54 protein-coding genes and 1 other annotated feature (1 of these 55 running past the window's edge) are annotated in these 57,671 nt (G+C 34.4%); of the genes, 43 read left to right on the forward strand and 11 right to left on the reverse strand.

The window, feature by feature from the left end:
• The first annotated feature begins 172 nt into the window (after positions 1 to 172).
• From J2Z80_RS01930 to J2Z80_RS01945, 4 genes are all read left to right on the forward strand, one after another.
• The gene (locus J2Z80_RS01930) at positions 173 to 1,009 is read left to right on the forward strand and encodes a transketolase (RefSeq protein ID WP_209452874.1); all 837 of its coding nucleotides are present in this window, start codon (positions 173 to 175) and stop codon (positions 1,007 to 1,009) included.
• On the forward strand, positions 1,002 to 1,937 hold the full coding sequence (locus J2Z80_RS01935; RefSeq protein WP_209452875.1) for a transketolase family protein: 936 nt from the start codon (positions 1,002 to 1,004) through the stop codon (positions 1,935 to 1,937). Before J2Z80_RS01930 ends, J2Z80_RS01935 begins: the two co-directional genes overlap by 8 nt.
• 120 nt (positions 1,938 to 2,057) lie before the next feature.
• Positions 2,058 to 4,055 carry an oxidoreductase gene (locus J2Z80_RS01940; protein ID WP_209452876.1) on the forward strand — a complete coding sequence of 666 codons (1,998 nt, stop codon included), beginning with the start codon at positions 2,058 to 2,060 and terminating at the stop codon, positions 4,053 to 4,055.
• A 19-nt stretch (positions 4,056 to 4,074) separates the two neighbouring features.
• Positions 4,075 to 4,665, forward strand: a complete 591-nt coding sequence (locus tag J2Z80_RS01945; RefSeq protein ID WP_209452877.1) for a TetR/AcrR family transcriptional regulator — start codon at positions 4,075 to 4,077, stop codon at positions 4,663 to 4,665.
• Between the two features lie 48 nt (positions 4,666 to 4,713).
• Here J2Z80_RS01945 and J2Z80_RS15090 read toward each other — a convergent pair whose 3' ends face one another.
• Positions 4,714 to 4,839 carry a hypothetical protein gene (locus J2Z80_RS15090; RefSeq protein WP_280953153.1) on the reverse strand — a complete coding sequence of 42 codons (126 nt, stop codon included), beginning with the start codon at positions 4,837 to 4,839 and terminating at the stop codon, positions 4,714 to 4,716.
• A gap of 120 nt (positions 4,840 to 4,959) precedes the next feature.
• Between J2Z80_RS15090 and J2Z80_RS01950 the strand changes: the two genes are divergently transcribed.
• Positions 4,960 to 6,105, forward strand: a complete 1,146-nt coding sequence (locus J2Z80_RS01950) for an MFS transporter (protein WP_209452878.1) — start codon at positions 4,960 to 4,962, stop codon at positions 6,103 to 6,105.
• Between the two features lie 28 nt (positions 6,106 to 6,133).
• Here J2Z80_RS01950 and J2Z80_RS01955 read toward each other — a convergent pair whose 3' ends face one another.
• Genes J2Z80_RS01955 through nikR form a run of 5 tightly spaced genes read right to left on the reverse strand, consistent with a single transcriptional unit; the run spans position 6,134 to position 9,121 of the window.
• The gene (locus J2Z80_RS01955; protein ID WP_209452879.1) at positions 6,134 to 6,862 is read right to left on the reverse strand and encodes an energy-coupling factor ABC transporter ATP-binding protein; all 729 of its coding nucleotides are present in this window, start codon (positions 6,860 to 6,862) and stop codon (positions 6,134 to 6,136) included.
• A complete protein-coding gene (cbiQ, locus tag J2Z80_RS01960; RefSeq protein ID WP_209452880.1) occupies positions 6,853 to 7,683 on the reverse strand; it encodes a cobalt ECF transporter T component CbiQ in 831 nt (276 codons plus the stop codon). The genes J2Z80_RS01955 and cbiQ overlap by 10 nt, the downstream gene beginning before the upstream one ends.
• Positions 7,676 to 7,993 carry a PDGLE domain-containing protein gene (locus J2Z80_RS01965; protein ID WP_209452881.1) on the reverse strand — a complete coding sequence of 106 codons (318 nt, stop codon included), beginning with the start codon at positions 7,991 to 7,993 and terminating at the stop codon, positions 7,676 to 7,678. The genes cbiQ and J2Z80_RS01965 overlap by 8 nt, the downstream gene beginning before the upstream one ends.
• Positions 7,990 to 8,682: a cobalt transporter CbiM gene (cbiM, locus tag J2Z80_RS01970; protein ID WP_209452882.1), complete on the reverse strand. Its 693-nt coding sequence runs from the start codon at positions 8,680 to 8,682 to the stop codon at positions 7,990 to 7,992. The genes J2Z80_RS01965 and cbiM overlap by 4 nt, the downstream gene beginning before the upstream one ends.
• 13 nt (positions 8,683 to 8,695) lie before the next feature.
• Positions 8,696 to 9,121: a nickel-responsive transcriptional regulator NikR gene (gene nikR, locus J2Z80_RS01975; RefSeq protein ID WP_209452883.1), complete on the reverse strand. Its 426-nt coding sequence runs from the start codon at positions 9,119 to 9,121 to the stop codon at positions 8,696 to 8,698.
• 173 nt (positions 9,122 to 9,294) lie between these two features.
• Here nikR and J2Z80_RS01980 point away from each other — a divergent pair, with 173 nt between their 5' ends.
• The 8 genes from J2Z80_RS01980 to J2Z80_RS15100 all read left to right on the forward strand — a co-directional run bounded on the left by J2Z80_RS01980 (position 9,295) and on the right by J2Z80_RS15100 (position 16,429).
• Positions 9,295 to 11,775, forward strand: a complete 2,481-nt coding sequence (locus J2Z80_RS01980) for an ASKHA domain-containing protein (protein WP_209452884.1) — start codon at positions 9,295 to 9,297, stop codon at positions 11,773 to 11,775.
• Between the two features lie 97 nt (positions 11,776 to 11,872).
• Positions 11,873 to 12,754 carry an ABC transporter ATP-binding protein gene (locus J2Z80_RS15095; RefSeq protein ID WP_209452885.1) on the forward strand — a complete coding sequence of 294 codons (882 nt, stop codon included), beginning with the start codon at positions 11,873 to 11,875 and terminating at the stop codon, positions 12,752 to 12,754.
• A 5-nt stretch (positions 12,755 to 12,759) separates the two neighbouring features.
• Positions 12,760 to 13,557, forward strand: coding sequence for an ABC transporter permease subunit (locus J2Z80_RS01990; protein WP_209452886.1), 798 nt, complete (start codon positions 12,760 to 12,762; stop codon positions 13,555 to 13,557).
• A 12-nt stretch (positions 13,558 to 13,569) separates the two neighbouring features.
• On the forward strand, positions 13,570 to 14,370 hold the full coding sequence (locus tag J2Z80_RS01995) for an ABC transporter permease subunit (protein WP_209452887.1): 801 nt from the start codon (positions 13,570 to 13,572) through the stop codon (positions 14,368 to 14,370).
• Positions 14,371 to 14,390: 20 nt separating this feature from the next.
• Entirely contained in the window at positions 14,391 to 15,020 is a 630-nt protein-coding gene (locus J2Z80_RS02000; protein ID WP_209452888.1) for a TetR/AcrR family transcriptional regulator, read from the forward strand.
• A 121-nt stretch (positions 15,021 to 15,141) separates the two neighbouring features.
• Positions 15,142 to 15,921 carry a serine hydrolase gene (locus tag J2Z80_RS02005; RefSeq protein WP_209452889.1) on the forward strand — a complete coding sequence of 260 codons (780 nt, stop codon included), beginning with the start codon at positions 15,142 to 15,144 and terminating at the stop codon, positions 15,919 to 15,921.
• A 131-nt stretch (positions 15,922 to 16,052) separates the two neighbouring features.
• Positions 16,053 to 16,193 carry a hypothetical protein gene (locus J2Z80_RS02010; protein ID WP_209452890.1) on the forward strand — a complete coding sequence of 47 codons (141 nt, stop codon included), beginning with the start codon at positions 16,053 to 16,055 and terminating at the stop codon, positions 16,191 to 16,193.
• 107 nt (positions 16,194 to 16,300) lie between these two features.
• A complete protein-coding gene (locus J2Z80_RS15100; RefSeq protein WP_280953154.1) occupies positions 16,301 to 16,429 on the forward strand; it encodes a hypothetical protein in 129 nt (42 codons plus the stop codon).
• Positions 16,430 to 16,450: 21 nt separating this feature from the next.
• On the opposite strand, the gene J2Z80_RS02015 is transcribed toward J2Z80_RS15100, so the two are convergent.
• Entirely contained in the window at positions 16,451 to 18,538 is a 2,088-nt protein-coding gene (locus J2Z80_RS02015) for a heavy metal translocating P-type ATPase (RefSeq protein ID WP_209452959.1), read from the reverse strand.
• 55 nt (positions 18,539 to 18,593) lie between these two features.
• Complete coding sequence (locus J2Z80_RS02020) at positions 18,594 to 18,959, reverse strand: ArsR/SmtB family transcription factor (protein WP_209452891.1); 366 nt, start codon at positions 18,957 to 18,959, stop codon at positions 18,594 to 18,596.
• A gap of 187 nt (positions 18,960 to 19,146) precedes the next feature.
• On the opposite strand from J2Z80_RS02020, the gene J2Z80_RS02025 reads away from it, so the two are divergent.
• The 5 genes from J2Z80_RS02025 (at position 19,147) to J2Z80_RS02045 (ending at position 23,228) form a co-directional block, all read left to right on the forward strand.
• Positions 19,147 to 20,286, forward strand: coding sequence for a DNA polymerase IV (locus J2Z80_RS02025; protein ID WP_209452892.1), 1,140 nt, complete (start codon positions 19,147 to 19,149; stop codon positions 20,284 to 20,286).
• A gap of 11 nt (positions 20,287 to 20,297) precedes the next feature.
• On the forward strand, positions 20,298 to 21,665 hold the full coding sequence (locus tag J2Z80_RS02030; RefSeq protein ID WP_209452893.1) for an MATE family efflux transporter: 1,368 nt from the start codon (positions 20,298 to 20,300) through the stop codon (positions 21,663 to 21,665).
• Positions 21,666 to 21,762: 97 nt separating this feature from the next.
• Entirely contained in the window at positions 21,763 to 22,269 is a 507-nt protein-coding gene (locus J2Z80_RS02035) for a DUF6106 family protein (RefSeq protein WP_209452894.1), read from the forward strand.
• A gap of 15 nt (positions 22,270 to 22,284) precedes the next feature.
• Positions 22,285 to 22,755, forward strand: a complete 471-nt coding sequence (gene trmL, locus J2Z80_RS02040; RefSeq protein ID WP_209452895.1) for a tRNA (uridine(34)/cytosine(34)/5-carboxymethylaminomethyluridine(34)-2'-O)-methyltransferase TrmL — start codon at positions 22,285 to 22,287, stop codon at positions 22,753 to 22,755.
• Between the two features lie 230 nt (positions 22,756 to 22,985).
• The gene (locus tag J2Z80_RS02045; RefSeq protein ID WP_209452896.1) at positions 22,986 to 23,228 is read left to right on the forward strand and encodes a type II toxin-antitoxin system Phd/YefM family antitoxin; all 243 of its coding nucleotides are present in this window, start codon (positions 22,986 to 22,988) and stop codon (positions 23,226 to 23,228) included.
• A 32-nt stretch (positions 23,229 to 23,260) separates the two neighbouring features.
• On the opposite strand, the gene J2Z80_RS02050 is transcribed toward J2Z80_RS02045, so the two are convergent.
• On the reverse strand, positions 23,261 to 23,518 hold the full coding sequence (locus J2Z80_RS02050) for a type II toxin-antitoxin system Phd/YefM family antitoxin (protein WP_209452897.1): 258 nt from the start codon (positions 23,516 to 23,518) through the stop codon (positions 23,261 to 23,263).
• A gap of 229 nt (positions 23,519 to 23,747) precedes the next feature.
• Between J2Z80_RS02050 and J2Z80_RS02055 the strand changes: the two genes are divergently transcribed.
• Positions 23,748 to 25,511: a restriction endonuclease gene (locus J2Z80_RS02055; protein WP_209452898.1), complete on the forward strand. Its 1,764-nt coding sequence runs from the start codon at positions 23,748 to 23,750 to the stop codon at positions 25,509 to 25,511.
• A gap of 16 nt (positions 25,512 to 25,527) precedes the next feature.
• Here the strand turns inward: J2Z80_RS02055 and aroF are convergent, their stop codons facing one another.
• The gene (aroF, locus tag J2Z80_RS02060) at positions 25,528 to 26,535 is read right to left on the reverse strand and encodes a 3-deoxy-7-phosphoheptulonate synthase (RefSeq protein ID WP_192403262.1); all 1,008 of its coding nucleotides are present in this window, start codon (positions 26,533 to 26,535) and stop codon (positions 25,528 to 25,530) included.
• A 48-nt stretch (positions 26,536 to 26,583) separates the two neighbouring features.
• Positions 26,584 to 26,814 (reverse strand) — a binding site (T-box leader).
• A 138-nt stretch (positions 26,815 to 26,952) separates the two neighbouring features.
• On the opposite strand from aroF, the gene J2Z80_RS02065 reads away from it, so the two are divergent.
• From J2Z80_RS02065 to J2Z80_RS15370, 15 genes are all read left to right on the forward strand, one after another.
• Positions 26,953 to 27,681 carry a fumarylacetoacetate hydrolase family protein gene (locus J2Z80_RS02065; protein WP_209452899.1) on the forward strand — a complete coding sequence of 243 codons (729 nt, stop codon included), beginning with the start codon at positions 26,953 to 26,955 and terminating at the stop codon, positions 27,679 to 27,681.
• A gap of 11 nt (positions 27,682 to 27,692) precedes the next feature.
• Positions 27,693 to 30,155, forward strand: coding sequence for an MBL fold metallo-hydrolase (locus J2Z80_RS02070; protein WP_209452900.1), 2,463 nt, complete (start codon positions 27,693 to 27,695; stop codon positions 30,153 to 30,155).
• Between the two features lie 25 nt (positions 30,156 to 30,180).
• Positions 30,181 to 31,434, forward strand: coding sequence for a nickel-dependent malate racemase, LarAH6 family (larAH6, locus tag J2Z80_RS02075; RefSeq protein ID WP_209452901.1), 1,254 nt, complete (start codon positions 30,181 to 30,183; stop codon positions 31,432 to 31,434).
• Between the two features lie 3 nt (positions 31,435 to 31,437).
• Positions 31,438 to 32,004, forward strand: a complete 567-nt coding sequence (dhaS, locus tag J2Z80_RS02080; RefSeq protein WP_094044628.1) for a dihydroxyacetone kinase transcriptional activator DhaS — start codon at positions 31,438 to 31,440, stop codon at positions 32,002 to 32,004.
• Positions 32,005 to 32,128: 124 nt separating this feature from the next.
• Positions 32,129 to 33,706, forward strand: a complete 1,578-nt coding sequence (locus tag J2Z80_RS02085) for an oleate hydratase (protein ID WP_209452902.1) — start codon at positions 32,129 to 32,131, stop codon at positions 33,704 to 33,706.
• A 255-nt stretch (positions 33,707 to 33,961) separates the two neighbouring features.
• A complete protein-coding gene (gene mntA, locus J2Z80_RS02090; protein ID WP_209452903.1) occupies positions 33,962 to 34,372 on the forward strand; it encodes a type VII toxin-antitoxin system MntA family adenylyltransferase antitoxin in 411 nt (136 codons plus the stop codon).
• A 17-nt stretch (positions 34,373 to 34,389) separates the two neighbouring features.
• On the forward strand, positions 34,390 to 34,620 hold the full coding sequence (gene hepT, locus J2Z80_RS02095) for a type VII toxin-antitoxin system HepT family RNase toxin (protein WP_280953157.1): 231 nt from the start codon (positions 34,390 to 34,392) through the stop codon (positions 34,618 to 34,620).
• 208 nt (positions 34,621 to 34,828) lie between these two features.
• The gene (locus J2Z80_RS02100) at positions 34,829 to 37,522 is read left to right on the forward strand and encodes a sigma-54-dependent transcriptional regulator (protein ID WP_432422701.1); all 2,694 of its coding nucleotides are present in this window, start codon (positions 34,829 to 34,831) and stop codon (positions 37,520 to 37,522) included.
• A gap of 120 nt (positions 37,523 to 37,642) precedes the next feature.
• Positions 37,643 to 37,972: a PTS lactose/cellobiose transporter subunit IIA gene (locus J2Z80_RS02105; RefSeq protein ID WP_015312490.1), complete on the forward strand. Its 330-nt coding sequence runs from the start codon at positions 37,643 to 37,645 to the stop codon at positions 37,970 to 37,972.
• 54 nt (positions 37,973 to 38,026) lie between these two features.
• The gene (locus J2Z80_RS02110; protein WP_209452906.1) at positions 38,027 to 38,326 is read left to right on the forward strand and encodes a PTS sugar transporter subunit IIB; all 300 of its coding nucleotides are present in this window, start codon (positions 38,027 to 38,029) and stop codon (positions 38,324 to 38,326) included.
• 33 nt (positions 38,327 to 38,359) lie between these two features.
• Positions 38,360 to 39,646, forward strand: coding sequence for a PTS sugar transporter subunit IIC (locus J2Z80_RS02115; RefSeq protein ID WP_209452907.1), 1,287 nt, complete (start codon positions 38,360 to 38,362; stop codon positions 39,644 to 39,646).
• Between the two features lie 114 nt (positions 39,647 to 39,760).
• The gene (locus J2Z80_RS02120; protein WP_209452908.1) at positions 39,761 to 41,176 is read left to right on the forward strand and encodes an alpha/beta hydrolase domain-containing protein; all 1,416 of its coding nucleotides are present in this window, start codon (positions 39,761 to 39,763) and stop codon (positions 41,174 to 41,176) included.
• A 97-nt stretch (positions 41,177 to 41,273) separates the two neighbouring features.
• Positions 41,274 to 42,554 carry a glycoside hydrolase family 140 protein gene (locus tag J2Z80_RS02125; RefSeq protein WP_209452909.1) on the forward strand — a complete coding sequence of 427 codons (1,281 nt, stop codon included), beginning with the start codon at positions 41,274 to 41,276 and terminating at the stop codon, positions 42,552 to 42,554.
• Positions 42,555 to 42,695: 141 nt separating this feature from the next.
• The gene (locus tag J2Z80_RS02130; RefSeq protein ID WP_209452910.1) at positions 42,696 to 44,105 is read left to right on the forward strand and encodes a glycoside hydrolase family 1 protein; all 1,410 of its coding nucleotides are present in this window, start codon (positions 42,696 to 42,698) and stop codon (positions 44,103 to 44,105) included.
• A 136-nt stretch (positions 44,106 to 44,241) separates the two neighbouring features.
• A complete protein-coding gene (locus J2Z80_RS15370; RefSeq protein WP_209452960.1) occupies positions 44,242 to 44,397 on the forward strand; it encodes a UPF0236 family transposase-like protein in 156 nt (51 codons plus the stop codon).
• Positions 44,398 to 44,890: 493 nt separating this feature from the next.
• Here J2Z80_RS15370 and J2Z80_RS02140 read toward each other — a convergent pair whose 3' ends face one another.
• Entirely contained in the window at positions 44,891 to 46,810 is a 1,920-nt protein-coding gene (locus J2Z80_RS02140; RefSeq protein ID WP_209452911.1) for a BglG family transcription antiterminator, read from the reverse strand.
• Positions 46,811 to 46,963: 153 nt separating this feature from the next.
• Between J2Z80_RS02140 and J2Z80_RS02145 the strand changes: the two genes are divergently transcribed.
• The 9 genes from J2Z80_RS02145 to J2Z80_RS02185 all read left to right on the forward strand — a co-directional run.
• Positions 46,964 to 47,311 (forward strand): PTS sugar transporter subunit IIA, encoded by a 348-nt coding sequence (locus tag J2Z80_RS02145; protein WP_245301092.1) that lies wholly within the window; start codon positions 46,964 to 46,966, stop codon positions 47,309 to 47,311.
• 33 nt (positions 47,312 to 47,344) lie between these two features.
• Positions 47,345 to 47,653, forward strand: a complete 309-nt coding sequence (locus J2Z80_RS02150) for a PTS sugar transporter subunit IIB (protein ID WP_209452912.1) — start codon at positions 47,345 to 47,347, stop codon at positions 47,651 to 47,653.
• Between the two features lie 364 nt (positions 47,654 to 48,017).
• Positions 48,018 to 49,280 (forward strand): PTS sugar transporter subunit IIC, encoded by a 1,263-nt coding sequence (locus tag J2Z80_RS02155; protein ID WP_209452913.1) that lies wholly within the window; start codon positions 48,018 to 48,020, stop codon positions 49,278 to 49,280.
• 288 nt (positions 49,281 to 49,568) lie between these two features.
• The gene (locus tag J2Z80_RS02160; RefSeq protein WP_209452914.1) at positions 49,569 to 51,458 is read left to right on the forward strand and encodes an oxidoreductase; all 1,890 of its coding nucleotides are present in this window, start codon (positions 49,569 to 49,571) and stop codon (positions 51,456 to 51,458) included.
• Positions 51,459 to 51,499: 41 nt separating this feature from the next.
• The gene (locus J2Z80_RS02165; protein ID WP_209452915.1) at positions 51,500 to 52,909 is read left to right on the forward strand and encodes a glycoside hydrolase family 1 protein; all 1,410 of its coding nucleotides are present in this window, start codon (positions 51,500 to 51,502) and stop codon (positions 52,907 to 52,909) included.
• 304 nt (positions 52,910 to 53,213) lie between these two features.
• Positions 53,214 to 54,233 (forward strand): LacI family DNA-binding transcriptional regulator, encoded by a 1,020-nt coding sequence (locus tag J2Z80_RS02170; RefSeq protein ID WP_349292568.1) that lies wholly within the window; start codon positions 53,214 to 53,216, stop codon positions 54,231 to 54,233.
• Positions 54,234 to 54,598: 365 nt separating this feature from the next.
• Positions 54,599 to 56,026 (forward strand): L-fucose/L-arabinose isomerase family protein, encoded by a 1,428-nt coding sequence (locus J2Z80_RS02175; protein ID WP_209452916.1) that lies wholly within the window; start codon positions 54,599 to 54,601, stop codon positions 56,024 to 56,026.
• A gap of 123 nt (positions 56,027 to 56,149) precedes the next feature.
• Positions 56,150 to 57,001 (forward strand): transketolase, encoded by an 852-nt coding sequence (locus tag J2Z80_RS02180; RefSeq protein ID WP_209452917.1) that lies wholly within the window; start codon positions 56,150 to 56,152, stop codon positions 56,999 to 57,001.
• Positions 56,982 to 57,671, forward strand: partial view of a transketolase family protein gene (locus J2Z80_RS02185; RefSeq protein WP_209452918.1) — the 5' portion only. Its footprint extends 243 nt past the window's final position; 690 of the gene's 933 nt are visible here — the first part of the coding sequence; the start codon lies at positions 56,982 to 56,984; its stop codon lies off the right edge, out of view. Before J2Z80_RS02180 ends, J2Z80_RS02185 begins: the two co-directional genes overlap by 20 nt.

A 57,671-nucleotide genomic window follows, 5' to 3' on the forward strand; every position in this document is an offset into this window, starting at 1 on the left:
ACAAAGAAAAAATTCTTACGATGTAAATAAAGATGTAAGTGAATTGGAAATCGAAAAATGATTTCAGAATGAAATTTTGGGGGATAAATTTAAAAATATATCTCCTGAAATTCAGTTATATCAGGCAACAGAAGTTGCCGAGAATACTCAATAATGAAAGGGAGGAAATAAAGTGGAAAAAAATAAAGTTAATTATTTAAAACGGATAGCGATAAATATTAGAAAAGATTCTCTCAATGTTCTTAGATTGGCTGGTTCCGGTCATATTGGCGGTTCATTATCAGCGGTGGAAATAATGGTATATCTATATTTTTACAAAATGAACGTGGATCCAACTGATCCTTATAAAAATGACAGAGATATTTTTATATTAAGTAAAGGGCATGCATCAATAGGATATTATTGTGTTCTTGCTCGCAAAGGATTTATGGCTTACGATGAATTAAAGACGTATAGAAAAATAAATTCAAGGTTGCAGGGGCATCCACATATAGATGATGTTCCAGGAATTGAATGCAGTAGTGGATCATTAGGACAAGGTTTATCTTTTGGGATTGGAATTGCCCTTGGTTATAAGAAGAAAGGTTTTAGTAGTAGTGTTTATGTGATGGTTGGCGATGGTGAACTTGAAGAAGGGCAAATATGGGAAGCTTTAATCTTACAAAGCTATCTGAAATTAGATAATCTTATTATAATAATAGATAACAATAAACTTCAATTGGATGATTTTACAGAAAATATTACAGGTATTAATAATCTAAAAAAGAAATTTGAATCTTTTGATTTCAATGTGTTCGAAATAGATGGTAATGATTTTGAATCTATTGATAAAGCATTTTCAAATCTAAGAAATGATAAGCCAAACATAATTATTGCAAATACAGTTAAAGGTAAAGGCATATCTTTTATGGAAAATAAAATAGAATGGCATTCGAAAAAAATTGATGATGAAGTGTATAAAAAAGCAGTTGAAGAACTTAATAGTCAGGGGGAATCTTTAAATGAATAATATAATAGCACCAAGAGATATGTTTGGCAAAACTCTTCTTGAACTTGGAGAGATTAACGATAATATATTTGTTATTAATGCAGATGTGTCAAAAGCTACTAAGACTGAAGAATTCGCTAAAAAATTTGGTGATCGATATATAAATGTCGGGATATCTGAACAAAACATGGTAGGCGTTGCTGCTGGACTGGCCAGAGTAGGATTTATTTCTATTATGAGTACATTTGCGAGTTTTGCTCCTGGGAGATGCTATGATCAAATAAGGCAGAGTATAGCTTATTCTAATTTAAATGTAAAAGTGGCATCGACGCATCCCGGACTTGCAGTAGGACCAGATGGAGCTATGCATCAATGCCTTGATGATGTTGCATTAATGAGGGAATTGCCAAATTTTATAGTTCTTGCTCCATCTGATCAGATTGAAACTAAAAAAGCAGTTATAAAAGCGATTGAGTATAATGGACCGGTATACATTAGGATTGGCAGGATGGAATGTCCCATATATTTTAAAGAGGATTGGGACTTTGAAATAGGGAAAGCGTATATTTTAAAAGATGGTAGCGATGTGACACTTATTGCACATGGGTCAATGGTGCATATTATCTATGAAGCATCAGATGAGTTAGAGAAAGAAGGGATAAGTGTTAGAGTAATTGATATGCCTTCTATAAAACCTATTGACACTAAAGTTATAATAAAAGCAGCTATGGAAACAAGAGGGATTATAGTTGCAGAAGATCATTTCATATATGGTGGATTATATAGTGCAGTTTGCGAAGTTACTTCAAATTTTTCACCTTGTATTGTTAAGGCAATAGGCGTTCAAGATATATTTGGTGAATCTGGGAGTCCATTAGAGCTATATAAAAAGTATGGGCTTACAAAAGAAAATGTTATTCTTAAAGCCAAAGAAATATTGAAATCTTAAATAGATTTTGACTTAATAATCTTTCACCCCCTTGACAATTAATTAACATACTGATATAATTTTCGTAGAATGCATTCGGTGAACATGTTCAATAAAATTAAGAAAAGAAGGGGACTTTTTATGGACAAAAAGTACAGCATTCTCTTTGATGAAGTGTCTATCGGAAGCTGTGTCATCAAAAACCGCTTTGCAATGGCTCCTATGGGACCATTAGGCCTTGGTGATTCCGAAGGTGGTTTCAATCAAAGAGGAATTGATTACTATGTTGAAAGAGCTAAAGGTGGTACAGGACTTATCATCACTGGCGTTACTTTTGTTGACAATGATATAGAGAAGCATGACATGCCTAATTGCCCATGTTCTACACATAATCCAGTTCACTTCGTTAGGACTGCTCGTGAGATGACGGAAAAAATACACGCTTATGGTTCTAAGGTATTTTTACAATTATCTGGTGGATTTGGAAGGGTCACGATTCCTACAAATTTAGGAGAACATCCACCTGTTGCGCCATCGGCTATCCCACATCGTTGGCTTGACAAAACATGCCGCCCTCTTACAAAAGAGGAAATTCGCAGGATAGTTGTGCAGTTTGGCAAAGGTGCTTATAATGCGAAGCGTGCAGGATTTGACGGCGTACAGATACACGCGGTACACGAAGGATACCTTTTAGACCAATTTGCCATATCTATGTTTAACAATCGAACAGATGAATACGGCGGAAGCCTTGAAAACAGACTGCGCTTTGCAAGGGAAGTCTTGGAGGAGATAAAAAGCACATGTGGCAGTGATTTCCCGGTGACGTTAAGGTACAGTGTAAAAAGCTTCATCAAAGATTGGCGTAAAGGTGGTCTTCCAGGGGAAGAATTTATAGAGAAAGGCAGAGATATTGAAGAAGGGATAGAGGCAGCTAAGCTTTTGGTTGAATACGGATACGATGCTTTGGACGTAGATGTAGGAAGCTACGATGCATGGTGGTGGAGCCATCCGCCAATGTACCAAGAAAAAGGCCTTTACATCCCATATGCAAAGATGGTAAAAGATGTAGTAGACGTGCCTGTAATATGCGCAGGACGTATGGATAATCCAGACCTTGCATCAGATGCTGTAAGAGATGAAGCATGCGACATAGTATCACTTGGCCGTCCACTTTTGGCTGATCCCGATTATGTAAATAAGCTTAAAGCAGGTGATACTGCTTCTATACGCCCTTGCTTATCATGTCATGAAGGATGTATGGGACGCATACAGGAGTATTCCGCATTAAACTGTGCAGTAAATCCACAGGCATGTCGCGAAAGCGCTGAGCGGCTTATACCTACACAACACAAAAAGAAAGTCTTAATTGTAGGTGGCGGTGTAGCAGGATGTGAGGCAGCTCGCGTATTAGCACTTCGCGGACATGAGCCAATCGTGTATGAAAAAACTGATAGATTGGGCGGAAATCTGATTCCAGGCGGCGTGCCATCGTTTAAAGAAGATGATCATGCGCTGGTGGCTTGGTATGAGAATGAACTTAAAAAGTTAAACGTAGAAGTTCATCTAAATTCAGAATTAGATGCTGACGATGTCATTAATTTTGGCGCAGATGTGGTGGTAGTCGCCACAGGTTCAAAGCCAAAAGTGTTTTCACTGGGAGAAGGACCTTTATATACCGCTCAATATGCGTTGTTAGGCAAAGTTGACATAGGAAATGATGTGGTCATAATTGGCGGTGGACTTGTAGGGTGCGAGACAGCGCTGTGGCTTAAAGATATGGGCAAAAATGTGACGATAGTTGAGGCGCTTCCAAAGCTTTTAGCTGTGAATGGTCCATTGTGCCATGCAAATAGCGATATGCTAAAAGAATTAATACCTTTTAAAGGAATAAAGACTATAACATCTGCAAAAGCTACCGCATATGACGGAAAGGTGCTTAAAGTGAATACTCCTGATGGTGATATAGACATTGCGGCAGATACAGTTATTCTTGCGGTTGGATATGCTCCGTCTGATTCTCTGTATAGAGAAATAAAGGATAAGATTTCAAACGTATATCTTATAGGCGATGCTGGCAATGTTTCTAATATAATGTATGCAATATGGAATGCCTTTGAGGTTGCTAAAAATATAGATTAGAAGAACAGGAGAGAGATTGGTGCCAGAAAGTTTAACTTCCAGAGAAAAGCAGGCTATTGCTACTAAAAAGAGGATATACAGTTGCGGTGTAGAGCTCATAAAAAAACACGGGTATGACAACATAACTGTAAAAGACATAGCAGAAAAGGCCAATGTTTCGATAGGAAATTATTATCACTACTTTAGATCCAAATATGATCTTTTAGTGGAGATATTTAAGCATGGCGATGAATTTTTTGAGGCTGAAGTGCCTAAGATTTTAGAGGCTTATACAGACTGCAAGGATATATTGGTTCAGTATTTTCTCATATATGCCAAGCTTGCAATAAATGATGGAGTAGATATGGCTAAAAATCTGTATATTCCGACGAATAAGATGTTTTTAACACATGGGCGTTCTATGCAGAATATGCTTATTCAAATATTAAAAAATGAGCAAGAAAAAGGCAAGATACCCGGCACTTTTAACTGTGAGGAAATTACAGAGAAGCTATTTATTGTAGCGAGAGGTGTAATATTCGACTGGTGTTTAAAAGACGGAAAAACTGATCTTTTAGCTGAGATGGAAGACATAATATCCAGAATGGCAGAAAGCTATATAGTAAGGTAGAATAAAGATATCTGTAATCTTTTATGGCAGCTTTTTATTTCTTTTGGTTTACAAGTCATCAATTTGTGTTATAATAAAAGCTAATATTATTTCTAACAGTTTAAGCAGCAACTTAAAAATTTTGTACAAATCTAGTTGGCGGTTTTGTTTCCGCCTTTTTTTGTTGGTGGACATTAGCTTCACCTCCTTTTCTTTGGAGGTCATGACTATTAACAGTGTAATCTTATATTTCATTGTATTATTCTTTTTAATGCTATATAATGAAATATGGCATTACTGATGAGGGAGGAAAAAATGCAGATATTCATAGTCATACTTAATTATCTTTTGATGTTATTTATTGGCCTTATAGACAACATAAAAGGTCCTATAATAGCTCCGATAAAATCTTTTTATCACATTGATTACACTTATATAGGTCTTTTGCTATTCATCGGAAGCCTTGGTTTTATCATAGCTTCGTTTGTTGGTGGGATAGTAGTAAATAGATATGGCAGTAAGGCAGCTTTGTCAGGTGGCCTCATTTTTATTATATTAGGAATACTTGGATACTTTCTATCGCCGTTTTTCTTCGCTTTTGCAATCTTTTTCTTCATTATGAATTTTGGTTTAGGAATGTTGGAGATAGGAATAAATGCTACTGCCGCAGTTGCGTTTATTGTAAATCAGGCGTTAATGATGAATCTTTTACATTTCTTTTATGGAGCCGGTGCCACGATTTCGCCAAATGCAGCGGGAAGACTTGTATCTTTAAAGTATTCATGGCAAAACATATATCTTTTTGGCGGTATTTTGGCTTTTTTAATACTTATTGTGGTTTTGTTTACGAGATTTCCTGGCACAGCTAAATATGTAGGTAGCGGTAAAGTAAAATATTTGGATGTACTAAAAGATAGGCATGTTATTTTGTTTTCAGTCATGTTAGGATTTTACATCGCATCAGAAGTCGGCATAGGCAACTGGGCTGTGACGTACCTTAAAGGATCTTACGGCATGAACAGCGTAAAAAGCTCTATGTACCTGTCGCTTTTCTTTGCTGCTTTTACAATAGGCAGGCTTTTAGGCGGGTTTGTAGTTGAGAAAATAGGATATGTGAAAAGCATATTCATATTTGCATCACTGGCAGCATCTTTTGTCGCCTTAAGCATGGTAAATCAAAATTTGTCTATTTTATTGTCGATTGCAGGATTATTCTACTCCATAATATATCCCACAACGATGGCATTAGCTATGAAGAGCTTCAAAGAAAACACAGGCGTTGTCATAAGCGTCATAGTTACTGTAAGCTCATCTATAAACATGGTGGCCAATTTTATAATAGGAAAGCTAAGCGATTTATTCGGTGTCTTTATAGGTTTTTCTTTTATTGTAGTTTTTATGGTGCTTGTAATTGTCATGCTGAAGGTGCTGTCGTCATCTTTAAAGTCGTATTCGCAATAAAAAACTCCCGTATTTGGGAGTTTTGACTTTAGATTAAGTTTACACTTTCAAGAAGCTTGACATTATCAAGTATTTTGTCAGGAGTTCCTACAGTTTCAATTGTGTGAGATTCATTCATTATGACTATTCTATCAGCAAGGCTTCTTGCCAAATCCAAATCATGTGTTGATATTACCAGTGTCTTGCCTTTATTGCTTAAATTGCTTAACATATTAATAAGCCACTTCCTAGATCTTGGGTCAAGTCCGTTTGTAGGCTCATCTAAAAGCAGTACTTCAGGATTTATAACCATTATAGATGCCAGAGCGACTTTTTTCTTTTCGCCGCCGCTTAGCCTGTGGGGAGGTCTGTCTTGCAATTTCGAAAGTCCAAATGATTCTAATGTTTTATCCACCATCGATTTTACTTCTTCTGGATTTAATCCCATTTGAAGAGGAGCAAATGCTACTTCATCAAATACGCATGTGTTAAAAAGCTGAACATCAGAGTCCTGAAAAAGATAGCTGACTTTTCTCCTAAATTCATATTCTTCATCGCTTTTCATATTCAATATTGATTTATTAAAAGCTAATACATCACCACTATCTGGCTTTATTAAGCTATCCATTAATTTCAGCAAAGTAGACTTTCCTGAGCCGTTTGCGCCTAAGATGATGAGCTTCTCGCCTTTATATACGTTAAAACTTACATCAATAAGTGCTGGTATTGACTTTATATACGAGTAAGAAACGTTCTTAAGTTCGAATATTATATCCAAAGTTTGCCTCCTTTTAAAAGAAAGAATATCATAAACAATGATACATTGAAAATTATCCAGATTATGTCGCTGCGGCTGATTTTGAAGTTATTTATGGTTTTGTATTCACCTTTATAACCTCGGGATATCATGGCATTGTATACATCATCGCTTAATTGTTCCGATTTTATCAACAGATTACCCATTGACGACGCTACGAATTTTCTTTCGCTTTTGCCTTTAGATTTCCCAACACTTCTGCTTTTTCTAGCCAGAAACATATTTGATGCTACATCAAGAAACAGCGTTATATACCTTAGTGATATATCAAGTGTGGCGGAAAATACCTTTGGAAGCTTAAAATATCTTAGGGCTTTCAATATTTCGATCCATTTTGTAGATAAAGTTAAGATGTATATAAAAGACAGCGAAACAAAAGAGCGCATAATGAAAATCAATGCGCTTAAAGCACCACCCTTTGTAATGTAGAGACTCCCGGTTATATAAATAAGCGGTTTGCCAGGCCTTACTACGTTAAACAATGAAGGGATTAGTACAATGCCTGTAAATACTATAGATACTGCTGAAATCCTTGCTATGTAAGATTTCATAGGAATCTTTGAAAGCACAGCTAGTATAAGTGAGTACACCAGCATTATTGCCATATAGTACAATGAGTTGCCTAAATTGGCTATTACTATTAGGAGTATGATAGAAAGAAGTCTAACTCTTGGGTCAAGTGACTGCATCAACCCTTTTTTGTTTGCAATTTCATCTGATGCAAACATGTCTTCAAATGTACTTTGTATACCTAAAACTGTCTTTTCTATAAAGTTACTCATTTTTCTCCTCTGGTTTACCAATTATTTTGCTAAGTATAAAGAATACTAAAGCAATTATGGCGATTCCCACGACAGCCGAAAATATATACCCTATTGATAATTGAAAGAAGTTCTTATCAAAGCCTGGTATGCTGTAATCAGGCAATATGACCCTTATTGTATCTGAGAAATGCTTCATTCCGCTTGGTACATATCCTACCATGCTTTTTATCTCGTCTAAGCCCCATTCGCCCCATGCTGAACCAGGTGCTAAAAGTCCAATCGGTGTAAGCAGTATCAAAACTATTGCAGCTATCAAAAATTTTTTCACTTAGCTTCACCTCTTAATCTGTAAGAGAATTTGTAAAGTATGTTGCCTTCACCGGCTCTCATCAGGTAGTAAACTACAAGTCCAGTTATAACTGCTTCTACTAATCCTGCCACTGTTAGATGCGCTATCATCATAGCAGGTATCGATTGACTGAGTCCGTAGGGAAAGTACAAGGCACGGCCGTCTGCTGCATGAAATAGCACAGGTTGCAGACCTAATTCTATTGCAGTTGCAAGTGCTGCTGCATTTATGCCTATGTATGCACCTATGGCAGATGATATGACTTTTCCAACCTTTAGCTTTTGAAGCAGCGCGTATACACCGTATCCTGCGAAAGGCGCTAAAAAAGCCATGTTGAAACTGTTTGCTCCAAGAGCTAGAATTCCTCCATCGCCAAAAAACAGCGACTGTATTAAAAGGGCAATCGTCAGTGAAATGCTGGCACCCCATGGACCTAAAGCAATGGCTAAAAGCGTTGCACCTACTGCGTGTGCTGTTGTGCCACCAGGTATTGGCACGTTAAACATCATTATTGTAAAAGCAAATGCTGAGCCTATTGCCATTGTAGGTACATCTTTTTTGTCAAAAGTGTCGTTTACTTTTTTGGTGGCAGTAGCTAAAACTGGTACCATAGCTGCTCCCATTACAGCACATGTGGCAGGACTTAAATATCCATCTGGTATATGCATAAAAACTCCCCCTTTATAAGTTTTTGCCTGTCGTCGTCATGACAAGCTTTCCATGCTTTACGCCTTTTGTGCTTATTATCTCGTCTGCTATAGCTGATATAATCTTTGAAGTGCCTTTTACAACCATCACTTCAAGGCAATTGTGCTCATCAAGGTGGACGTGCATGCTGGAGATTATGTTTTCATGGTGTCCATGCTGAATGTCTACCAGTTTGTCGCTTATCTCCCTTACTTCATGGTTGTAGACATACGTGACAGTGCCGATTGATTCGGCGTCATCTGATTTGCACTGGTTTTCTACTATGTAATCTCTGATCAAATCTCTTATTGCCTCAGACCTGTTTTTATAATTTTTTGACTCAATCAATTTATCAAACTGTGAAAGTAAATTTGCTTCCATTGAGACTCCGAAGCGGGTGATTTCTTCCAGACAAATCATCTCCTTGTGTGTTACTTTTATAAAAATAATAGCACTAAACAGATCGATAATCAATAGTGCAATAAAAATTCGGAATACTGTATCAATTTAAATTATTGAAATTTGTTGTGCTGTAATATATGATATAGAAAAGAGGATTTTATCAGTTTTGTATTGATGAAAAGGAGGAGAAGATGGATATAAGGTCTTATGAATTAGAGATAGATGAAAAGTCTGTTTTGAGATATTTAGGATATAGAGATGTTGAAGTAGATGAAGATTTATTAAATGAAGTGAGAAATGCAATAGATGAAGCCCATCAGCTTGTAGTTTCTACTGTATGCTTTGACAGGTTTGCCATTAAGTACGACGATGCAAAGGATGAGATAATTGTGTCTTCTGACACATTAAATGATGACTACATAGTGGATAAATTAAAAGGTGCAGAATATGTTATTATGGCTGTTGCAACGATAAAAGACAAAATTGAAAGTGTGTCATCTCAGTTTTTTAACGCTGGAAAGTACATGAAAGGTATGATATTTGATGCTGTAGGAAACGCAGCGCTGGAGGATCTATGCCAGAAATTCTATTGCGACATGATAGATGAGCTAGAAAAAGAAGGGCTTGGTGCAACTGAGATGATATTCCCCGGTGATAGCAAGTGGGATATAAATGCGCAGAAAATAATATTTAAAAACCTTGATGCGTCAAAAATCGGCGTGACGTTGGATGAGAATCACACGATGCACCCTATGAAGTCACTTTCATTTGTTTTAGGAGTTGGCAAGGGTTTAAGGTCAAATGAATCGCATCATGACTGCAGCAAATGCGATTTTTCTCAATGCATCTACCGCATGGCTAGAAAGAGGAAGCACATCGTAAAAGTCAACTATGGCGGAAAATACAAGGAAATTGAGGTATACGATGGGGCAAATCTATTTAAAGTACTGTTAAAGAACGGTGTACCAGTTCCTAATTCATGTGGCGGATACCACACCTGCGGAAAATGCAAAGTCATAGTAAGTGAACATCTTTCAATAAGCGGTGAAGAAAGACAATATCTAAGCGATATGGAGATTGAAAGAGGCATAAGGCTTTCGTGCTTTTTAAATATAGATAGGGATCTTAATGTTACAGTTTTAGATGAAGGCGATGCTTTGATACTTACAGACAGTATTGATACATTTAATCTAGATGAATTAAGCCCAAGAGTTAAAAAGAAAATAGTGAAGATGAATTTGCCAATGCTAGATGACCAGAGGGATGACATAAGAAGAATTAGTGATTCATTAGGCTTTGGTGTCAATATGCCTTTAAGCGTATTAAAAACACTTCCTGACATATTGGAAAGCAATGATTACAATGTCGCTTTGGCTTTGAGAGGCAATGAGATAATCTCAGTAGAAGCTGTAGATTCGATTGACAGTGTTTATGGTATATCTATAGATATAGGCACTACAACTATAGCAGCATATCTATATGACATTAGGACTGGGGCTAGGTTAGACGTGTATTCTGATGTGAACCCTCAAAGGTCATATGGTGCTGATGTCATATCAAGGATAAACTGTACAATCAAAGAAGATGACGGACTTTTTAAGTTGCACAAAATTATAGTTGACGAAATAAATAAGATCGTAAATGCTTTTTGTACCAGAAATGCTATATCTAAAGAAAATATATATGAAATTGTCATAGTTGGCAATACTGTAATGATTCACTTAGCTTTAGGTGTTACGGTTAAAAATATCGCCAATTCGCCTTATATACCTGCATTTACGTCATCAATCGAGGTGAAGTCACGGGACTTGGGGATAGACATAAACAGAGAAGGATACATTGTTACACTTCCTATGGTTGCATCATACGTTGGAGCAGATACAGTGGCGGCGGTCCTTTCAAGCCGCATCTTTGAAAGTGATGATATATGTTTGATTGTAGATATAGGGACAAACGGAGAGATAGTGTTGGGAAATAAAGAATTTCTCATATCATGCTCTGCCGCGGCAGGACCTGCTTTTGAGGGTGCTGATATAACGTTTGGTATGAGCGGTATAGAAGGTGCCATCGACCATGTTGATTTAAAGAGAGATCCTATATTTTCGACAATTGGAGGAAAGAAATCAAAAGGCATATGCGGTTCTGGTATCGTGGATGTGATAGCAGAGCTTTTTAAGCATGGAATAGTTGATAATACTGGAAGGATATTGGATAAAGATGAAGTGACAAGCGTAGTTGGTAAAAAGTTTTTAGATCGCATTGTACAATACAATAAAGTACCAGCATTTTTAATAGATGATGAGAATGGGATTTACTTGACTCAAAAGGACGTAAGGCAGGTGCAATTGGCAAAGGGAGCTATACAGGCTGGAATCAATATTCTCATGAGAGAGATGAATATTGATGAAGAAGATATAAAAAAAGTTTACTTGGCAGGAGGGTTTGGCAGCTACATAAGCGTAGGAAGCGCTGCAGCAATAGGGCTTATACCAAAGGGATTAAAAGAAAAGGCAGTTCAAATAGGGAACGCAGCAGGGTTAGGTGCATCTTTTGCGCTTCTTTCTGATGAGATGCTTGAGAAATCTAAAGTGATAAGAGATAAGGTCAAGTACATCGAACTTTCAAATAACCCATATTTTCAAGAGGAATTTTTAAAATCCCTGTACTTTTAAAATTTCTCTTATTTTTTAAAAGCGTATTGACTACATGGTCAATAAGTATTATAATTTAAGAATAAATTGACCTCATGGTCAAAAGGAGGTATTTAGTGTGAATGTTATTGAAGTAAATAATCTTACAAAGTATTACGGCAAATCCAGAGGTATAATCGATGTAAGCTTTGATGTGGAGGAAGGTGAAATCTTCGGCTTTATAGGGCCTAATGGAGCAGGGAAATCCACCACTATAAGGATACTTTTATCACTTATTTATCCCACATCTGGCAGTGCTAAGATTTTTGGCAAAGACTGCATAAATTATGGTCCTGAGATAAAGAAAGACATTGGGTATCTGCCGTCGGAAGTGTTTTACTACGACAATATGAAAGTTATTGACCTTTTAAAATATTCTGCAAGTTTTTATAAGAAGGATTGTAGCAAGAGGATAAAAGAGCTATCGGAGATGATGGACTTAGATCTAAATAAAAGGATTGATGATCTTTCATACGGAAATAGAAAGAAAGTGGGAATCCTTCAGGGACTTCTGCATGAACCAAAGCTTCTCATACTGGATGAGCCAACAAGCGGACTTGACCCACTTATGCAGCAGAGATTTTTTAATCTATTGAGAGAGGAAAACAAAAAGGGTGTCACTATTCTATTTTCATCTCATATATTAAGTGAAGTTCAGAAATTATGTAATAGAGTTGCTATCATAAAGGAAGGAAGAATAATAAGTCTGGAGAAGATAAGTACTCTCAGGGAAAACAGCTATAAGAAGGTGACAATTGAGGTGAATTCTCCAGTTAAAGGTGAATATTTTAGTATAGACGGTGTAAGCAATTTAGAAATGAAGGATAACACAATAAGCTTTTTGTTCAAAGGCGATACTAATTTGATAGTGAAAAAAATAGCAGAAATAAGCATATCTGATGTTACGATTGAAGAACCAAGCCTTGAAGAAATATTCATGCACTACTATACGAGGGGGTAGGAAAGATGAACATGGTTTTGCACGAGTTAAAGTCCTGCAGAAAATCTACTATAGTATGGGCCATATCCATAGCTTTAATGACAATATTTTTTCTATCCTTGTATCCGTCATTTTCCAGTAGTGCATCATTGGTGAAAAAGATTTTAGAAGGTTATCCTGAGCCTGTAAGAAAAGCTTTTGGCATTTCCATAGATGACGTTACAAAGTTTTTGGGTTTTTATTCATACATGTTTTCTTATGTGGTACTTTTAGGTGCCATACAAGCTATGAATTACGGCATATCTGCAATATCAAAGGAGATAAAGCTAAAGACAGCAGATTTCCTTATAACAAAGCCTGTAAGAAGGGACGAGGTTTTGACGTCGAAATTATTTGCATCATTGATTTCATTGATTATAACCGATATTATTTATCTGGTTACTGCATTTATTACAGCAGAATCAGTGGCAAAAGAATCGTTTAACATTAAACTCTTTTTCATGATTTCTGTCACGCTTTTCTTTGTTCAGGTCATATTTATGTCAATAGGTATTTTATTATCAACAATTATGAGAAAAATTAAGTCAACTATATCTATCTCTTTAGGAGTAGTATTCGCCTTTTATATAATAGGGATGCTTCAAGCTACGTTAAATGACAAAGCAATGAAGTATATAACGCCGTTTAAATATTTTGATGCAGGATACATCATAAAGAATTCTTCATACGATATGACATTTGTCATTATATCTTTATTTGTAGTAGTTGTATCAATTTTGTTAAGCTATGTCTTTTTCTTAAAAAGAGACATATACGCTGTTTGAGGAGGGTTAGACGTGAATATATATTTAAGAGAAATGAAATCCAGCAGAAAGTCGCTATTTATATGGTGCATAGCTATGATAGTTTTTATTGCTGCAGCGATGGGGAAGTACGCTGCAAGTTCTTATGTTTCTGGGCAATCCCTCAATGATATAATTTCCAAAATGCCTGAAGCAGTAAAATCCATGTTTGGAGCTGATAGATTTGATTTATCAAAAGCTATTGGCTTTTACGGTGCCATGTTTATATATGTTGTATTGATGGCTGCCATACATGCGTCATTGATTGGCTCTAATATAATTTCAAAAGAAGAAGATGACAAGACGGCGGAGTTTTTGATGTCAAAACCTGTATCTAGGGCGAAAGTGATAACATCAAAGCTTCTTGCAGCAATTACAAATATAGCTGTCTTCAATATTATTACTATGCTTTCATCTATATACTTTGTCGGATATTACAGCAAAGGAGAAAATGTGACAGATGATGTAATAAGACTTATGATTGGTGTTCTTTTTTTGCAACTTATATTTATGTCATTAGGGTTGTGTTTTTCGGCTTTTTTGAAAAATCCTAAACTGGCTTCGCCTTGTACTGTTGGGATAATGCTTGCCACATATATTTTGTCTTTGGCCATCGATATAAACAGTCATCTTTCTGGTTTGAAATACTTAACTCCATTTAAATATTTTGACGCAAAAAATTTGATATACGAAAAGGGATTTGAGATAATATACATTGTACTATCTGTTTTGATTATTTCAGTGTTTATTTTTGCAGCGTATGTATTTTATCAAAAGAGGGATTTGAAAATATAGAAATTTAGGAAGGGATCTATTTGTACGAAAGCTTTGAAAATTTAAGCGATGAAAAAAGAAATAAAATAATTGAAGCAAGCCTAGAGGAGTTTGCTAAAAAGGGATACGAGAGGGCTTCAACAAATGTGATTGTTAAAAATGCCGGTATATCAAAAGGGCTTCTTTTTCACTATTTTAAGACTAAAAAGAATTTATTTATATATCTTTTTGATCGCATTGTAGAGGAATTTGTTGCTGCTTTTTATGAATTTATAGATGATTCATCTGCGGATATATTTGACAGGCTTATGAGTTGGACAATAATAAAGTTCAAGTTGTATTTTAAAAAACCGTTAGAGTACAGATTTCTGACTATATCCATTTACGATTCGCCAGAAGAAATAAAAGATGAGATATTGAAAAGATATGGGAGAATAAGCAGTGAAGTCATGAAAAGATTTATGGAAAATTTAGATTTGTCACGATTTCGAAAAGATGTAGATATTGATAGAGCTTTGAGCTTTATTATGACGTCCATCGAAGCGATTGGCAACAATTATATAAAAATGTATAATCATGACATTGACAAACTTGTTGCGGATAAAGATAAAATCATTGATGATTTAAAAAGCTGCATATACATACTTAAGCATGGTATATATGAAAAATAACAGAGTTAATTGGGTGATCGTTGTCACCTGATTTTTTTTGTCTAGTAAAAGTTACTGGATTTTTTCTTAAAAAATGATATTATTAAAACGTATGAATTTATATAGAAGGAAGTGTTGGATTATGAGCTTGTATGATGACATCAAAGGGTTTGTCAATAGCACAGATGGAAACATAGGTGTCTCAATAAAAAATTTAAAGACAGGTGAAAGAATAGATGTAAATGAAGAGATGATGTTTCCATCTGCCAGCACGATAAAAATACTCATCATGGCACAGATATATAAAATGGCTAAAGAAGGGTACATAAGATTAACTGATAATATCGTTTTATCTGACTTTATGAAAACTGCAGGCAGCGGGATTTTGTATCAGCTTAACAGCAAGCATAAATTTACCATAGAAGAACTTATAACATTGATGATAATTATAAGCGACAATACTGCTGCAAATGTCCTGATTGACATAGCAGACATGAAAAATATAAATAGGATGGCAGAGGATCTTGGAATGTTACATACAAAGATACAGAGAAAGATGATGGATTTCGAAGCAGTAAAATCCGGGAAAGATAATTACACATGCCCGAAAGATATGACACACCTTTTAGAGCTTATATATGCTGGAAAAGTTGTAGATGAAGAGTACAGCAGCATGATGCTTGATATATTAAAAAAGCAGCAGGATTTAGGAAGACTTGATTTATACCTGCCAGATGATGTTTTAATAGCTCACAAGCCCGGAGAACTAAAACTTTTGGAACATGATGTAGGGATAGTGTTTCTTGAAAATTGTCAATATATAATAAGTGTAATGACGAATAATTTGAGTACAAATTTAGATGGCAGAAAGGCCATAGGGAAAATATCAAAGATGGTTTACGATGAATACGTAAAGTTATAAAGTCTTTTTAATAGTAGTTGCCTTCATTTATGTTATAAATATGTGTAAGAATCATAGATATGTTGGATATGGCGTTCCCCAAATGTGGTACACTTCGGGAAACATTGCAAAAGATAAGGGGGAATGCCAATTTGGAGAAGGATATAATTAATCTGATACTTGCTGTTGTTACAGTTGTTGGATTATATATTATAGTTAATGCTCCTAAATCCATAATAATCAAAATTGAATTTAAAAGTTTAAAAATAGAAATAAATACAAAAAAAGAATAGGTAGTTGCAGCTACCTACTCCAATATCCGACATATCTCAAACACCGAAGTGTCCCTTTATTTATATTATAACATATAATGAAAAAAATAAAATAGGAGGGACTGTATTTGACGATTTTTTTAATTATTTTAGCTTCAATTATATGGCTCATTGATTTTTTGGTATTATTAGATGCTAAATTTGATTATAAAAATAGATTTTTGTGCATATCAGTAAGAACAAAAAAAGAGCAATAATCTAGGAAAAAGCGTGTAAGTTTATTTTGCCAAGATTCTAAGGGAGTTAAGCACGGCCAGCACAGTTATCCCCACATCTGCAAATACTGCTTCCCACATTGTTGCAAGACCCAATGCTCCTAAGGTGAGGACAGATAATTTAACGCCTAATGCAAAAATTATATTTTCTAAAACAATTTTATGAGTTTTCTTTGCTATTTTTATGGCGTCAACCAATTTATAAGGTTCGTCTGTCATCAGCACCACGTCTGCCGCTTCTATAGCAGCATCAGTGCCGATTTTTCCCATTGCAATTCCGACGTCTGCTCTTGTTAAAGCGGGAGCATCATTTATTCCATCTCCAACAAAAGCTACTTTGCCTTTTAAATCAGTATTGCTGCACAGTTCATCTACTACATTAACTTTTTCATCAGGCAGAAGCTCTGAGTAAACACCATCAAGTCCTAACTCATTTGATATATATTGGCTTATTTCTTTTTTATCTCCAGTAAGCATTATAAGTCTTTCTACACCTAAGCTTTTAAGTGCTTTTACAGTATCTTTGGAGTCTTTTTTTATTGAATCAGATATGACGATGTATCCTGCATATTTTCCGTCTACTGCTATGTGGACAGCGCTGTATGGTTTTGCATCCTTAAATGCTATATTATGGCTTTTCATCAATTTTGAATTTCCCATAAGGATTTCTTTATCATCGATAATAGCTTTTATGCCATTGCCGGCAAGCTCAACATAATCTTTTATTTTTACTGCGTCAATTTCTTTGCCGTAAGCATTTACGATAGATGATGCTATAGGATGATTTGAGTAGTATTCTCCGTATGCAGCATATTTAAGCAGCTCATCGTTTTTCAAGGGATTTTCTGCATTGATTTCTGTCACTTTGAAGGTGCCTTCTGTCAATGTGCCGGTTTTGTCGAAAACCATTGTTTTAACATCATTTAAAGCTTCTAAGTAATTGCTGCCTTTTATAAGGATGCCGCTTTTTGATGCGGCACCGATGCCGCTGAAGAAGCTTAATGGTACCGATATAACAAGGGCACATGGACATGATATAACTAGGAATACCAGTGCTCTGTAGATCCAATTTGAGAAGTTCTCGCTTAAAAGTAGAGGAGGGATTGTGGCTATAAATAATGCAGATAGTGTTACGATTGGTGTATAGTATTTTGCAAATTTCGTTATAAAATTTTCAGCTTGTGCTTTTTTATTGTTGGCATTTTCTATCAAATCAAGAATCTTTGATACGGTTGATTCGTTAAAGTTCTTTTCGACTTTAACGGTGAGAAGGCCGTTTTTGTTTATAAAGCCGCTTAATACATCAGAACCGATGGTAACTTCCATTGGCAAATATTCTCCTGTCAGTGATGATGTATCTACAAATGATTTGCCATCTATTACTTTCCCATCTAACGGTATTTTTTCACCTGGTTTTACTAAGATGATATCGCCTATATTTACTGCTTCTGGCGGTACCTTTTTTATATCATTTTCTATCTTCAAGTTTGCGTAGTCAGGCCTTATATCCATCAAATCTTTTATTGATTTTCTAGAATTGTCTACAGCGTAATCCTCAATAAGTGTGCCTATTTGATAGAAAAGCATGACGGATACGCCTTCTTCATATTTGCCGATTGCAAAGGCACCTATTGTGGATATGCTCATGAGAAAATTCTCATCAAACAACTGACCTTTCAAGATTTTTTTGATGGACAGTGCAATTATCTCCCCACCTGAAATAATGTAGCTTATGAAGAAAAGGGAGAACTTTGCGTATTCCGGAAGTTTAAAAATAACAGGCAAAATAAATAAAATTGCTGCAGATAATAATTGCATGATTTTCCACTTAAAGCGGCTGTCTTTTACGATTTTGCCTTCGGAATCAACAATATGAATATTTGGCTCCACATCTTTTACAACTTTCTTTATAATTTTATTTATATCATTTATCTTATTTATATCTTCTAATTCAACAGTCAATTTTGTATTTATAAGATCTACATTGGCATTGCATATTCCATCTATTTTTTTCACATTATCTTCTATTTTTGCCGCACATACAGCACAGTCTAATCCTTCTAATAGAAATGTCTTCTTTGAGCCTTTCATGTTATTTGATTCCAAAACTATCCCTTCTTTCATATAAATTTAAGCCAAATAAAGGCTATTCTTCTATATGGCTGAAGCCCTGGTCAAAAATCTTTATAACGTGGTCGTCTGCAAGAGAATAGTATACGACTTTGCCTTCTTTTCTGTGTTTTACAAGTTTGCTTTGCTTTAATATCCTTAGCTGATGAGATACTGCAGATTGATTCATGCCAAGTGTCGCCGCAATATCGCATACGCACATTTCCGACTCAAATAAAGCACATAAAATTTTGATCCTTGTTGTGTCGCCAAATATCTTAAAAAGCTCAGCAAGGTCGTACAATTTTTCTTCTTCAGGCATTAATTTTTTTACTTTGTCAACAACGTCTTGGTGTATCACAGTTATTTCACATACATCATTGTTGCTTTTATCATCTTTCATAAAAACACCTCTATGATTGAATATATGAATATTTGTTCATATATATTTTATAATTTATTTTAATCCGTGTCAACTCGTTTCACCAAATAACAGGAGAAAAAAGATATAAGACTGTCATATGCTCATTATGGTTTAATGTGATGCTGTGCTATAATATATTTTAGTAATTCAGTTATGAGGGATAAAGATGATGCGTAAAATAATCCATGTCGATATGGATGCTTTTTTTGCATCTGTGGAGCAACATGATAACCCAAAGCTTAAAGGAAAACCTGTCATAGTAGGCGGATTATCTGGTAGAGGAGTTGTATCTACATGCTCTTATGAGGCCAGAAAATATGGAATTCATTCGGCAATGCCTATGTACATGGCAAAAAGTCTATGCCCCAATGGCGTTTTTTTGCCTGTAAGGTTTCAGCGGTACAGGGAAGTGTCTAAAAAAGTATTTGATATTTTGTATGAAGTAACTGATATTGTGGAGCCACTATCCATTGATGAAGCATACCTTGATGTAACAGATATCGACAAAAATCCAGAAGATATTGCCAAGGAAATAAAAGAAAAAGTGTATATGACCACAGGGCTTACTGTGTCTGCAGGTGTTTCATACAATAAATTCCTTGCCAAGATTGCATCAGACTGGAACAAACCAGATGGACTTATGGTTATAACTGAAGACATGGTGCCTGACATATTGAGACCTCTTAGTGTATCAAAGGTGTACGGCATCGGTGAGAAATCTTCTGAGAGGCTTAAAAAGATCGGCATAGAGAAAGTCGATGATTTACTTAAGTTAAGCGAAGAAGAGCTTATAAATATATTCGGAAAGTATGGAAAAGAGATATACGACAGGATAAGAGGAATTGATTTAAAACCTGTCGAAACATACAGGGAGACGAAATCAATCGGCAAAGAGACTACACTTAAAAAGGATACAGATGATATTGATTTATTGACAAAGTATCTGGAGGGATTTTCAAGGACAATATCATTAGAATTAAAAAAAGAAAAACTTTATTGCAGAACTGTTACGGTAAAGATCAAGACGTGGAATTTTACAGTCCACACGAAAAGCAGAACATTAAATGAATATATAGATTCACCTGATGATATTTACAATGTAGCATCATCTATTTTAAAAGAATCAAATATTAGTCAGCCTGTAAGGCTTATTGGGCTATCTGTTTCAAATTTAAGCACAAACAGTATAAAACAGTTGTCGCTTTTTGATTCGGAAATTAGAAAAAACATTAAGATCGATAAGATAGTCTATGAGGTAAATAAAAAGCTTGGAGGGTATTTTGTAAAAAAAGGAAGCGACATATAGGGGGGGTCAAAATGGAAAAAAGTGAACATCGATTTAGTCTTCAAAAGGAAATATTAGAGCTTGCATGGCCTTCTATTACTGAGCAGATGCTTATAATGATGGTAGGCATGGTATCTACGATATTTGTAGGTCACATCAGCACTGCAGCTATAGCAGCAGTAGGCATGATTAACACGCTGGTGTTTTTCTTTCAATCCATCTTTGCAGGACTTTCTACCGGATGTACGGTAATCGTGGCGAGGCTTATAGGGGAAGATGATGAAGACGATGCACGGCTTGCAGTCATGCAGGCTCTTATAATGTGCATCATAATATTTATAGCTTTTACTGTTTTTGGATATATATTTGCAGTTCCTCTCATAAAAACATTTTTTGGTACTGTTGCAAAAGATGTTTTCGATTTAGGCCTAATGTACTATAAGATAATACTTTTAGGGATGCCTTTTGTCATAATAGATATTGTTTTAGGCGGAGCGTTAAGAGGTGCTGGAGATACCAGGACGCCAATGTACATCACTGCCACAATAAACTTAATAAGCCTCATTTTAAATTCACTTACGGTATTTGGCGTAAACATAGGAGGACATCAATTAATACCGGCGTATGGCGTAAAAGGATCTGCTATGTCTGTCACTATAGCTAGAGTGATAGGCGGATTTATACAGCTTTACGTTCTTTACTTTGGAAAGAGGAAGATAAATTTAAGTGTAAACGACAAGATTAGATTAGACTTACCGATGATGTTTAGAATCGTAAGAGTGGGTCTACCTGCATCGCTGGAACAACTGATAATGCAGGGGGGATTTTTAATACTGCAGGTTATAGTTTCCACAATGGGTACAGCGTCTATTGCAGTGTACCAAATAGGTATGAATGCCAATAGCCTCGCATTTATGCCTATATTTGGGTTCCAGCTTGCTGCAACGTCTCTTGTAGGAAGAAGCCTTGGCGCTAGAAAGATAATGCTGGCGGAGACGTACGGTAAACTATCAAATAAAATAGCCGTAAGGGTTATAACGGTTATAGGAATTCTCATGTTTATATTTGCACGTCAGCTTGCTGCACTTTATTCAACAGATCCTGAAGTCATAAGAATGGGTTCTGTAGTAATAAGGATATTTGCTGCAATAGAGCCAATGCTTGCCATAATGAACGTTTTATCTGGCGTATTAAGAGCGGCCGGTGATTTGATGTATATAGTTATAACTGCATTTGTAGGCTTATGGCTTTTTAGAATTGCTATTGGGTATGTGCTGGGTAAAACGATGGGCATGGGCATATATGGTATATGGATAGGCATATGCTTTGATTTTGTCGTTAGGTCTTTCATGTACACATATAGATTCAAGCAGGGAAAGTGGAAATACCTGATGGTGTGAAATATGGGGATTTCTATTGTTCATTTTTTATGAAATAGTTGCAAATTGGCAAAAATAAATTTATTATAGAAGTATAATTAAGCTGGGAGTTGATCTTGTGGATGTATTTATTGAAAAGCTTGTAAAAAAACAAAAGACATCTAAAGACACATTGACGGCAGTTGGACTTATTTTAGCTTCATTGGTAGTTGTTTTTTTCATAATACCGCTGATACCGTTTGTGAAGGAATTTCTCATCTTTTTCATCATTGCCATACCTTTTTTTGCGTACTACGTTATAAGATGGCAAAACATAGAGTATGAGTACGCATATACTAATGGTGAATTGGATGTGGACAAGATAGTAGCAGAGAGCAGGAGAAAAAGGCTTTTAAGCGTCGACTGTAAAGACTTTGAAATTGTAGCAAAGGTATCAAGCGATAAGTATTCAGATGAGTATAAAAAGATACCAAATAAGGTTGAAGCCGTAAGTTCAATGACATCACCAGATGTGTACTTTGCTGTATTTGAAAATGGAGGGAAAAGGACAATTCTCTACTTTGAACCTAATGAAAAGATGATAGAAGCCATGTGGAAGTATATACCAAGGAAGTTTTTTAAATAAACTGGAGGAATGCAAATGCCCATCAATGTAGTATTGGTTGAGCCGGAAATACCACAAAATACAGGGAATATAGCGCGGACTTGTGTCTTGACAGGGTCTAAGCTTCATTTGGTGAAACCGCTTGGATTTTCTTTAAGTGAGAAGTATTTAAAAAGATCTGGACTCGATTACTGGCCGTACCTTGATTTAAAGGTGTATGAAAACATAGAAGAATTTTTAGAGTCTACAAAAGGCAGCAGGTATTATTTAGCTACTACAAAAGGCAAGCACTTCTATCATGAAGTAAAGTACGAAGATGATTCATACATCCTTTTTGGAAAAGAATCTGCAGGCCTTCCTCAGTGGTTAAGAGAAAAGTATGAAGATGACTGCATAAGGATACCTATGAACGAGGTAAAGGCGGAAAGATCTTTAAACTTGTCAAATTCTGTAGCAATTGTAGTCTACGAGGCATTAAAACAACTGGGTTTTCCTAATATGTATTAATATAAAGTGCAGCTAAAAATGGCGTTTATTTGGTAAGCGTCCGCAAAATACTGACAAAATACTGAAAGAAATGCTTTAGCTGCCATTTATTTATTATACTTTTCATTTATGGATAATAGAATTATTACTTGCAAATTTAAGTTTGTCATAATATTCCTACTACTATTTAATTCGAATAGGTTGAATTTATCCTATATTAGGATATAATAAAGGTAGGAGGTGCATAAAGCATGAAAATTAATACGGAAAATATGGTTTCAATTACAGAGGCTAATCAGAACTTTTCGAAAGTTGCAAGGTTAGTAGACAAAAATGGTGTTGTGGTAATTTTGAAAAACAATGTGCCGAAATATGTTATAACAGAATTTAAAGAATATAAAGATGAGCAGACTGCAAAAAATGAAGATATAGAAAGCATTGCAACCCGCTTAATTTCTAAGCACCGTAGAGCTTTTGAGGAATTAGCTAAATGATACGGTTAAGTGTCCCACAGATTTTGAAAATTTTAGTTTATATCCCATCCTAAATCTTCCTCGTCTTTCCATTCGTCTAACGGTGTTTTATCAGATTCTATGATACTTTCTTTTAAATTTGGTATTGACAATAAATACAAGGTTTCTTGAATTGCATTCCAGTCTTCTTCAGAAATTAAAATCGCATTGCCTTTTCTAGAAGTTATTTGAATGGGCTCCCTGTACTTTTTAACTTGCTCAATTATTTTATATATGTTTTGCCTTACTTTTGTCACAGGCATTATCTTCATATAAATCACCTCTTTTTATAATTATAATGTACTTAAAACGTACGTCAACTGGCAATAGGAAAAATGTTTTTTGCTGCATATTGACTTTACTTGCAACAATCGTATAGGGAAAAAGCTTAAAAAGTTATTCAATTGTATGTATTTAAAATCATTGTAAAAGTTTGTTGTTAATTACTGCTTGTTGAGGTATACTCATAATAAGAGATACCAATTATAAGGTGGTGCTATAATGGCTGATGATAAATTGATATACGCAATTGAAGAGAGAATAGGACAGCCTGATTTATTTACTGGAAGAAAGGAAGAGTTGTCTTATTTTGAGAGATGGGCAGACGAGATACCTATGAAATTATCAAGATCGACAGCACTGCTGTCGAGAAGAAAAAAAGGAAAAACAGCGCTTGTGGAAAGACTTTACAATATCATATACACAAAAAATGGGTCATTAGTGCCGTTTTACTTTGAAGTGAAAGAAGGCAGCAAATGGATTGTTGACTTTGCTTTAAACTTTTATGCGTCTTTCATATCGCAGTATCTGGGCTTTAAGCTAAGAGATGTAAACTTATGCCGTACAATAAAAAGCCTTGATGAATTAAATGAAATCGCATCGAAAAACGGATATAAAGCCATTTCAGACAACATAAAACTATTTAAAGATGCATTAAAAGATAAAGACATGGTTGATACGATTTGGAATAATGCTCAATCGGCGCCGCATAGAATCGCAAGCGTGACAGGTGATTACATAGTTCAGATAATCGATGAATTTCAGTTTATTAATAGCGAAATTTTTCGTGATAAAGAGTGTACTGCAGTAATGAATGACCTTGCAGGCTCATATTTATCATTGGCAGAATCAAAAGTCGCGCCAATGCTTGTAACAGGAAGCTGGGTAAGCTGGCTTAAGAACATAATAAGAGGTCAATTGCCAGGAAGATTTATAGAAACAGAGCTTAATAATTTAAAAGAGGAAGAAGGACTTGAAGCAATATACAATTACAGCATAATAACAGACGTTCCCGTGTCAGACGATGTGGCATTGTACTTAAACAAATTAGTAAATTCAGATCCATTTTATATAAGCGCTATAATACGAAGCATATACAAAGATAAAGATTTAACTACTATCGATGGACTCATGAAAACACTGAATTTTGAATTAAGGCGTGGCAGCATATACGGAACATGGATGGAGTATATAAGCCGCACATTAAGCACCGTAAATGATAAAAATGCCAAGAAAATAGTTCTGTTTTTGTCAAAAAATAGAGAGAAAGAGTGGACGCGGCAGGAGATAATAGCAAAGTGTAATTTACCGTACGATGACAGGGAAGCCGAGAACAAACTTCAAATGCTAATAAAGGGAGATCTCATAAGTGAAGGAAGCACAAGCATAAGGTATAGAGGTATGACAGATGACATATTTTATAAAGTTTTTAGATACAAATACGAGGAAGAAATAGATAATTTTCCGCTAGAGAAAATATTAGATGAAGAACGTGAAAAAGAGCTTATGCAGATAGAGGCATTGCAAAAAGAAATAAAAAGCTTAAAAGGCAGAGAAAAGTATTATAAGGGGCATATATTAGAATACGTATTGATGAAGTACCTTAAGTTTGAACAATATAAAAAAGAAAATGCAACGTTAAAAGACAAAGTATATAATCCGATACAAGAAGCTGAATTTACAAGATATCAAGAAGTAAAGCCATACAAGGTTATGCTGGAAGGCGGGCGAGAACACGAAGTGGATATTTGGGCAAAAAGCTATGAAGAAGGAAAAGACCTTTTCATAGAGGTAAAAAGCTGGGAGAGGTCTATTAGCAAAAGTGATACTGAGAAATTTGTAAAAACAGTAAGAGATATGAAGACTTTAGGCATAAAAGGTTACTTTATATACTATTCGCTTAATGGTTTTGAAGATGATGCAAAAAAATATCTTAATGAAAATGGAATAATGTATGCCGATAAAAAAAGCTGGGCTATCGTATGATAATCCAGCTTTAATTTTAATCTTTCAATGCCAAAAGAATTTTATTAACCTCTTTTGAAACATTGTCAAATTCTTCAGGCGTTAATGACTGCGCACCATCTGAAAGTGCCATGTCTGGATGTGGGTGCACTTCTATGATGAGTCCGTCTGCACCAACTGCCACAGCCGCTCTAGATAATGGCGCTATAAGGTCACGCCTACCTGTGCCGTGACTTGGATCGACTATTACAGGAAGGTGGGATAAATTTTTTACTGCAGCCACAGCATTTAGATCTAGAGTGTTTCTTGTGTACGTCTCAAATGTGCGTATGCCCCTTTCACAAAGTATGACATTTGGATTTCCTTCTTTCATGATGTATTCTGCTGCATTAAGCCATTCTTCTATAGTTGACGATAAACCACGCTTCAGTAAAACCGGCATGTTTGACTTGCCTATCTCTTTTAAAAGCTCAAAATTCTGCATGTTCCTTGAGCCCACTTGCAGTATATCTGCGTATTGTGATACTTTTTCTATATGTGAGCTGCTGACTATCTCTGTGATAGTAACCATACCTGTTTCCCGACCTACGGCATTTAGTATCTTAAGCCCTTCTTCTTCTAATCCCTGAAAAGAGTATGGAGATGACCTTGGCTTGTAAGCACCACCTCTTAAGACCTTTGCACCTGATTTTTTGACTGCTTTGGCAGCTTCAAGCATTTGCTCATAGCTTTCTATAGCACACGGTCCTGCCATCATGACGAAACTGCCGCCGCCAATGTCTACGTCTTTGACTCTTACAACGGTATTGTCAGGTTTTGCTGATCTTGATACAAGTTTATACGGTGAGGAAATCCTGACAACGTCGTATACGCCTTCCATTGACGATATAGGCTTATCCTCAAGGACTTCTACATTTCCGATGACGCCGATTATAGACCTTTCAGCACCATTTACTACATGCGTCGATAGATTGAATTTCCTTACATATTCACAAACATTTTTTATATTTTCTTCTGTGGCATTTTCTTTCATTATAATGACCATCAAATCAACCCCTTTTAACATATTTTGTGATAAAAAAAATCTCTCATCCCAAAGGACGGAGATTTTCCGCGGTACCACCTTTATTAACCGTAAAAGGTTCCCTCTAAGAGTACAATCATACTCCCTTCTTTTTAACGGTAGAAGACTCCGGCATCACCTACTGAAATTTCAGATCGCAACTTAAGAGGGAACTTCAATATGCTTAAGATATCCGGCTTCCACCGTCCCGGACTCTCTTTGATCCTCCGCATACCTACTTTCCTCTTTCATCGTCTTTCGCTCAAATTATTGTAATAATAATACAACAAAAAGATTTGTGTGTCAATAAATTTTTTTACTTTAAATTGCTAAAATATTTTTACACATGTTGTATAATATGCTAAAATATCATTAAAGATTATTAAAGGAGCGGTGAACATGAGAATTGTGAGGATTGACAATGAAGGAAAGGATTATGGAATAATTGAAAGTGATAGCATATTGATGATAAATGACGGCAGGATAAAGAGTGTAGATCTTAAAGAGGCGAAGCTTTTGCCGCCATGCGAGATGACGAAGGCTGTATGTGTTGGCTTGAATTACGGTGATCACATTGAGGAGATGGGAGACAAGCGCCCTGACGAGCCTACGTTGTTCATAAAGCCTGCTACTGCTGCGATAGGATATGATGATTACATAGTAATTCCTAAAATGTCAGAGAGGGTTGACTATGAAGGTGAATTGGCCGTTGTCATGAAAAAGACAGCAAAGGATGTTTCGGAAGATGAGGCATTAGACTATGTTCTTGGATATACAATTGCAAATGATGTTACAGCGAGAGATCTGCAGTCAAAAGATGGGCAGTGGACGAGGGCGAAATCATTTGACACGTTTTTGCCTATAGGACCATGGATTGAAACAGATTTAGATCCGTCAAACTTAGAGATAAAAACATATGTAAATGGCATATTGAAGCAGCACAGCAACACAAAACACCTTATATTCAGTGTACCTAAGCTTGTATCATTCATATCACATGTTATGACATTAAACCCCGGCGATGTAATACTTACAGGGACTCCATCGGGAGTAGGACCAATAAAATCAGGCGATGTTGTAACAATCGAGATTGAAGGAATAGGTAAGCTGACAAATAAAGTCAAGTAAAGGAGATACACATGAAGCTTTATTTTTGTGGTGGAGCAAGTGAAGTAGGTGCATCATGCTACTTGGTGAATATAGACGGGAAAAATATTTTACTAGATTGTGGAATAAGGATGTCATCAAGCAAGGACAATCTTCCGGATTTTCAGCTTATTCAGGAAAATGGTGGAGTAGATGTCATAGTAATAAGCCATGCACACATGGATCATATAGGTGCTCTTCCGATAATATCAAGAATATACCCTGATGCTAAAATATATATGACACATGCTGCAAAAGATTTGACAAGGGTACTCTTGTATGACAGCTTAAAGATAATGGAAAGAGAAGCGGAGATACCTGCTTATGCTGAGATACACGTAAGGGAAATGCTAAACAGGATAATATGCCATACGCCGGGGCATACATTTTCACCTTTTTTAGATGCTGATTTAAAGGTGACTTTCTACAGTGCAGGTCACATAGCAGGTGCAGCGTCAATATACATAGTCGGGACTGAAGGAAGCTTTTTTTACTCAGGCGATTTTTCAAGATTTAGGCAGAATACGATTGAAGGTGCATCAATACCAAAATTAAGACCAGATGTAGCCTTCTTTGAATCTACGTATGGCGACAAGCTACATGCAAATAGAGAATTAGAAGAATCAAGGCTTGTTGAGAAAATAAATGCTGTAGTAAAAAATGGCGGAAAAGTGTTGATACCTGCTTTTGCACTTGGAAGAGCGCAGGAAATAATACTCATACTTAAAAAGGCTATAAACAAAGGCATGATAGAAACAAAGGTGTACGTCGATGGCATGGTAAAAGATATATGCAGGATTTATAAGTTAAATCCAAACTATTTAAGGCAAAATTTAGCAAAGAAGATTTTTAAAGGTGGAGAAATATTTTTTGATGATAACGTGATGCCAATTGATAGACTCGAGATGAGGGAAGATATCATAAAAGAGCCATGTGTGATAGTTTCAAGTTCAGGCATGCTTACAGGAGGCCCCAGCCAGTGGTATGCTGAAAAACTTGCAGGCGATGAAAAAAATCTGATAGCCATAACAGGGTATCAAGACGAAGAATCGCCGGGAAGAAGGCTTTTGGAGCTTACGGATGAAAAAGACGATGATAAAAAGCTTAAATTGGCGGATAAAGAAATACCTGTAAAATGTGCAGTTGACAAGTTTGGACTTTCGGCACATGCCGACATGAGCGAGATACTATCACTTGTAAATTTCCTTTATCCTAAAAAAGTGTTTTTAATCCATGGCGATCCAGATGTGATAGATTTTTTAGGAAGAGAAGTGCAGAGGGATATTAGGACAGATGTGTACGTGCCACAGAATGGCGATGTACACGATATCGATATACAAAATCCGCGAAAGCAGCTAAAAAGAGAGCCATTTCCCTCAATGAAAATGGGAGAAGCTTTAAACGAAGGCAATATAGAAAAGCTTTGGAGGTTTGTACTCGATAGAATCGGTGCAGATGCTGTATTATCTGTAGAAGATATAGCGGAAATCTGGGGTTGTATGGAAGATACTGATGCTTTAAAAGATTTACTAAATAACTCAGTGTATTTTCAGCCTGACAAAAGGAGAATGTTTTTATACCATGCTGTTCTGGAAGAAGAATTGAAGAAGGAAAAAGTTGAGGGCCCTATGGAAGTGAATCAGATGCTGTCGTTAGTTGATGAATACTTTACAAGAGAGTCAGGTCTTTACAAAAAAGGCGCCAGATTCGATGAGAAGATAGCTCTTTTGTACTTTGATTTTCCAGATGTAGCAAAAGATAGATATTCATATTTATTTAAAGAATTTGAAGAAAGAACAGGATGGAAAGTTGAAATAAACGAAAATATAAACACATCGGCCATAAATGACGTCATATATAAGCTGTTGCCGGATGTTGCTATTAACAAAGTATCGTACAAAGGTGCTGACAAATTAGTATCTGTAAAGATTGACGGAGAAATTGAAAATATTCAAGAAGTAAAAGATAAATTTTACAATGAGACGGGACTTAAGCTTAACATTTATGGGAAAGATGCGTCAGTTGATACAATTGCTGTTGTTGATACAGGTGATGATAAACTGGAGCAGAATGAGGCACTTACGATCATAGATGAAGCGTTTAAGGATTTGCCTCATAAGCCTTATAAAAAGAGCATAAAGACATCAAACGGCATCAAGTACATTGAACTATCATTTATATCTAAGGTAGTCGGTGAAAGATATAAAGAAAAAATAGATGAGCTTATAAAGAGGACTGGTTGGACGATTGTGGTAGGAAGCGGTTGCAATCAGATAGAAGTCATAAATATTGCAAAGAGAATATTTGGGGAAATGGGAATTAAACTTAAGAAAAATCCAAGCGTATATTTAGATGATATGACAGTTGGCATATCAATAGATGGCGATGCAGATGATGAGATTATTAAAAAGATAGATGACACGTTGTACGACATGACAGGTTTAAGGCTGAGATGAATATTCGTGGAAAGGAAGGTTTGCGATGGGTTATAAGGATATTTCATTAAAATACGGGAAAGGTGCGGTAGACGTAAAAATAGATGAGAATATGTGCACAGTGCTGTATCCTGAGGATTTGCCTGGTGTTGAAGACCCTATGGCGGAAGTATCAAGATCGCTTGTAAACCCAATTGATAAAGCGCCTTTATCTGATTTGGTCAAGGGCAAAAAAGATGTCGTAATATTAGCCAGCGATATAACTCGTCCGTCGCCATCTCACATTCTAATACCGCCTATAATAGATGAATTAAACAGGGCAGGTATAAGCGATGATAGCATAAAAATCGTTTTTGGTCTTGGATACCACAGAAAGCATACAGATGATGAAAAGAAGACGCTTGTTGGTGAAGAAGTGTTTAATAGGATAAAGTGCATCGACCATGATATAGATGACTGCGTATACGTTGGTACTACAAAAAGAGGTACGCCAGTAGAAGTCTTTCGTGAAGTATACAATGCAGATTTTATCATAGCTACAGGTAACTTAGAGCTTCACTATAAAGCAGGGTACAGTGGAGGCCACAAAGCACTGCTTCCAGGTGTTTGCAGCAAAAATACCATAGAAAAAAATCACGTCCTTATGTTTTCAGAAGGAGCGATGCCAGGCAAAATCGATGGAAATCCTATGAGGGAAGACATAGAAGAAGGAGGAAAGCTGGCAAGAGTCGATTTTATAGTAAATGCAGTTTTAAATAGCCATAAAGAGATAGTGAAAGTAGTATCAGGCGATCCGATAAAAGCTCACAGAGAAGGCGCTAAATACATCGATAAGATGTACAAAAGAGTTATACCAGAAAAAGCCGATATTGTCGTCGCATCTTGTGGAGGATACCCAAAAGACATTAACCTTTATCAAGCTCAAAAAGGGCTTGACAATGCCCAATATTCTGTAAAAGATGGCGGTACTATAATATTAGTGGCGGAATGCAGAGAAGGTTTGGGAGAGAAGCTTTTTTCAGACTGGATGGTAAATTCATCATCTGTAGATGAGCCATTAAAGTGGATAAAAGAGGAATTCAGGCTTGGCGCACATAAAGCCGCTGTAATCTGCGAAGTATTAAAAAGGGCTGATATCTACCTTGTATCATCTTTTGACCGCAGCTTCACTGAAAAGATATTCTTTAAATATGCAAAGACTCCGCAGGATGCACTTGATGAAGCTATTAAAAAATATCACGATCCCAAGGTACTTGTTCTTCCATACGCAAATTCTACGTTGCCATATGTGGAGGAGTAGTGTATGGCAAATTCTCAAATAACGAAAAAAGCAATGGCTGATGCGCTTAAAGAATTGATGAAAACAAAGCCATTAAATAGAATCTCCGTACAGGATATCGTAAATAAATGTGGCCTCAATAGGCAGACTTTCTATTATCATTTTCACGATATTTTTGAACTGCTTGAGTGGATTTATAAAAAAGAAGCTATTGAAAAAATCTCTCAATATAAAAATTATGAACATTGGACAGAGGGATTTTATCAAGTATTTAAATACATTGAAGATAACAAATTATTCTGCATGAATACATTAAACTCATTGGGTAGAGAACACTTGGAGAATTATCTTTATTCTGTAACATATGACCTTGTTATTGGGGTTGTTTATGAAATATCCAGAAATATGAAAGTGAAGGAGAAATACAAGGAATTTATTGCGAATTTTTATACCCTGGCATTTATAGGATTAATAATACAATGGATGAAAAAAGGGATGAGGGAAGAACCGGAGAAACTAATTAAAGATTTAAGTGAACTTATTGAAGGCAATTTCATGAAAGCTCTACAAAAATATGAGCTGTGTGATTAAAAAATATACAAATTCTATCAAATGTCAAAATTTTATACAGTTTAAGCTCTTTGATTATTTCAAAATCAGTGTTATAAAGCTATATTATTTTTAGAAATATTCGATAATCAAGGAGCTGATTTTTATGAGAGATTATAAAAACACTCATGCTTATTTTGTAGGAGGAGGAATAGCTTCACTTGCAGGAGCGTGCTATTTGATTAGGGACTGCGGCTTTCCAGGTGATCATATTCATATTTTCGAAGAATTGAATGTCTTGGGTGGAAGCAATGATGGCACAGGCAATCCTGAAACTGGATATGTAATAAGAGGCGGCAGGATGTTAAACGATGAGACTTATGAAAATACTTGGGAGCTTTTATTGTCAATACCATCTATTGACAATCCAGAGAAATCTGTTAGAGAAGAAATAATTGAATTTGATTCTCAGCATCCAACCCATTCCAATGCAAGACTTGTTAATAATAACGGTGAAGTCGTAGATGTATCATCTATCGATTTTGACAATGAAGATAGGATTGCTTTGGCAAAGCTCATTGTAACACCTGAAGAGAAGCTTAATATGTTAAAAATTAGTGATTGGTTTAAACCACACTTTTTTGAGACCAATTTTTGGTACATGTGGGCAACGACTTTTGCATTTCAACCGTGGCATAGCTTAGCAGAATTAAGAAGATATGTGATAAGGTTTATGCATGAATTTCCAAGAATTCATACATTGGAAGGTGTGACAAGAACACCTTATAATCAATACGATTCTTTAATTTTACCAATAAAGAAGTTCTTGGAAAATCACAATGTTGATTTCAAACTGAAATGTGTCGTAACAGATCTAGACTTTAAGGATTCAGAAAAAATTACGGTTACAAGGATATACTATAAAGAACAAGGTATGGAAAAAACAATTGAGTTAAATGAAAGCGACGTTGTATTTGTCACAAATGGTTCAATGACAGAGGGCTACAGTTTGGGATCCATGACAAAGCCACCTGTTTTAAATGATAAAGGTGCATCGTGGAAATTATGGGATAAGATTTCAAAGAAAAAACAAGGTTTAGGAAACCCTACTGTATTTGACGATAATATACAAGGATCAAAGTGGGAATCATTTACTGTAACTTGTCATAATTCAAAGTTTTTTGATTTGATGGAAAAATTTTCGCGTAATAAAGCTGGGACAGGTGCTCTTGTTACATTTAAGGATTCTAATTGGTTTATGTCAATTGTTTTGGCACATCAACCACACTTTAGAAATCAACCTGATAATGTGAAAGTATTTTGGGGGTATGGATTATATCCTGATAATCCGGGTAATTATGTTAAAAAGAAAATGTCAGAATGTACAGGAGAAGAAATATTAATTGAACTTTTGCATCATTTAAAATTTGAAAAAGAAATGGAGGATATAATAAAATCGGCAAATTGCATTCCATGCATGATGCCATTTATTACAGCACAATTTATGCCAAGGTCGATAGGAGATAGGCCTCAAGTTGTACCGGAAGGCTCAACTAATTTAGCATTTATTGGACAATTTTGTGAAATACCTGATGACGTAGTATTTACAGAAGAATATTCAGTCAGATCTGCAAGAATTGCTGTATATAAACTTTTCGGAATAACTAGACCAGTAGAACCAATAAATCAATATCAGTATGATATTAGAACGTTATTTAAGTCATTTGTGACGATGTTCAAATGAATATATGATTAAAAATCTCTCCATCTGAAAAGAGGGGAGATTTTTTAATGCTGTTATTTAACATAAACGCTAAATTATATAAAAACTCGAAATAAAATTTTCATCTTTTAATTAGGAGATGAATTTCTATTGTATGCGATAGAACAATATGGCATAATAATCTTGAAAGATTTTATCAAGAAAAGTTAGGGTCTTTTTATACAAGCGATTTTTCTATTAATGTCATGTGTATCATGATGAATGGTGGTGATGACGATGAATATTAACGATGAACAAGTCAATGTAATAAAGAATTTTCTTATAAATAAAGTAGAGCCTTATGTAATATATCTGTTTGGTTCAGCTGTAAATGGTATATTTAGAAGCGACAGTGATATTGATATTGCGTATTTAAGTGATAAAGATATTAGCGGTTATGATTTATTTATGATTTCGCAGGAATTAGCGGATTTACTAAAACGGGATGTGGATTTAATAGATTTGCGAAAAGCATCAACTGTATTCAAAGCTCAGGTGGTAGGAACGAAAAAAATAATTTATTGTAATGATGATTTAAGGCGAATGAATTTCGAAATGTATGCATTGAAAGATTATGCGAAATTAAATGAGGAAAGAGCTGAAATAATTGATAAAATATTAAAAAGGGGACGAATTTACAATGAGTGATGTTGTAATTAATAAAACTGAAATTACACATTCCTCAAAATAGTAGAGATGCATTTGAACTGCTTCGTAAGAATGGTGTCATAGATGATGTGTTAGAGAAAAAATTAAAATCCATGGTTGGTTTTAGAAATATCGCTGTGCATAATTATCAATTGATAGATTTGAAAGTTGTCCAGGATTTGATTGAAAATGGCTTAAATGATTTGATAGTCTTTTCAAAAATAATACTGCAACAATATAATAATTAGATATGGAATTATTGACGAGGGATGGAAGAAAGATGTTTGGGATTGAAAAGGTGGCCTTTAAAGCCGCCTTATTTTTATGCAAAAAAATAAATAAGCAAGTGCAAAGTTTTTCATTTATATTAAGATTTAGTTAATGTATAATAAATAAAAGAGAATATCGTGCGTAATTTGATTTAAAATTGATTTATGTTATATTGTTTTACTTGAGGTGGTAACTTTGAAGAGAATCGATATTGTTTATCAAAAACTAAAAGAACTGGATAAAGGAATAGGCGTCAGTGCTTCTGATATAGCTGACTCTCTTGGGCTTAGCAGAGCAAATGTCAGTAGCGATCTAAATAGACTATGTGATGAAGGAAAAGCAGTTAAAGTAGGTACAAAGCCGGTACTTTTTAGATATGTTGAGGAAATTTCAAATAAAAGAGAAGAGACTTCTCTTGATAAATTTTTAGAAAAAAATCCAAGCCTATTTTCTGCAGTGGAGCAGGCTAAAGCAGCGATACTGTATCCTCCCAATGGAATGCACATATTAATATTGGGAGAGACAGGCGTTGGAAAATCAATGTTTGCAGAACTTATACACAAATATGCAATTGAAATGAATAGAATGGATGAAAATTCTCCGTTTATAGTTTTTAACTGCGCAGATTATGCTAATAATCCACAACTTTTAGTAGGACAGTTGTTTGGTTCTAAAAAGGGTGCTTATACAGGTGCGGATTATGATAAAGTTGGACTTATAGAAAAAGCTGATGGAGGTATACTTTTCTTAGATGAGGTTCATAGGCTTCCGCCAGAGGGGCAAGAAATGTTTTTTACCTTTATGGATAAGGGTATATTTAGAAGGCTTGGTGAAACCGATTTAGAGAGAAAATCCAATGTACTGATAATTTCTGCTACTACAGAAAATCCAGATTCTATCCTTCTTAAGACATTTACAAGAAGAATTCCGATGATCATACGCCTGCCAAGTCTTCGAGAGAGAAGCATTGATGAGAGATTCAATCTTATCTGCCAATTTATAAGAGAAGAATCAAATAAACTCGGTAGGCAAATTATTGTGTCGGTAAATTCAATGAAAGCTTTTCTAAGCTATAACTGTCCCAATAACATTGGGCAGTTGAAAACAGATATTCAGCTTGCGTGTGCAAAAGCATATGCAGATTTTGTTTCAAATAAAAAAGAAGAAATAAAAATAAATAGCATTGATTTGCCACAGTATATAAGAAACGGCCTTTATATGGAAACGGAACATCGTCAACTTTGGAATAAGTTTTTAGAGATAAATAAAAGGTACTACGTATTTGACAAAAATGAAGAGAACATCTTGTTTGAGGAAGATAGCAGTAAAGATAATATCTATGAAATGATAGATTCTAAGATGAAAGAGCTTAAAAATATGGGACTTTCAGGTGAAGAACTTGATAAAGAGATGGAGAAAGATATAAATGATTACTTTGAAAAGTATTTTCACAAAGTCAATAAGATTATTGACGTTTCTGACATTGAAAATGTAGTTGGCATTGAAATTGTCCAAACAGTAGAAGAGATTATAAAATATGCTGAAAAGAGGCTGAAAAAAGAATTAAGTAAAGAACTTTACTGTGGAATGGCGGTACATATATACAATGCGGTTGAGCGAATTAAGCGAAATAGAAAGATCGTGAATCCCCAGCTAAATAGAATTAGAACTGAACACAGTGAAGAATTCAATGTAGCCCTTGATTGCCTGAAAATAATAGAGCGGGTATTGGATGTTTCTATGCCTATCGATGAAGCTGGCTTTCTTGCTATGCTTTTTGCCTACGACGGTAGAGTTGTAAAAGAACAAGAGAAGAAAGACGTAAAAGTAATCGTAATTGCACATGGTACTGCCACAGCTAGTTCTATGGTGGAAACTGCCAATAATCTTTTAGGAACGAAATATGCTATAGGCATTAATGCTCCCCTTGATGAAAAGCCTCAGCAGGTTATTTCAAGGTTGAAGGCATATCTTAAAAATGCTGGGATAAAATCTGATATCTTATTTTTAGTGGACATGGGGTCTCTTACGACTTTTGGGGAAGAAATTGAAAAAGAATTTGGAATAAGGACAAAAACAATTCCGCTTGTAAGTACGCTGCATGTCATAGAAGCCACGAGAAAGGCAATGATGGGGTATTCTCTAGATGAAGTATATGATGAAACTTTGAATGTTAATACATTTTTAGAGATTGAGCGGAAGGTTGATTTAGACAATGAAATGAAAGGGAAAATCTCTATTGTAACTGTATGTACAACTGGAGAAGGAAGCGCTGTTGCTGTAAAAAATATTCTTGATAAGCATCTTAAATACGACAGCAATATATTTGAAATTGTTCCTATAAATCTTGTGGGAACAGAAAGCATTCATACGAGATTGAGAGATATCGAAAGAGAAAACAAAATTTTATGCATAGTAAGCTCATTTAAAATAGATACAAGCATACCTCAGTATGGATTGCACGAAGTATTAAGTTTAGAGGCCATAAAGCCTATACAGAGGCTTATAGACATCGAAAATACTTATTTAAAGATGGGAGATACATTAGAAAATCAGTTGAAAAATATTAGCAGTAAAAGTGTTTTACAAGATATAAGAAAGTTCATAGGCGCCATTGAAGGTGAACTGAATACAAAAATTAATACAAACGCTTTGATTGGAATAGCCCTGCATGTTGCTTGTATGATAGATAGATTAAAAGGCGGCGGATCTGTTGATGAATTTGTTGATAGAGGAAAATATATTTTGGAAAACCGTGAACTTTATAGAATAGTTAAAAAATCATGTGAAATTTTAAATAAAAAATACGACATAAATATTTCAGATGATGAGATTTGCTACATCATGACTTTTTTCAACTACAAAACAATACTTAAATAATACATTGACTTTACGCGGCATTTTGCCGCATTTTTTTATACAAATGTGTTTTGGCACGATATTTGCATATATAATATGATGAAAACACAACAATAATCATGATAAGAAAGGACGTTGCAAATGGAATACGAAGAAATAGTTATGAAAATTATTGTAAGCGGTGGCAATGCTAGATCACATGCGATGACTGCCATTCAGTATGCGAAATCTGGCAATATTAAAGAAGCGAGAAAGGAGATTGATAAAGCATGTGAGGAGCTGGATAAAGCTCATGACGTGCAAACAAAGCTTATTCAAGATGAAGCAGCCGGAAACAGGAAGGAAGTTACGCTTCTTATGGTACATGCACAAGATCACCTTATGAATGCGATAACTGTAAAAGATTTAGCTCAAGAATTTATTGATATGTACGAAAAGCAGTTAAAGCTTGAAAGTGTTTTGGCACGATAATTGCATTATATATTAATAGGAAAACACATTATCTAAAAATGAGGAGGCAGTAGAATGAAAAAAATAACTTTAATTTGTGCAGCAGGAATGTCTACAAGCTTAATGGTTACAAAGATGAAGGAAGCAGCAAAAAAGTTAGGAGAGGAGGTTGAGATAAGGGCAACTTCAGAGAGCAAATTTAAGCAGTACGAAAACGATACAGACATCTTGCTTTTGGGTCCGCAGGTAGGTTTTCTGCTAAATAAGTATAAACAAACGTACGAATCGAAAGGGATGAAAGTGGAGGTAATAGACAGTATAGACTATGGAATGATGAATGGTGAAAAAGTATTGAAGAATGCGTTAGGATTGTAAAAATATGAAATTATGTTAGTGGAGGGAGTATTAATGAATAAATCTAATTTTAGTGAGAAGCTTCAAAGATTTGCACTTTTAATGCAATCTAACAGATATCTACAGGCAATTTCAAATGGATTAATGTCAGCACTTCCTATATTAATGATAGGATCATTTGCTGTTTTGTTAGCGGTACTTCCTATCGCTCCGTGGCAAACATTTATCAAAACTACTGGAATTCAGGCAATTCTTCTAATACCATATAACATAGCAATAGGATGTTTAGCATTATATGTTTCATTTTTAGTTTCTTATAAATTGGTAGAAAGTTTCGAAAAAGAACCGGTAGTACCGGCCTTGGTAAGCGTATTTTGTTTTTTACTAGTTACACCAATATCTATATTTGAAAAACAAAGTGCATTCTTGTTAAGCTGGTTTGGAGTTCAAGGATTATTTACAGCATTAATCGTATCGTTGGTTGCTGCTCGACTATATATATATGTTTTAGATAAGAATTGGACTATAAAAATGCCTGCTGGCGTTCCGCCTACTATATCAAATGTATTTTCAGGATTAATACCGGCTGTAATTGTAGGTTTATTTTTTCTGATAATTGCGGGGGTCTTTTCGCACACGCATTTTAAATCATTTACTCAATTTATTTACACTTTAGTGCAAACTCCGTTATCATCACTTGGTAGTAATTTTATTTCTCTGTTTGTTATTGTATTAATACAAATGATTTTATGGTTCTTTGGAATGCATGGTTCATTAGTCGTAAGTAGTATAATTACTGCAGTTTACTTGCCGATGGATTTACAAAATTTACAGGCTTTTTCAACAGGACAGCCACTACCACATATTTTAGGACAACAATTTTATAATCTTTATGCTGGAATAGGTGGAGCAGGCGGTACCTTAGGATTAGTTATTCTTATGCTATTCATTGCTAAGAGTAAGAGATTAAAGACATTAGGAAAACTTGCAATTATTCCTGGATGTTTTACTATAAATGAGCCTGTTGTTTTTGGTGTTCCAATGATGTTTAACCCAATTATGGCTATTCCCTTTATTTCTGTACCGTTAATTCAGATTTTAGTTGCTTATATAGTAACCTATATAGGATTAGTACCACCACCAGCTGGCGTTCAAGTTCCATTTGGTGTACCGGTGATTGTAGCTGGTATCATGCAAGGGAGTTGGAGAATTGGATTATTGCAATTAGTACTTATAGTGCTTTCTCTAGTTATTTATTATCCATTTTTCAAAAAATTAGACGATCAAAGTTTGAAAGAAGAGCTTAATGCAGAAAAAACAAATCAACAAGTTCAAGCTTAGAAAATATCAAAATAAAAAATTTATCTTCGAAGAATAGTTAAAACTCGAGTTCATATCCGAGTTTTAACTATTCAATAATAATAGATGATCATAATAATTTAAGGAGGCGGGCAAATGATTGAAAAAATCAAGCTAATTCCTATAACAGAAAAATCTGTCCCGTTTGCGCAGGCTTCAGAAAAGTGTAATTTTGCAGAAATAGGCTATGTAGAAGAAGAATATTTCATGTGGGGCACAGCTAATATATACGAGGATGGGGAGGATCATGCTCCCATAACTATTTATAAAGATGCGCCTTATGTTAACCGATTTATAGTGCGCCGTCCCAGAGATGTTGCCAAGTTTAGTGGTAATGTCGTAATTGAAATTTTGAATGCAACAGCATTGTTTGATATCGACCGCATATGGGTCAATTCGTGGAAGTACTTTACACGAAATGGAGATATTTACATTGGAATAACAAGTAAGTCAGATGTTTTAGATTCACTTTATGCTGCGGATAGGGAAAGGTACTCAATATTGTCTTGGAAAAATCCTCTGCCTAATAGACCAGAACCTAAAAATACTGTGTTTAAGTTTTTTCCACAGTATGAAGCTGGACTATTTTGGGATATGTTGACTGACTTTGCGAAGGCACTTCGTACTAAAAGCGAAATAAATCCAATTTCTCAATATGATAACTACAAATTGTATTTAACTGGCTGGTCACAATCAGCCGCATATATAGTACGTTATGTAAAATCATTTGCTTATTTGGAAAAAAATTGCTCTGAAGGACCGATATTTGATGGTTACTTAGCAGCTGGAGGCGGTGCTAGGCCAGCACCACTAAATTCTTATGAGCCTATAATTCTTTCAGGTAAAAGCTATTTTGATTCAGAAGGTGCTGGAATAATGGGAGCTAAAGAACCTTATATTGCTGTCAATACAGAGAGTGAAAATGAAGCTGTCAGGTGGAAAGGAGATAGCGATATTCCAGGGAATCTTTTCCGAGCTTATGAAATTCCAGGAGCTAGTCATGATTCTGTGAATAATATTTTAAAATGGTATAATGCCGATGAAAATTATATGGTTGGTAATAGGAAAGTCTACAAAGGTATTGATGGATTGCCTAATGATTACCCTTATGAATACGTGTTTAATGCTGCATTTAGGAATCTCTATTGCTGGGTTCGTGAAGGTGTACCTGCGCCTCATGCTGGGCTTATAAAGAGAGGACCTGATGGTAAAAATATTAGAGATGTATTTGGTAATGCTGTTGGTGGAATCCGTACTCCTTTTATTGATCTGCCCACAGCTACTTACTATGGTTTTTCTACAAAACCTGATGGGAGTCAAAGTGTATTTGGACATATGAATCCTTTTTCAAAAGAAAAAATGCAAGCAATTTATACTTCTCTAAAAAACTATCGTAATCTTGCTAAAAAAAGCACAGATTGTGCAGTTGCTTTGGGTTTTATTCTTCCAGAAGAACGAGATGAAGTTGTTGAGCTTGCAGTTAAACGGGCGGAAGTGGCAGGATTGCGTTAAACATGTAAAATGTTAAAGTCTTTGGAAAATTAATTGTAATTCCAATATGTAGTAGAGTTCTGGCATATTGATGTTTTTATAGACAAGGAGTGAGAAAATGATAAGACTTACTATTTCAAAAGATAAAAAATACTTTATAAATGGAAACAAAAAATTTTTTTATTTAGCAGATACTTGTTGGAGTGCTTTTACTAACATAAGTTTTGAAGAATGGGAAGAATATTTATCCTACAGAAAAATGCAGGGATTTAATGTTCTTCAAATAAATATTCTTCCACAGTGGGATGCAAGCCAATCAGATATCAATATAATGCCATTTAAAATTAATAAAGATGGTACATTTGATTTTTATTCCATCAACGAAGAATATTTTCATAGAGCTGAAAAAATGATTGAAATAGCAGTAAAAAAAGGATTTTTGCCTGCACTTGTTTTACTTTGGTGTAATTATGTGCCAGATACATGGGCGAGCAAATTAAGGGAAACAAGTAAAATGCCTTTAGATGTGGTAGAAACTTATGTAGAACATGTAGCAAAAACTTTTTCAAAATTTTGTCCTATTTATATAATAAGTGGTGATACAGATTTTCCAGCGGAACTTACAAAAAATTATTACATGCTTGCTTTAAATACAATAAAGAAACTTAGCCCAGAATGTTTAACAACAATGCATCTCCAAGGCAGATTGACTGAACTACCAGAAGAATTTGTAAATAATAAAAATTTGGATTTTTATATGTTTCAGTCAGGGCATAATTCAGCATATCGTCATATGCCTTATGAAATGGCACTGAATTTTTATAATAAGTCAGTTAAGAAGCCAATTATAAATGCTGAACCTTGTTATGAACAAATGGGATTTAGTAGAGGTATTTACGGTAGATTTACGACTTTTGATGTTAGAAAAGCTGCATGGCAGAGTTTGCTATCAGGAGCCAGTGCTGGTATTACTTATGGTGCACATGGAATTTGGAGCTGGCATAAAAAAGGAAAAGAGTTTGAAAAAAATATAGGAGAAGTTTTTGATAAACCATATGATTGGAGAGATGCTTTAAGATTTGATGGAGCATGGGATTATTCTTTTGCAAAATGGATTTTTGAAATGTATGATCTGTTCGAAATAGAGCCTTTGGATGCAATACTTAATAATACAAGAGAAATTAGAATGGCTGGGAACCCGGACTTAAGTACAATTGTGATTTATATCCCATCAAATACAACAGTAATTGTTAATATGAAACTCGAAAATTATAATTTTATTATTATTGATTTAGAAAAAAAATATATTGCAAATCCTACTATTGAAACTTCTAATAATAAAACGATAATTCATATGCACAATTTTACCTCAGATGTTTTGATTATTGGAACAAAGTAATTTGCAATTTAAGTATTTTATTTGACATTAAAATTTTAAAAAATTAAATTAACAGAATAATTTTGCAGACAAATTTCTCTAAACATTATTAATACCATATTAATGCAAATGAATGTTTTATAGAAAAGGGGCATGATTTAAGTGGACTATTCAAAGTCAAAACCATTTCCAAAAGATTTCCTATGGGGAGCATCCACATCAGCTTATCAAGTAGAAGGGGCATGGGATGAAGACGGAAAAGGGTTGTCTGTCATTGATATGGGAAAGCATCCTGAAGGAACATCAGATTTTAAAGTAGCCAGCGATCATTACCATCGGTATAAAGAAGATATAGCTTTATTTGCAGAAATGGGTCTTAAAGCTTATCGCTTTTCTATTGCATGGACAAGGATTTATCCAAAAGGCACAGGGGAAATAAATGAAAAAGGTATAGCATTCTATAACGATTTAATAAATGAATTGCTGTCACATAATATTGAACCTATTGTCACCATGTACCACTTTGATTTACCATACGCATTGCAAGAAAAAGGTGGTTGGTCAAATAGAGAAACAATAGATGCTTATGTGAACTATGCCAAGACATTGTTTAAATATTTCGGTGACAGAGTAAAATACTGGTTAACAATTAACGAACAAAATATGATGATTCTTCATGGAGCAGCTATTGGGACTTTAGACCCTAAAATAGAAAATCCACAAAAAGAATTGTATCAGCAAAACCATCACATGCTTTTGGCTCAAGCAAAAGCGATGAAACTATGCCATGAGATGTGTCCAAATGCAAAAATTGGTCCTGCACCAAACATCATATCAATCTATCCGGCCAGTTCAAAACCAGAAGATATAATTGCTGCTTCAAACTTCTCATCAATTCGCAACTGGCTGTACTTAGATGCGGCTGTATTTGGTCGATACAATAGTATAGCATGGAGTTATATGGAGGAGAAAGGATATACACCGATAATTCAAGAAGGAGATATGGAAATCTTAAAAAGCGGAAAGCCTGACTTTATAGCATTTAACTATTATTCAACATCAACTGTAGCTGAAAGCAAGAATGATCCATCTGATAAGAATTCCACAGGAGATCAGCAGATAGCAATTGGAGAAGAAGGCGTATATAGAGGAGTTTCTAATCCATATTTAGAAAAAACACAATTCGGTTGGGAAATCGATCCGGTAGGTTTTCGCAGTACATTACGTGAAATAAATGAAAGATATAATCTTCCGTTGCTAGTAACAGAGAATGGATTAGGTGCTTATGACAAATTGGAAGAAGGTGATGTAGTAAATGATGATTACAGGATTGATTTCTTAAAAAAGCATATAGAGCAAGCTAGGCTGGCAATAACTGATGGTGTAAACTTAATAGGATATTGTCCATGGTCAGCAATTGACCTTGTTAGCACACATCAAGGCATTAGCAAGCGTTATGGTTTTATCTATGTCAATAGAGACGAATTTGATTTAAAGGACTTAAGAAGGATAAAGAAGAAGAGCTTTTACTGGTACAAAGACGTTATAGAATCAAATGGAGAGAAGACTTAGTGTATAACTTTAGCAGGCGGTAAAAAATAGAAAAAGGAAGGTACTAAAAAATACCTTCCCTTCACATGAATCATCCGCTATAATGTTTAAATAAAAAAAGACCAAATGATTCGGGTTAAGTTTAAACCATAATGAAATAAATTTCAAGGATTTAGAAGCGAAAATTTATAAATTTGTTTGCGACGAAGCTTGTGAACTAATAGCTCAAATCCTTACGATGATAGATGATATGCTACTAGAAAAAAGAGACAAGAAAGAATATAGATGTAAAGGCAAAAACACACAAATATAAAAACGGTCATGGGCACTGTTGAATTTGATAAAAGAATTTATGAACAGACAAACAAAGAAGGAAAAAAAGAATATATTTATCTTTAGACAAATATTTAAAAATGGGTACAATAGGGCATATATCAACGATTGTGTGGTTTTATTTCTACATATAATTGCCATTTTCCTGCTTTTTAACCTAATAAAATTTTATACTATCGAGATTGTATACTTTGATATGAATTTGGTCATAAATTGTTTCTTTTCATCTGTGAAATTTAATATTACACTCATATTGTAGAGATTACAATAATCCCCATATATTTTTCATAAAAATTTTTTCATTTAATTATCCATAAAATGGCTTTTAAATTATTAAAAAATGATTCTTCAAATGTATGAATTTACAACAATAACATGGAAACATAAAAATAATAAAAAGATGTAGAAGCTAATAATAAATGTTACAAACCGTCATAAATATAAAATTTTTGAAGCAAGAAAATTCCCTCAAATTATACCGATGTTATTAAAAGATTGATAAAATCTTCGTATGTTTTAGTTTTTAAAAGTGTTTGAAAATATTTTTTATTTGAAATTATTTCTGTCACAAAATCAAATATATCTCGAAAAAGGATTCGATCTTCCTCATTGATTGCAAGCATAAAAACAACATTTACCTTATTTTGATTCCAATTGATTGGTGTTGGATGTATCGATACTGCTATGGCAGTTGAAAAAGCGCTCATTTCTAAGGGATGAGGTATAGCGATATTTAAATATGCGCTAGGACTAATCCTTTCTCTTTCGTAAATCCTTTCTTGGAAAGATGAGTCTACATAACCGAATTTATTTAAGGCATTAGACAAATAATTTATTGCATCTTCTTTATTTGAAAAGCCGGGATTATAGAAAAACAATTCCCTTTTAAATATGAATTTAAGCTTTTTCTCTAAAATAGTTCTTAATCTCGCTTTTTTGATTTTTTCAATTTCATTGGCAATAATACTTATATCTTTATTATCAAAATAATTTGATATGACGATCATTGGGACAGTAAGGCAGATGTTAACATGTATTGTAGATATTACAAGGTCATAATCCGAAAAATTCTTTAACTCATCTGGAGTGGTAATGACTCCGGACAGTATGACGTCGTTCTCAAAGATCGCATGAATTTTTTTTACTAACTTGAGGTGAGTAGAGTAATAACGAGGGCAGAGTACGATTACCTTTACTTTATTTCTTAATGCTTTTTGTTCTTCTATTAAGACACCTATATGCAATGCTATATAGGCAATTTCATCTTCTGATATTACGTAGTCCGTTTCTTCTGTGATAATATTAGCTATGAAAACTGACACATCGTAAATATATGGATAAGTGTTTTTAATTGTCAAAAGCTGAGGATTTCTTAAATTGATATTGTTTTCTAAACGCACAAGCATGTTATATAGATGTAAAGAAAAACGTATCATAAAATCTGGATTATTCAAGTTTATATATAAAGAGTCTTTCATCTTGTTTTGAATTAATTCCATTAAATTACATATTTTGGGTCCGATAATATCGTTTAGCTGAGGATATTCCAGTTGGGTAATATTTTCATTAACAATACTGGTCGTTAAGATTAATGCTAGATTATAAAATTCATTGTCCGTAAAATGAACAGGGAAATACTTTTTTAAATCATCACAGATCTCCCTTAATAATTTAGAAACAGTTTCGGTGATATGAACATTATTTAAGGAATCCAAAACTTCCGGTGTAGTAAGATTTTCCAGGGAACGCTGCATTGTGATTGCTAAGTGTAAAATAAAGTTTATCAATGAAAAGTCATTGATAAAATAGTGATTTGCTAAAAGCCTCTCAGTCACTACTTCCTTTATTACCTTTAAATCTAAGTTTTGGAAATATGTTTGAAGGAGATCTAAACTAATAAAGTTTTCTTTTATCTCGTTATAGATAAGATGTGATATCATCTTTTTTTTATTTTTTTCCAGTCCCTCAATATAGACACAATTATTTTTTGTTTTGAATACCAGATCGAAATTTTTTAATTCTGCCTTGATTTTTGATATCTCATTCATCAAAGTCACAGGGGAGATACAGAGCTCGTCTGCTAATTCATCAAGGTTTTTTGTTTGTTGCTGAAGCAAGAGAAGTTTAAGTATATATGCTTGTCTGCTTTTTGAAGACTGGGGTATATCGTTATTTGTAAAATTATTCAATATATTAGCTAGACGTTCTTTATCTTGTATAAAGTAGCCTTTTCTGGAGGAAAAGATCAAATTGGGATAATTTGTATTGATATTAGATATATAAGTCTTAACACTGCGAATTGAAAAGCCTAAATCATCTGCTATGCTTGAAGCGGTAACACAGCTTGTCTGATCTTTCAAATAGTTCAATATTTTAAGTTCTTTTTCTTGCATAGGAGAGTCTCACCTCTTACATAATACTGTAATTATTACTTATTATATTATAACATAGTAATTTTCAAGAATTTATATTATCAATTGCACCGTAAAAGTGCAAAATCAAGAATAGAAATTTGATTGTCCAGCTAGTATAATAAAATCACAGCGATGAGAGATAAGAACAAATGCAGATGGATGGAAGGAGAGATGTTTATGGATGCAATAGCAAAGAGTATGGAAATCATTGCAAACAGTGGTGAAGGTAAAAGCTTGGCAATGAAAGCAATCAAGCAAGCTCGTGCTGGCAAATATGAAGAAGCGGAGGCAGACTTAAAGCATGCAGATGAGGCGATTATAAAGGCACATCAGGCCCACAGCGAATTGCTGTTCTATGATGCTGAAAATCAGGATTTAAAAATTAATATGTTGTTGGTACATGCAGCAGATCATTTGACTGCAGCAGGTATTATAAAAGAATTGGCAGAAGAGATTATTTATTTGTATAAGACACGATAGTTAAGAAATCTATGTTATATTGGGTGGTGTGATATGTATAAAATTGCTTTGGTGTGTGAAAACGGTGCAAGTACTGGTATGGTAGTCAGAAAAATGAGAGAAGCCGCAAAAAAACGTGGGATAGAGGCAGAAATTCAAGCTTACCCATATACACAATTAGAAAATTTTATTGAAGAGGTAGATGCTATACTTTTAGGTCCACAGATTGCATACAAAAAGGACGTTATTGCAAAAACATTTTCAAAGTATGCGGATAAAATTGATGTTATAAAACCGATGGATTTCGGAATGATGAATGGCGAAAAAATTTTGGATGATGCTATTGCGATTATTAAAAAATGATTTTTTGCAGTACTTATAAGATTTGTTGAAATTTTATGACTGATTTCATGAAAATTTTTTTAAGTATATGATTGCTTACGATTTCAGTATTGACTATATGAAAATAAAGGTATGATGATGTATAGTTTTAGTCTATTGCCATTCATGAACATCTTTAAAATGGGAATTTCCATCCATATACAATTCTATCTTTTGTATATTATAAGTGCTTAATGACAGAGTGTCAAATCATATTAATTATAGTTTCAGCTTTGTTTACATCTATACTATGTGTAGCTGCTAATATTAGTTTAACTGTACACATAAATCATGACGATGATGCTGGAGACTAGAAGATAAAAAATATATTTTAGGGGGAAAAAAGATGGATAGATTTATAGACGTATTGCAAAAAAGGCTAATGCCTATAGCAAAAAAAATAAGCGACATTAAATTTTTAAGTGCACTAGGTGCTACATTTCAAATTTTATTGCCAGTTATTTTACTTGGTTCATTTGCTTGCTTAGGAGCATTTTTAAATATCCCAGCATGGCAAAGTTTTGTTAAAAATACAGGGTTAGCAACTATATTCATGACAATTCAATCTTTAACACTTAGTATTATTGCTTTGTATGTTGCTATTGTATTACCATATCAGTATGCAACGAAAGTAGGAATGAAACCTCTTTCCGTAACGATTATTAGTTTTATGACATTTTTGTTAATTACTCCACATAAACTATATACTGATATTCCTACCCAATGGTTAGGGTATCCAGGTTTATTTACTGCGATGCTTATAAGTGCCTTTACCGTAAGATTTACAAAATTGTTGCAAGATAAAAAAATTTATTTACGTATGCCAGAAGGCGTGCCACCTATAGTAGAAGAATCCTTTGCGAGTTTAGTGCCCGCATTGTTTTCTGCACTTTTGGCAGTGTTTATAGAAGCAGGATTAGCTAAGACAAGTTTTAGAAGCATTCATCAAGTGATTTATTCACTAATTCAAGTACCACTACAAGGAATTGGATTGTCATATCCAGCTTACCTTCTTGTCCAGATACTAAGTACCTTGTTTATGTTTTTTGGTATTCATGGCAATGCGGTTTTTAGCATCATTTCACCGTTGACATTAGCTGCATCTGCTGAGAACTTGAAGGCACTGTCATCTGGTTTACCTTTACCGAATATTATCACTGATTCATTTTCTGTATTATGTCAACCTGGAGGCATTGGGGGTACATTTGGTCTTGCATTTTTAATGGCGTTTACTGCAAAGAGTAAGAGATTAAAGACTCTTGGTAAAATGGCGATAATTCCTGCAATTTTTGGTATTAACGAACCATTGTTATTTGGAATACCAATTTTATTAAATCCATTATTATTCATTCCTTATATTTTGAATCCGATTATTTGTACAACAATTAGTTATCTTTCAATAGCACTTGGCATTACCCCGAGATTATCCGGTGTTATAGTAAACTGGACTATGCCGCAGATTGTTTCAGGTTTTCTTGCGCAAGGTGTGCCGACAGCAATTTTACAAATAGTATTGATTATTATAACAACTTTAATATGGATTCCGTTTTTTAAGATGGTAGATAGACAAATTATGTTGGAAGAAACAGAAGAAACATTAGTAAAATAAATTAAATTGTTTATAAGAGGGGCGATGAAGCCATCTCTTCTTTTTATCAGTACAACTCAATTATTAAGTAACTTTCATTTTGACAAGCAATTAAGACTAGTTAATGGGATGTGCTAAAAGTCTGTATTGACATTATTCTGGAAAGAATAGAGAAAACCACTGTAGATTTTGGCTATATGGACAAAATGACGTATGAAAAGGTAAATTATAGAGTTTTAATGGAATATTTATTGGTGATATAAAAAAGTAATCGTCTATATGCGAAAACTTAAATTTAGGAGGAATATTATGAAATATCCAAACTTATTCTCACCGATTAAGATCAATGATATGATGGTAAGAAATCGAATTGTGGCTACACCTATTGGACAGAAATTTTTTGACAAATCCTTAGGTGGACCGGGGATTGTTATCGCTGGTTCTGTCATTGCAGAACCTGGAAAGTCTTCGTTTGCTTCATCAGATGAACCTTATGCATTTTCAAAATATGAGGTTGAACAAACAAGACAAAGGATTTTGATTGCACGTCAGGCTGGTGCAAAAGCTTCTATTGAAATTGTACATGCAGGTCAATATGCTCGAGTAAAAGATTTTGCCAAAGGACCTTCCGGATTTATTAGAAATGATGGAGTAGAAGTAAAAGAAATGACAGAAGAAATGATGGAGGAAACACTTCGCTGGTACGAACAAACTGCATTTGACGCTAAAGATATAGGCTTTGATATGATTTTTATGCATTTTGGCCATGGCTGGCTACCAGCACAATTCCTTTCACCATTTTTTAACAAAAGAACAGATAAATATGGTGGAAGCCTTGAGAACAGAGCAAGATTTCCTCTAATGATTTTAGAAAGGGTTAGAAAAGCGGTAGGAGCAAATTTCCCTATTGATATGCGAATTTCAGCAACAGAATGGATCGAGGGTGGGATAGAATTTGAAGATGTGTTGGCTTTTATAAAGATGGCAGAACCATTAATTGATATGGTACAGATTTCGTGTGGGTTAGACATGGAGCGCGAGGCTAATGTTCATATGGTTACTACTAATTTTTCAGAACATGTGCCTAATGCAAAATATGCAAAAATCGTAAAAGAAAATGTTCATATTCCTGTTGCAGTCGTTGGGGCTATTATGAATCCAGACGAAGCTGAGCAGTTGATTTCAGATGGGGTTGCAGACATGGTTGCACTTGGACGTGCTTTGGTGGCAGACCCTGAATGGCCTAAAAAAGCGAGAGAAGGTAGACCTGAGGACATTGTCCCGTGTATAAGATGTTTACAATGTTATCATATATCTACAAACCACAGAAATGTAGGATGTTCTGTGAATCCAAGATACTCCAATGAATCATGGATACCGCGGAAATTAGAAAAGGCTGATATAAAGAAAAGAATTGTCGTAATAGGTGCTGGACCAGCAGGACTACAAGCTGCATTGGTGGCAGATAAAAGAGGTCATAAAGTAATTTTATTTGAAAAAAATAGTTTCTTAGGTGGCGAACTTCACTATGTTGCAATGGAATATTATAAGAGTGATATTAAAGCATTTTTAGATTATCTTAAAGTACAGCTTAAAAAGTCCAAAGTTGAAGTTCATCTAAATACAGAAGCTACGCCGGAACTTGTAAAAAAAATCATGCCAGATGCTGTTATAATAGCAGTGGGAGCGAATCCTGTTATACCACATATACCAGGAATTGGTAAGCAACATGTGATCAGTTTCTATGATGCCATTGAACATATGGATAAGATTGGGCAGAATGTTGTAATTATTGGTGGCGGCACAATTGGTGCAGAAATTGGACTGGAGCTTTCATTACTTCAGCAGAAAAATGTTACAATCATCGAGCTTGGAGGAGAAATAGCAGCACAGGGAAACATGCTTTATAAAATTGCACTTCGCCAAAAAATGCAACAGGCAAGCACATTAAATACAATGTTGAAGACTACATGCCAGGAAATCAAAGAAGATGTTGTAGTGGTTAAAACAAGTGATGGAGAAGAAAAATTCATTAAGGCAGATACTGTTATAATTGCCACCGGATTGAAACCAAATAAATCGGTAGCAGAAAGTTTTTATGGGATTGTACCAGAAACATTTATGATCGGAGATTGCATCAAACCAAGAAAAATAATGGAAGCTGTAATGGAAGGGTATACAATTGCCTCCAATTTATAAGTTTACGTTATAATATTAATTTAGGAGGGAAAGATTTATTAATGTATCACAAATTTATAAAACCATTTCCAAAAGACTTTTTATGGGGAGCATCCACATCAGCTTATCAAGTGGAAGGGGCATGGAATGAAGACGGAAAAGGACCTTCTGTCATTGATATGGGAAAGCATCCTGAAGGAACATCAGATTTTAAAGTAGCAAGCGATCATTATCATCGATACAAAGAAGATATAGCTTTATTTGCAGAAATGGGTCTTAAAGCTTATCGCTTTTCTATTGCATGGACAAGAATTTATCCGAAAGGCACAGGGGAAATAAATGAAAAAGGTATCGCATTCTATAACGATTTAATAAATGAATTGCTGTCACATAATATTGAACCTATTGTCACTATGTACCACTTTGATTTGCCTTACGCATTGCAAGAAAAGGGCGGTTGGTCAAATAGAGAAACGGTAGATGCTTATGAGAACTACGCTAAAACTTTATTTAAATATTTTGGCGATCGCGTGAAATATTGGTTAACAATTAATGAACAAAATATGATGATTTTATACGGAGCAGTTCTTGGAACTTTTGATTCTAAAATAGAAAATCCACAAAAAGAATTGTATCAGCAAAACCACCATATGCTTTTGGCCCAGGCAAAAGCGATGAAGCTATGCCATGAAATGTGTCCAAATGCAAAAATTGGTCCTGCGCCAAACATCATATCAATCTATCCGGCTAGCTCTAAGCCTGAAGATGTAATTGCTGCTTCAAACTTCTCGTCAATTCGCAACTGGCTGTATTTAGATGCAGCTGTATTTGGGCGATACAATAGTATAGCATGGAGTTACTTAGAAGAGAAAGGATATACACCGATAATTCAAGAAGGAGATATGGAAATCTTAAAAAATGGAAAGCCTGACTTTATCGCATTTAACTATTATTCAACATCAACTGTAGCTGAAAGCAAGAACGACTCTTCTAATAAAAATTCAACGGGAGATCAGCAGATTGCAATTGGAGAACCTGGAGTATACAGAGGAGTTTCTAATCCGTATTTAGAAAAAACACAATTTGGCTGGGAAATCGATCCGATAGGTTTTCGTAATACATTGCGGGAAATAAATGAAAGATATAATCTTCCGCTGCTGGTAACAGAGAATGGATTAGGTGCTTATGACAAATTAGAGGAAGGCGATGTAGTAAATGATGATTACAGGATTGATTTCTTACGTAAGCATATAGAACAAGCTAAGCTAGCGATTACTGATGGTGTAAATTTAATAGGGTATTGTCCTTGGTCGGCAATTGACCTTGTAAGCACACATCAAGGATTTAGCAAGCGTTATGGTTTTATCTATGTCAATAGAGACGAATTTGATTTAAAGGACTTAAGAAGGATAAAGAAGAAGAGCTTTTACTGGTACAAAGACGTTATAGAATCAAATGGAGAGAAGATATAAATTAATTTCTTAGGTTAATTAAAGAAAATAATTGATATTCCAATATAAAAAATGTTAGTGCTGAAGCTTTGCTTACGCGCTAACATTTTTCATATCATGATTTTGCCAGTGAGCTTATTCTATGTAATTTTGCCTGCTAGCATGGTAAATAATAGTGGGAGAATGAATTAAAGCTAATATTATTCTAAAAAATTATATAAAAAATTTATATAAAAATTTTACATAATTTACTTGATATATTTAGTAAATTATATTAAAATTATAATGAACTTTAAATAATATAAATTAATATAGATATGTCGAGGTGGTTAGAATTAATATATCAGATATAGCATCAATAGTTGGAGTATCTCCTGCAACGGTTTCAAACGCACTTAATGGTAAAAGCGGTGTAAGCGAAGAAACAAGACAGAAAATAATAAAAATTGCTAGAGAATATGGCTATTTTAAGGATAATATTTTCAATACTTTGCAAAAAACTATTAGATTTATTATGTATAAAAAGCATGGCTTTGTCGTTTGCGATACGCCTTTTTTCACTTCTCTTATAGAAGGCATAACAAAAGAATCTAAAGCACAAGGATATGAATTGTTAATATCGCATGTAAATTTTAATGAGAAAGATAATAAAGAATTAATAGAAACCATTGAAAAAGATTATTCTGAAGGCATATTAATTTTGGCGACTGAAATGACAAGTGAAGATTTACTGGTATTAAAAAATGTTAATGTTCCGATTGTAATGCTTGATAGTTATTTTAAAAATAGCGATTTTGATTCTGTTTTAATAAATAATGTAGATGCTGCGTATAAAGCTACAGAATATTTAATCATGAATGGACATACTAATATAGGATATCTTCATAGTTCGGTGCATATTAATAACTTTTATTATAGAAGAAGAGGATACTTAGAGGCTTTAACTGACTATGCTTTAAAAGCGGATAAAAAGTTTGAGGTTCCTTTAGAGCCAACAGCAGAAGGTTCATACCGTGATATGTCTCTTTATTTAAAACAAAAGAATGTAGCATTGCCTACAGCTTTTTTTGCCGATAATGATATCATTGCTCTAGGTGCAATGAGGGCGTTAAAAGAAAGCGGTATAAAAATACCAGAAGATATTTCTATTATAGGTTTTGATGATATGCCTTTTTGCGAAATTTCAAGCCCGAAGTTAACTACACTAAAAGTATTTAAGCAAGAAATGGGTAAAGCTGCTGTCAGGAGATTAGTTGATAAGATAAAAGAAAATGATAATAGTATACAAAAAATTGAAATAAATACACAATTAGTAATAAGAGAAAGCGTCTTAAAAATTAATTAAATATATTAAGTAATTATTAAATATATTTTTTAATTAACTTACTTAAACAAAGATTTATATGTAAAACAAATAAATCTTTACAAATATTTTAAATATGCGTATTGTAATGGCTCTATTATTTTAGTAGAAAAACAAATAGAGCTTTATTTTTTTATTTAAAATTTAATATTTGAACTAATTTGTATGATTAAAATATAAATATTAGCTATAAAAATGATAAAAAATTTTATATAAAACAGTTGAATTTTATATAAATATATATTATAATAAAAGTGAAAAAATTAATCTAAATTGATTAAAAAATTAAGTAAAGAATCTTTAAGCACATCTATATGCACACCTATTATGGTGAAGGAGGATTTTGGATGGAAGATAGAGTTAAAATGGGTTTTTTGCCAACAAGGCGAAATGTTTTTAGTAAGGAAGATGCACTCAAATATAAAAGCTTAATAAGAAATAAAATTGAAAATTATAATATTGATATTGTTGATATTGAAGATATCAACGATGAAGGATTATTATCAGATAATGGTGATGATATAAAAAAAGTAATTTATAAGTTCAAAAATGAAAACGTTGATGCGATTTTTGTTCCCCACTGCAATTTTGGCACGGAAGACGCTGTTGCCAAGGTTGCGAAAGAAATAAATAAACCAATGTTACTGTGGGGACCAAGGGATGAAGCACCACTTGATGATGGAATGCGTCTTAGAGATACTCAGTGTGGATTATTTGCAACTGGAAAGATACTGCGGAGATTCAATGTACCATTTTCTTATTTAGTAAATAGTTATTTGGATGATTTATCTTTTGATAGAGGATTTAAGAATTTTATTTCTGTAGCAAATGTTGTGAAGAAATTTAATAGCCTTAAAATATTGCAAATTTCAACAAGACCAGAAGGCTTTTGGACGATGATTTACAATGAGGGTGAATTATTAGAACGTTTTGGCATTCAAATTACCCCTATTACTTTAAAAGATGTTGAACAGAAGACTTTGTCTGTTGAGAAGGAAGATGGTACCGAATTAAAAACGACAATAGACTTTATAAAATCGAAATTTGATTGCACTGAAGTAAGTGATTCAGATGTTAAAAGGGTAGCAGCTTTTAAAGTTGCATTAAATAGATTAATAAAAGAAAAAGGTTGTTCTGCAGTTGCTATACAGTGTTGGACTGCATTACAGGTAAGTTTAGGAATCATGCCTTGTTTAGTAAATGGATTATTAACGGATGAAGGTATTCCTGTCACATGCGAAACGGATGTTCATGGAGCAATAAGTGCAGTCATAGCTCAGGCTGCATCAATGGATTCTGCAGTTCCGTTTTTTGCAGATCTTACAATAAGACATCCGGAAAATGAAAATGGAGAGCTGTTATTTCATTGTGGAAATTTCCCTCCATCTCTGTGTTCCAATGATGATAAACCTAAATTTAAACACCATTTCTTATTTGAATCACATGCACCTGGTACGGCTGAATTCGAAATCAAAGGTGGAGATATCTCCATAGTAAGATTTGATGGTGATCATGGAGAATATTCTTTGCTTTTAGGGAAAGCTAAAGGAATTAAAGGACCGTATACCAGAGGTACATACCTATGGGTTGAAGTAAATGATTGGCCAATGTGGGAAGAAAAATTAGTTAAGGGACCTTATGTTCATCACTGCGTAGGAATACATCATGACGTCATTCCAGTTTTATATGAAGCATGTAATTTTATTCCTGGTTTGAGGCCAGATCCTGTCGATCCATCTGAACAAGAAATTAAAGAATTTTTAAGAGGAAGATAATAATATAGTAGATAGTTTCGAAATTTTGTGAATTTATAAATTTAAAAACCGTCTAATACAAATAAAGAACGTCTGTAAAGATAAATTTCAAATTTATATTGTTTTACTTTTGAGGTGATATAATTGAATGATGTTTTAGATCTAAAGATAAAAGCTACACAAATTCGACTTGATTTAATTAATATGATTTATGAATCTAAATCTGGACATATTGGTGGTTCACTTTCGTCTGCAGATATACTTACAGTATTGTACTATAATGTAATGAATATAGATCCTAATAATCCAAATTGGGAAGAAAGAGATAGATTCATTTTAAGTAAGGGACATTCAGTAGAGGCGTATTATAGTGTTCTTGCCGATAAAGGATATTTTCCAAAGGAAGAATTAAAGACGTATTGCAAATTTGGCACAAGGCTTATTGGACATCCAAATAATAAAATACCGGGTATAGAAATGAACACGGGAGCACTTGGACATGGATTGTCTATAGCAGTTGGTATGGCGTTAGGTGCAAAAATGGATAATAAATCTTTCCGTGTGTTTACTCTTATGGGAGATGGAGAACTTGCTGAAGGTTCCAATTGGGAGGCTGCTATGGCTGCATCTCACTATAAATTAAATAATCTTATAGGAATTGTTGATAGGAATAAACTTCAAATTAGTGGAAATACAGAAGAAGTAATGTCTCTTGAACCACTGGAAGATAAATGGAAAAGCTTTGGTTGGGATGTATTAACTACTGATGGCAATGATATTGAAAAACTTATAGATACTTTTAATGCGGCTATAGCATCTGCTAATGATAAGCCTAAACTCATATTAGCTTATACAACAAAAGGCAAAGGAGTAAAATTTATAGAAAATAAAGCAAATTGGCACCACCGAGTTCCTACTGAAGAAGAATATAAAGCTGCAATTTCTGAGTTGCAAGAGCTAATGGAGGTATATTTGAATGAACAAAATATCAAATAAAGAAGTTATTAGTGATGTATTATCTAGAGTAGCAGGGGTTGATAAGGATATCATTGTATTAGCTAGTGATTCAAGAGGTTCTGCCTCTATGACTAGCTTTGCTGAGAAATATCCACAGCAATTTGTAGAAGTAGGAATTGCGGAGCAGAATTTGGTAGGTATAGCTGCAGGATTAGCATCAGTAGGTAAGAAACCATTTATAACTTCGCCTGCATGCTTTTTGACAATGAGAAGTATAGAGCAGGTAAAACTTGATGTAGCTTATTCCCAAATGAATGTAAAAATTGTAGGTATAAGTGGTGGAGTAAGTTATGGGGCATTAGGTATGTCACATCATTCTCTACAGGATATAGCTGTAATGAGAGCTATACCAGGTATTAGTATTATTATACCTGCTGATAGATATGAAACTGAGAAAATGATGTCAAGTTTATTAGATTATGAAGGACCTGTTTATGTAAGGGTAGGCAGAAACCCAGTAGAAGATGTTTACAGTGATTTAAATTATAATTATGAAATCGGGAAAGCAATTGTTATGAGACAGGGGAATGACATAACGATAATTGCAACAGGAGAAACAGTAAAAATAGCAGTTGATGCATCTGACAAATTAAAAGAAGAAGGTATAGGTTGTCGGGTTTTAAACATGCATACTATTAAACCTCTTGAT

Source organism: Thermoanaerobacterium butyriciformans, from assembly GCF_017874545.1.
Lineage (GTDB): Bacteria > Bacillota > Thermoanaerobacteria > Thermoanaerobacterales > Thermoanaerobacteraceae > Thermoanaerobacterium > Thermoanaerobacterium butyriciformans.

Coding starts and splice junctions, on each gene's coding strand:
- J2Z80_RS02175 (WP_209452916.1), top strand. CDS start 54,599: ATGGAAGATAGAGTTAAAATGGGTTTTTTGCCAACAAGGCGAAATGTT.
- J2Z80_RS02140 (WP_209452911.1), bottom strand. CDS start 46,810: ATGCAAGAAAAAGAACTTAAAATATTGAACTATTTGAAAGATCAGACA.
- J2Z80_RS02050 (WP_209452897.1), bottom strand. CDS start 23,518: ATGAAGATAATGCCTGTGACAAAAGTAAGGCAAAACATATATAAAATA.
- J2Z80_RS01935 (WP_209452875.1), top strand. CDS start 1,002: ATGAATAATATAATAGCACCAAGAGATATGTTTGGCAAAACTCTTCTT.
- J2Z80_RS01950 (WP_209452878.1), top strand. CDS start 4,960: ATGCAGATATTCATAGTCATACTTAATTATCTTTTGATGTTATTTATT.
- J2Z80_RS02045 (WP_209452896.1), top strand. CDS start 22,986: ATGAAAATTAATACGGAAAATATGGTTTCAATTACAGAGGCTAATCAG.
- J2Z80_RS02150 (WP_209452912.1), top strand. CDS start 47,345: ATGTATAAAATTGCTTTGGTGTGTGAAAACGGTGCAAGTACTGGTATG.
- cbiM (WP_209452882.1), bottom strand. CDS start 8,682: ATGCATATACCAGATGGATATTTAAGTCCTGCCACATGTGCTGTAATG.
- J2Z80_RS02005 (WP_209452889.1), top strand. CDS start 15,142: ATGAGCTTGTATGATGACATCAAAGGGTTTGTCAATAGCACAGATGGA.
- J2Z80_RS02085 (WP_209452902.1), top strand. CDS start 32,129: ATGAGAGATTATAAAAACACTCATGCTTATTTTGTAGGAGGAGGAATA.
- J2Z80_RS02025 (WP_209452892.1), top strand. CDS start 19,147: ATGATGCGTAAAATAATCCATGTCGATATGGATGCTTTTTTTGCATCT.
- J2Z80_RS01990 (WP_209452886.1), top strand. CDS start 12,760: ATGAACATGGTTTTGCACGAGTTAAAGTCCTGCAGAAAATCTACTATA.
- aroF (WP_192403262.1), bottom strand. CDS start 26,535: ATGGTCATTATAATGAAAGAAAATGCCACAGAAGAAAATATAAAAAAT.
- J2Z80_RS02055 (WP_209452898.1), top strand. CDS start 23,748: ATGGCTGATGATAAATTGATATACGCAATTGAAGAGAGAATAGGACAG.
- J2Z80_RS02065 (WP_209452899.1), top strand. CDS start 26,953: ATGAGAATTGTGAGGATTGACAATGAAGGAAAGGATTATGGAATAATT.
- cbiQ (WP_209452880.1), bottom strand. CDS start 7,683: ATGAGTAACTTTATAGAAAAGACAGTTTTAGGTATACAAAGTACATTT.
- mntA (WP_209452903.1), top strand. CDS start 33,962: ATGAATATTAACGATGAACAAGTCAATGTAATAAAGAATTTTCTTATA.
- J2Z80_RS02165 (WP_209452915.1), top strand. CDS start 51,500: ATGTATCACAAATTTATAAAACCATTTCCAAAAGACTTTTTATGGGGA.
- J2Z80_RS01940 (WP_209452876.1), top strand. CDS start 2,058: ATGGACAAAAAGTACAGCATTCTCTTTGATGAAGTGTCTATCGGAAGC.
- J2Z80_RS02020 (WP_209452891.1), bottom strand. CDS start 18,959: ATGAAAGATGATAAAAGCAACAATGATGTATGTGAAATAACTGTGATA.
- J2Z80_RS02070 (WP_209452900.1), top strand. CDS start 27,693: ATGAAGCTTTATTTTTGTGGTGGAGCAAGTGAAGTAGGTGCATCATGC.
- nikR (WP_209452883.1), bottom strand. CDS start 9,121: ATGATTTGTCTGGAAGAAATCACCCGCTTCGGAGTCTCAATGGAAGCA.
- J2Z80_RS15090 (WP_280953153.1), bottom strand. CDS start 4,839: ATGTCCACCAACAAAAAAAGGCGGAAACAAAACCGCCAACTAGATTTG.
- J2Z80_RS02115 (WP_209452907.1), top strand. CDS start 38,360: ATGAATAAATCTAATTTTAGTGAGAAGCTTCAAAGATTTGCACTTTTA.
- J2Z80_RS02145 (WP_245301092.1), top strand. CDS start 46,964: ATGAGAGATAAGAACAAATGCAGATGGATGGAAGGAGAGATGTTTATG.
- J2Z80_RS01980 (WP_209452884.1), top strand. CDS start 9,295: ATGGATATAAGGTCTTATGAATTAGAGATAGATGAAAAGTCTGTTTTG.
- J2Z80_RS02105 (WP_015312490.1), top strand. CDS start 37,643: ATGGAATACGAAGAAATAGTTATGAAAATTATTGTAAGCGGTGGCAAT.
- J2Z80_RS02015 (WP_209452959.1), bottom strand. CDS start 18,538: ATGAAAGGCTCAAAGAAGACATTTCTATTAGAAGGATTAGACTGTGCT.
- J2Z80_RS02125 (WP_209452909.1), top strand. CDS start 41,274: ATGATAAGACTTACTATTTCAAAAGATAAAAAATACTTTATAAATGGA.
- J2Z80_RS02110 (WP_209452906.1), top strand. CDS start 38,027: ATGAAAAAAATAACTTTAATTTGTGCAGCAGGAATGTCTACAAGCTTA.
- trmL (WP_209452895.1), top strand. CDS start 22,285: ATGCCCATCAATGTAGTATTGGTTGAGCCGGAAATACCACAAAATACA.
- J2Z80_RS02155 (WP_209452913.1), top strand. CDS start 48,018: ATGGATAGATTTATAGACGTATTGCAAAAAAGGCTAATGCCTATAGCA.
- J2Z80_RS02160 (WP_209452914.1), top strand. CDS start 49,569: ATGAAATATCCAAACTTATTCTCACCGATTAAGATCAATGATATGATG.
- dhaS (WP_094044628.1), top strand. CDS start 31,438: ATGGCAAATTCTCAAATAACGAAAAAAGCAATGGCTGATGCGCTTAAA.
- larAH6 (WP_209452901.1), top strand. CDS start 30,181: ATGGGTTATAAGGATATTTCATTAAAATACGGGAAAGGTGCGGTAGAC.
- J2Z80_RS02030 (WP_209452893.1), top strand. CDS start 20,298: ATGGAAAAAAGTGAACATCGATTTAGTCTTCAAAAGGAAATATTAGAG.
- J2Z80_RS02120 (WP_209452908.1), top strand. CDS start 39,761: ATGATTGAAAAAATCAAGCTAATTCCTATAACAGAAAAATCTGTCCCG.